Raw genomic sequence first — 53,982 nt, forward strand, 5'->3', positions numbered from 1 at the left:
CTCCCACATTTGGATCTCAGCAACAGATACACGCTGGCCGAGCCCAGGCGAGGTGCCGAGTGGGGCACAGACCTTTTGGTTACTTTTGGCTGGGCCGGCATTCCGGGCGTTTGCCAAAAGTGACCCGCAGTAAGAGCGGAACCCTACGAAGCCGTTACCGCAGCAACGGACATGCACCCCGACCCTAAGGGTTCTTAACACCAACCAAACTCATCAACCCCGCCAACGGAAAATCCCCCTCAAGCTCCGCAAGGCTGGCAGTGTGCATCGGTTGCGGCTGACGCAGATGACCATGCTGCAAAAAGCTGATCAAGCTGCCCACCAACGGCTGATGGCTGACCAGCAGCACGTTGTCATCGGTGTCGAGCTTTTCCAAGACCTGCAACGGACTGCTGTCAGGCGTCAACCACGGCACGGTACGAATCTGCGGCTCAAACCCCAAGGCGTCACGCACCAAGTGGGCAGTTTGCTGCGCACGCACATACGGACTGGCGAGGATGGCGCTGATCGGCTGGCCGATCAGGTGCGCGGCACTGCGCAACACTTCGCCGCGGCCATGCTCGGTGAGGTTGCGCTCGGCGTCGGTGCGCGCATGCCCTTGGGCTTCACCGTGACGCAAAATCCACAGCTTCACAGCTTTGGCTCTTCATCACGCACCGGGTGCGGCGCCGGCGGCACGCTGTGGGCGGCTTCACCCTCGGGTGCACGCGGGGTTGGCCAATCGGCGAAGGGCCAGGGTTTCTGCTCGGTGTGGAAGCTGCCGAAACGACCGATCTGCGCGAGGAACTGGCTGAGGCTGTCGCCAAAATTCATCAGGCCCAGGTTCGGCGCGCCGTAGACCAGGCGATACACCAACTGCACCACCACCAGCGCGCCCAGCAGGAACTGCGCGACTTGCCACACCAGGGCAAACACCAGCATCCACAGGATACGCAGGAGAATGGACTCGTATTTCGGGGCCGCTTTGGGATCGTTCATGGCGCGTTCCTCAGTTGAAACCACTGGTGGAAATAAAGTCGACATCGGTCTTGGGCTCGGCGCGCATCAGCAACTCGATGACTTGGTTCAAGGTGCGCCCTTCAAACAGGATCGCGTGCAGCCCGGCGACCAGCGGCATATACACGCCGACTTCCTGAGCCTTGGCCTTCAGCACTTTAAGCGTGTTGACGCCTTCGGCAACTTCGCCCAGGCGCGTGACCGCGTCTTCCAGGCTCAAGCCCTGGCCCAGCGCGAAACCGACCTGGTAGTTGCGGCTTTTCGGCGACGAGCAGGTCACGATCAAATCACCCACGCCTGCCAGGCCCAGGAAAGTCATCGGGTTGGCGCCCTGGTTCACCGCAAAGCGGGTCATCTCTGCCAGCGCGCGAGTGATCAGCATGCTCTTGGTGTTCTCGCCCATGCCCAGGGCCACGGCCATGCCGGCGATGATCGCGTAGACGTTTTTCAGCGCCCCGCCCAGTTCGACACCAAAGCGGTCGCCGCTGGCATAGACGCGGAAGGTGCGGCCATGCAACACCGCCTGGACGCGTTCACATAACTCCTCATCTTCACTGGCGACCACGGTGGCCGTCAGCGCGTGCTCGGCGACTTCCCGCGCCAGGTTCGGCCCGGACAGCACGCCAATGCGCGCCTGAGGGGCGATATCTTCGAGGATTTCGCTCATCAGCTTGAAGGTGTGCGCCTCGATGCCCTTGGTCAGGCTGACCAGCAGCTTGCCCGCCAGGCGTTCGGCGTGAGGCGCCAGCACTGAGCGCAAGGCGCTCGAAGGCAGTGCGACAAAGCACAGGTCACATTCAGCCAGCGTGGCCAGCAGATCGGTCACCGGTTCGACCGCCGCATGAATCTTGATGCCTTTAAGGTACCGGGGGTTTTCCCGATGAACGCGGATGGCCTCGGCCTGCTCGGGATCGCGCATCCATTGGCGCACCGCGTGGCCGTTCTCGGCCAGCAGGTTTGCCACGGCGGTACCAAAACTTCCGCCTCCCAGGACCGCAATAGGGCGCTGTTCAGTCATATGCAATCCGTTAATCCATACCAGTGGCGATGGCGGCATTATACGGGGCGACCCGCTTGCGGCCAGCCCCCGTATCAATTCCCGCGCTTGTCGGAAAATGCCACCGTTGGGTGAAGTAATTGCGCGGGCCACGACTGGCAAATGGCCCCACCTCAGTTAACATGGGCGGCTATCCGTAATTATCAAGGCCGTGCCGTGTATCTGGGCCCTCCTCCTCGCTCATCTCTATGGTTGATGCTGTTGTGCAGTGTGCCTGCCGTGGCGGATGACCTGTTTCTGGACAGTCAGCCGCTGCCACAGGTGCTGACGGCCACGCGTCTCAAGCAATCGGCCGCCGCCGTGCCCGGCAGCATGACCGTAATCGACAGCGAGCTGATCAAGGCCAGCGGCGCGCGGGACATCGCCGAGTTGCTGCGGCTGGTGCCGGGGATGATGGTCGGCTACACCACCGGCAACCAGGCGGCGGTGAACTACCACGGCACCAGCGCCAGCGATGCGCGGCGCATGCAGGTGTTGATCGACGGGCGTTCGGTGTACCGCGCGGGCCTGGCCACGGTGGACTGGAGCGATATTCCGGTGGCGATGGAAGACATCGAGCGTATCGAGGTGTTTCGCGGCCCCAACACAGTCAGCTATGGCGCCAATGCGCTGATGGCGGTGGTCAATATCCTCACGCGCTCGCCGTCCAACAGCCACGGTTCGCGGGTCAAAGTGATCCGTGGCGAACGTGGGGTCGACGACTTCTATGCCAGCCAGGGCATGGGCTGGGAAACCGGTGACTTGCGCCTGTCGATGTCCGGGCAACAGGACGATGGTTTTGACAGCGACGCCGTCGGCGCCGACCGCCGTGACAGCCGCCGCCTCAGCCGTTTCAGCCTGGCGGTGAACCAGACCCTGAACGCGCAGCAGAGCCTCGATTTGCAACTCGACGCCAAGGAAGGCAGCAACCAGCGCCCTTACACCTACACCCCGGTATTCGCCGGGATTACCGAAGGTGGCACCAATTCCGACGTAACGGCCAAGGACTACGCCGGCTCCGTGCGCTGGAACGTCGAGTTCAACCCCGAACACAGCCTGTATATCCAGGGATCAGCCCAGCAATGGGACCGCCAGCAGGTCTGGAAAGCCTGTGACGCCAAGGTGTCGTTCAGCCCGGAACTGACCCAACTGTGGCAGCTCAACCCCAACTACGCCGAGCAGTTGGCCCGCCACATGGACATCTACAGCAAGGGCACGGCCCCGTCCGGCACCGCCGCCGAACAAGCACTCGGCAACCAGGTGCTGGACCAGTGGCGCCAGGGTGCCAGCCAGAGCGTGTGCGGCAATATCGACCAAAGCACCCGCGAAAGCCGCTATGACATTGAGCTTCAGGACACCCTGAGCCTGTCCGACAGCCTGCGCCTGGTCAGCGGCATGAACTACCGCTACGACCGCGCCGATTCCGACACTTACTTCAACGGCACCCTCGACGACACCACCTGGCGCCTGTTCGGCCACCTGGAATGGCGCGCCAGCGAACACTGGCTGCTGCAAGGTGGCGCGATGTACGAAGACACCCACTTGAGCGGCAACTCGCTGACGCCGCGGGTGGCGGTCAATTATTTGATCAACCCGCGCCACGGCCTGCGCGCGGTGTATTCCGAAGCGATTCGCTCGCCGGACATGTTCGAGAACAACGTCAACTGGAGCTATCGCGTCACCAATCTCAGCTCCCCGGCCTATGGGCAAAACTCCGGGCAATATTTTGTGGTAACTCGCGGCCCCGGCAACCTCGATAAAGAGTTGATGCGCTCGCGCGAGCTGGGCTACAACGGCTTCTTTGCCGACCTTGGGCTGAATGTCGACGTGAAACTGTTCTACGACGAAATCACCGACATGATCAGCTCGCCACTGCGCAACAACCAATACATTGCCAGCAACGCCAACAGCGCACGGTTTACCGGCGCCGAGTCGCAGTTCGACTGGCGCATGAGCAACGCCGACCGCCTGCGGCTGACCTATGCTTACGTCGACGCCGCTTCAAGCAACCCGCTGGACAAGGCACAAACCGCACGCAACAGCGGCTCGGCCGGCTGGCTGCGTGAATGGGGCCAGGGCTGGTCCAGCGCGTTGTTCTACTATGGCGACGACGCGCTCAACAGGTATCGCTTCGAACGGGTCGACCTGCGGGTGGCCAAGCGCATTGCCTTGGGCAACGCCAATGTGGAGCTGGCCGGCATGTTGCAACAACGCCTCGATAACCAGCCCACCACCTGGGCCGACAACAATTACGACAGTCGCCACGTGCTCTACTTCAGCGCGGAGTTAGAGTTCTGACATGGGTGATCAGTCACGGATGATCCTGCGGTTTTTACCCCGGCTCTGGCGGCGAGGCGTGCTGTTGGCGTGCCTGCTGCTGAGTGCGCCGGTGTGGAGCGCCGACATCCTGCTGACCGCCGCCGAAGACGGTGCCGGCGTCCAGGCCTTCGCCCAGGCCCTTGCCCAGCGCCGCCCCGACGACCATGTGACCTTCACCCCGCTCAAAGACTTGCCGGCGCCGAGCCAGTTGCCAGCCAGCACCCGCCTGATCCTGTTGGACCTGCCCGGTCTTGACTGGCGCCTGCAGGATGCCCAGGGCCCGCCGACCCTGGTGCTGCGCATCAGCCGCCTGCAAGCTCGCCAGCGGCTGGGCAGCACACATCCGGCCAGAATCAGCCTGTTGTGGAGCGACCCGCCGCTGGAACGCCAGTTGAGGCTGATCGCCAGAATCCTGCCCCAATACCGACGCATCGGCGTGCTTTACGGCATCGACAGTGAATTCCTGCTGCAGGAGCTGCGTCAGTATGCGGCGCCCATGGGGCTGGAAATTGTGCCGCAGCGCTGGGACAACATTAATGACAGTCGCCCCTTGCTGAACCTGTTCAAGAACAGTGATGTGTTGCTCGGCCTTGACGACCCGCAGTTGTACAACCCCAAGACCGTGAAGAACCTGTTGCTCAGCAGCTATGCCCAGCAACTGCCGCTGGTGGGTCCCAATGCCGGGTTCGTCAAGGCCGGCAGCCTGGCCAGCACCTACAGCGACCAGGCTGACTGGCTCGACGTGCTCGACCGACTGCTGAACCACCCGCCGGCCAGTTGGCCACGCACGTTGTACCCGGAACACTTCAAAGTCGTGGGCAACCCGCAAGTCGCGCGCTCACTGGGCATCGAACAGGTTGACGAAGTCGCCGTCGCCGCCGGACTGGCCGAAGGAGAAAAACGCCCATGACCTTGCGTCGTCGTTGGGACATCAATACCCGCACCCAGCTCATCACCTTGGGCCCGGCGCTGTTGCTGACCCTGCTGCTGATCAGCTTCTTTACCTTCGTGCGTATTCAGGATTTGCGCCAGGAGCTGGACCACACCGGTCAGCTCATCGCCAACCAACTGGCCCCCGCCACCGAATACGGCGTGATTTCCGGCAACATCGATGTGCTCGATAGCTTGCTGCGCGCGACACTGGCCACGCCGCACGTGCGCTTCCTGGAGATTCAGGACAGCACCGAGAAAATCCTCTTGTACGTCGAACAGCCGTCGGAAAAGCACGACCATTCGCTGTCGGTGAAAGTGTTCCAGGCACCTATCCGTCTGCAACATATCCAGCTGGGCAATGACTTTTTCCAGGACAACCTCAACGAACCCAAGGCGCCGCGGGCGGATTACCTGGGCCGGGTGATCGTCGGCATGTCCAACGACGCGTTCAGCCAGCGCCAACAGGAGATTCTGTTCAAGGCCGGGATTCTCGCCCTGTTCGCCCTGCTGTTTACCTTCCTGCTCGCACGGCGCCTGGCCGCCAGCCTGTCGCAGCCGATCAGCGCCATGGGCCACGCGGTCAAAGCGATCCAGCAAGGCGACTACAAGACGCCGCTGCCGATCGTCGACGACTCGGAGCTCGGTGACCTGTCGCGCCATATCAACAACCTCGCCGAGGGCCTCAACCAGGCCAGCCGCGAGCAGCACCAGGCCATGGCCCAGTTGATCCAGACCCGCGAAGAAGCCGAGCGCGCGAACAATGCCAAGTCGGACTTCCTGGCGATGATGAGCCACGAGCTGCGCACGCCCATGAACGGCGTGCTGGGCATGTTGCAACTGCTGGAAACCACCGAGATGACCGAGGAGCAGACCGAGTACGCGGCGCTGGCCTCCGAGTCCACCGAACACTTGCTCAAAGTGATCAACGACATCCTCGACTTCTCGCGCATCGAGCGCGCCGCGCTGGAGCTGGAGCATATCCCGTTCAATCTGGCGGACCTGATCAGCAGCTGCGCCCAGGCCTTCCAGCACAGCGCCCAGCAACGCGGCCTGGCGCTGGCGCTGCCGATTCCGGCGGGCATGGAGTCCTTGCGGGTGCAGGGCGATCCGACGCGGATCCGGCAGATCCTGGTGAACCTGATCGGCAACGCGCTGAAGTTCACCGAGCATGGCACGGTCACCGTCGAGCCTCACTGGCAAACCCTCGACCATGAATTGGTGTGGTTCACCTGCACCGTGCGCGACAGCGGCATCGGCATTTCCGCCGAGCGTCTTGAACTGATGTTCGATGCGTTCCAGCAGGCCGACAGTTCCATTTCAAGACGTTACGGCGGCACCGGGCTGGGGCTGCCGATCGCCCGCACCCTCGCCGAACGCATGGGCGGCACGCTGCGCGCCCAGAGCGAAGAAGGCCGTGGCTCGGTGTTTACCCTGGAAATTCCGCTGGCCATCGACCAGCAAAGCCTGCCGACCATTGACCTGCATGCCGAAGGCAAAACCAGCGCCGGTAACGGCCGCCACGTGCTGCTGGTGGAAGACAACCCGGTCAACCGCACCGTGGTTGAAGCCATGTTGCGCAGCCTGGGCTTTGAAGTGAGCCTGGCCACCGACGGCGCCGAGGCGATCCGCAGTGCCGAGAGCCTGATATTTACCGCCATTCTGATGGATTGCCGCTTGCCGCTGATCGATGGCTATGAAGCCACCCGCCAGATCCGCCAACTGCCCGGCTGCGCCAATCTGCCGATTATTGCGCTCACCGCCAATGCGTTGCAGGGCGATCGCGAGGCCTGTTTGGCAGCCGGAATGAACGATTACCTGGCCAAGCCGTTCAAACGCACGGATTTGCAGCAAATACTGCAACGTTGGGTGCAATAGCGCTGCGCCATCAACCAACTGCGACTGGCGTGAAACACGAAAGTGCGGCAGTCTTAGGCACCCGAACGGGCCTATAAACAGGCTCGGTTTAAAATTTCAGTGAACAAGTGTACATTCAGTGCCTTGACGCTGTGACTTTCACTACAACGCAATAGTCTATGTGTAGGCTGCCGACATGAGGCATGAACGCTTCATTCGGTTCGGGAAGATTTGCCCTACCCTGCCGCATGGGATTATTGAGGAGCTCGCATGACCAAACAAAACGCCTTTACTCGGGAAGACCTGCTGCGCTGCAGTCGCGGTGAGCTGTTCGGCCCAGGTAACGCGCAACTGCCCGCCCCGAACATGCTGATGGTGGATCGCATCACCCATATCAGCGAAGAGGGTGGCAAGTACGGCAAAGGTGAATTGGTCGCCGAGCTGGATATCACCCCTGACCTGTGGTTCTTTGCCTGCCATTTCGAAGGCGACCCTGTCATGCCAGGTTGCCTGGGCCTCGACGCCATGTGGCAACTGGTCGGCTTCTACCTGGGCTGGCAAGGCCTGCCGGGCCGCGGCCGGGCACTGGGTTCGGGCGAAGTGAAGTTCTTCGGCCAGGTCCTGCCGACCGCCAAGAAAGTCACCTACAACATTCAAATCAAGCGCGTCCTCAAGGGCAAGCTGAACCTCGCAATCGCCGATGGTTCGGTCACTGTCGACGGTCGCGAGATCTATACTGCCGAAGGCCTTCGGGTCGGCGTATTCACTTCCACTGACAACTTTTAAGGGTTATCCGCATGCGCCGCGTCGTTATCACTGGTCTGGGCATTGTTTCTTGCCTGGGCAATGACAAAGAGACCGTCACCGCTAACCTGCGTGCAAGTCGCCCTGGCATCCGCTTCAACCCGGAATATGCCGAAATGGGTCTGCGTAGCCAGGTTTCCGGCTCCATCGACCTGCCCCTCGAAGAACTGATCGATCGCAAGATCTATCGCTTCGTCGGCCACGCTGCCGCCTACGCCTACCTGGCCATGAAAGACGCCATCGCCGATTCCGGCCTGAGCGAAGACCAGGTATCGAACGTACGCACCGGCCTGATCGCCGGCTCCGGCGGCGCATCGACCCTCAACCAGATGGAAGCGCTGGACATCCTGCGCGAAAAAGGCGTGAAACGCGTTGGCCCGTACCGTGTAACGCGGACCATGGGCAGCACCGTTTCGGCCTGCCTGGCCACGCCGTTCCAGATCAAGGGCGTGAACTACTCGATCTCCTCCGCGTGCGCCACCAGTGCTCACTGCATCGGCACTGCGGTCGAGCAGATCCAGCTGGGCAAGCAAGACATCGTTTTCGCCGGCGGCGGTGAAGAAGAGCATTGGAGCCAGTCGTTCCTGTTCGACGCCATGGGCGCGCTGTCCACCCAGTACAACGAAACCCCGGAAAAGGCCTCCCGCGCCTACGACGCCAAGCGTGACGGTTTCGTCATCGCCGGCGGTGGCGGCATGGTCGTGGTCGAGGAGCTGGAACACGCTCTGGCCCGCGGTGCGAAGATCTACGCGGAAATCGTCGGTTACGGCGCCACGTCCGACGGCTACGACATGGTTGCGCCAAGCGGCGAAGGCGCTATCCGTTGCATGCAGATGGCCATGTCCACCGTGGATACGCCAATCGACTACCTGAACACCCACGGCACTTCGACCCCGGTCGGCGACGCCAAGGAAATGGAAGGCGTGCGTGCGGTATTCGGCGACAAGGCTCCGGCCATCAGCTCCACCAAGAGCCTGTCTGGTCACTCCCTGGGCGCCGCTGGCGTTCACGAAGCGATCTACTGCCTGCTGATGATGGAAGGCAACTTCATGGCCGGTTCGGCCAACATCGAAGAGATCGACCCGGTCGTCGCCGATATGCCGATCCTGACCAAGACCGTCGAGAACGCAAAAATCGACACCGTGATGAGCAACAGCTTCGGCTTCGGTGGCACTAACGCCACCCTGGTGCTGAAACGCTGGCAGGGTAAGTAAGACCTGTAAGCTGAGCATGTGAAAAAGCCCCGACTGGTTCGGGGCTTTTTTATGGGTGGCTGGATTTGAGACCGAGTCGCCGCATCGCAGGCAAGCCAGCTCCCACATTTGACTGTGGTCACACATCAAAGTGTGGGAGCTGGCTTGCCTGCGATAGCGTCAACTCGGTTTACGGCCCTACACCGAAAACCGCGCCACCATCGTGTTCAGATCCACCGCCAACCGCGACAGCTCCTGGCTCGCCGCACTGGTCTGATTCGCCCCGGTCGACGTCTGATGCGCCAAATCGCGAATATTCATCAAGTTGCGATCCACCTCGCGCGCCACCGCGGCCTGCTGCTCCGACGCGCTGGCAATCACCAGGTTACGCTCGTTGATCAGCGTAAACGCCGACGCAATCTCTTCCAGCGCCGTGCCCGCCGACTTGGCGATGCCCAACGTGGACCGTGCCCGCGTATTGCTCTGCTGCATCGAACTCACGGCCTGATCGGTGCCCTGTTGAATTGCGCTGATCATCTGCTCGATTTCCTGGGTCGACTGTTGCGTGCGGTGGGCCAAGGCCCGCACTTCATCGGCGACCACCGCAAACCCACGCCCGGCGTCCCCGGCGCGGGCCGCTTCAATCGCCGCATTCAAGGCCAGCAAATTTGTCTGCTCGGCAATTGAGCGAATCACATCCAGCACTTTGCTGATGCCATACACCTTTTGCGCCAGCTCCTCGACCTGGGTCGCATTGGCGGTCACATCCGTGGCCAGGGCCTCGATCGACTCGACCGTCTGGTGCACCTGTTCACGCCCCTGCTGGGCAATGCGGTCAGACTCACGCGAGGCTTGTGACGTCGCCACGGCGTTGCTCGCCACCTCTTCCACCGCCGCCGTCATCTGATTAACCGCTGTCGCCGCCTGCTCGATTTCCTGATTCTGCTGGTGCAAGCCGCGGGTAGCGTCTTCGGTGACGCAACTGAGCTCTTCGGACGCCGAGGCCAATTGGTTGGACGATTCGGCAATGCGCCGAATGGTGTCGCGCAGGTTCTCCTGCATACCTTTGAGCGCCTGCTGCAAACGTGCCGGCTCGTCGCTGCCCGTCACGCTGATCTCACCCGTCAAGTCGCCACTGGCCACGCCCTGGGCGATTTTCAACGACTGTGCCAGCGGCAGCACGATACTGCGAGTCAGCCACACCGCCAGCCCGATGGTGATCAGCGCGGTGACCACGATCATGCCGACCACCCAAGTGCGAGATTGAGCGAACACCCGTTGCGCCAGGCTCGCAGCCTGATTGGCACTGGCCTTGTTCAAGGCCACCAGGTCGTGCAGCGTCCCGGCCATCTCATCGGCAAGTTGATTCATCTCGCCGTTGACCACCTTGATTGCGTCTTCCAACCGATTGGCCTTGGAGAACGTCATGACCTGCTCCTGGCGCTGCAGGTATTGCTGCTCCCCGGCCTTGAAGCGATCAAACAGCGTGCGCTCTTCGGGCAACACAATCAGCGCTTCATAAAGGGTTTGCGCACGGTTCAGGCCACTTTTGAGCTCGGTGAGTTTCTGCTCGTTCTGCGCCAGCGCCTGTGGGTCACGATTGACCAGCAAGCGCAGGGTCAGCGCACGAACACGCAACAGGTCCTGGCTCATCTCCCCCACCGCCATCACGCTGGGCAACCAGTTGTTTTCGACCTGATCCGACTGCTGGCGCATATTGGCCATCTGCAACAGGGCAAAGCCGCCCAAGGCGAACACCATCAATGCCAGCACGCCAAAGCCCAAACCGGCGCGGGGGGCGATATTCAGACTACGCATACTCATTGCCTGGATTCCTTCCAAATGCGCTGCATCCACCTGCAGCGGGTCTCCTGAAAGGTATCGGCCCGTGTTCAAGATTGCGTAAGACGAAAAGGCGATATCAATGTGCTTGCTCATCGCGAGCTGATTTCGGCAGAACCGCCAGGAAGTTGTCTCGCGCTACCTTGCGGGCTACCTCCTCGGGCAGAGCGTCGAGAAAGGGTGCAAAGCGATGCATTTCCTTACCGAGCTTGCTGAAGCGCCCTACAACATCCGAACCCAGCATAAAACGCTCCGGGAAGCGCTCTACCAGCTCTACCCACTCGGGCCGAGGCTTGCCCGCTTCATCGAGCAAGTACGGCGTGAGCATGCTCCAGGACAGGTCAATGTAGAGATTGGGGTACGCCTCAAGCAGGCGGTTCAAGGTCGGCAGAAGAAAGTCCATCTGCACCTGATGACGGTGAATCTCTTTGCTGGTGCCGGCATGGGCCCAGATAAAGCGGGTGTGCGGGTGGTTGCGCAGCGATTCTTCCACCTCCGGCAGGTACAGCGGGTTGCGCTCGCGCTTGGAGGTAATGTTGGCGTGCAGCATCACCGGCAGATCGTTTTCGGCGGCGAGGTGATAGATGCGCCTCATGGCTTCGTTGTTGGCGCGCGGGGTGTCGCCGGCGGTCAAGGCCGTGAGGTCATCGTGGCGCGTGAACACCTCACCGATGCCCTGCCAAAGCCCGGGGTTGAGATCCAGCATGCGCTGGATATGGGCCGCGGAATTTTTGTCGTTAGGGTTGAAGCCGGATAAAAACGGGTGAAAGTGCCGACGCTGCTCAGGTGTGAGTTTGTTCACCGCAGCCGCAACGATCACGTCAGTGGCGCTGTACCAATAGGCATCGGCATCGTCCCCGGCGTAGTAACGCGGGCGCTTGGGTTCGTCTTCGTGCCATTTTTTAGCGACGGGAATACCGGAAATCATCACGTGTTCGATGTGGGCGTCGGCCATCGCCTTGAGCAATGTATCCATGCCCGCCGTTTCCTGGAAAAAATCCACGTAGTGCAGGTGCGCGTCGCTGTAGGCATAGTCGCGCGCCTGCACCGCAACGCTGGCGGCGGCGAGCAGCAGGGCGAGACTCAGGCGGGTCAGGGGCACGGTAGAACCTCAATATCGGCTAATACGGGTAGACCGTGTGCCCTGCGCCACGGTTCATCGGCCAAAAAACGCGGAACACCTAAGTGCCAGCATGTTCTATAACTGCATGACCTTCATCCTGCCAACCTTGTGAGGTTCACCATGCCTGTTACCGTCAACACCCTGAACCACGACAATTTTCGCCACAGTGTGAACATCAATAACCACGAACTGTTCACCGACCTGCCCAAGAGCCTGGGCGGCGACGACTCGGCGCCCTCCCCCCACGACTATTTCGATGCTGCCCTGGCCTCGTGCAAGGCCTTGACCGTCAAGCTCTACGCCCAGAAGAAAGACATCCCGCTGACCGGCGTGACCGTGGAAGTCACCCACGACAGCACCGAGGAGCAAAAAGGCAAATACAAACTCAACGTCAAGCTGACCCTCAAAGGCGTGCTCACCGACGCACAGCGCGATGAGCTGCACCACGTCGCCGATCGCTGCCCGGTACACAAACTGATGACCACCGCCGACGTCACCATCGAGACCACACTGTCCGAAGGCGCTTTCAGCCAATAGCGCCAACCTCCCGTCGAGCGGGTTATGCTCTTGGTCATCCAACCCGCTCAGACAGGGACGCACCATGCCCATCCTCACCGTGATCCGCCCGCGCGCCGAAGAGGTCGAGGGCCAGCCGATCCTGCGCCCGCTGCCGTCGCGCGAATGCCGCAGCGTCGGGCCTTTCGTGTTTTTCGATCACATGCTGCTCACGCGCTATGCGCCGGGTACCGGCATGAACATCCGCCAGCACCCGCATATCGGGTTGTCCACGCTGACGTATTTGTTTGAGGGCGCGCTGCAGCACAAGGACAGCCTCGGCTCGGACCAGGTGGTGCAGGCCGGCGACGTCAGCTGGATGACCGCCGGCAGCGCGATTGCCCACGTCGAACGCACGCCCGAGGCACTCAAGGCCGACGGATTAAGCCTGCACGGGCTGCAAGTGTGGCTGGCCTCCCCCAAGGACCACGAAACCGGACCCGGGCATTACAGCCATCACGCGGCGGCGAGCTTACCGATCAGTGACAACCTGGGCGTGCAGATTCGCCTGATCGCAGGCGCCGGCTTCTGCCTCAAATCGCCGGTGCCGGTGCTCTCGCCCACCGTGTATGCCGAAGTGCAGATGCAGACGGCCACGACGCTGCTGATCCCGGATGAATACGAGGAACGGGCGGTGTATGTGCTGGAGGGTGAAGCGCAGTTGGACGGTGAGGCCTTGGCAGTGCATAGCCTGGTTGTCCTGCCTGCCGGGCAGGAAATGACGCTGTTCGCTGAAAGTGATTGCCACCTGGTGGTGTTTGGCGGCGCGCCGCTGGACGGGCCACGGCGGATCAACTGGAATTTTGTCGCGAGCGACCCGGCGATGATCGAACAGGCGCGGCAACGATGGGCGGCCGGGGATTGGCCGACGGTGCCGGGGGAAACTGAAAGAATTGAGTTGCCTGGGAGATAGCCATCGGGGGCAAGCCCCCTCCCGCACTTGAACTGTGAATACATTCAAAATGTGGGAGGGGGCTTGCCCCCGATGAGGCCCTAACAGGCGCCGAAGATTCAGCCCTTGAACACTTCATCCAGCAAGTTATGCATCGACTGGAACGCCCGCGCAGCGGTCTTCGCGTCATACATCATCTTGCCCGGCACATTGGCGTGCGGGTCGGTGAAGGAATGCACGGCGCCGCCGTAGCTCAGCAGTTGCCAATCCACACCGGCCGCGTTCATTTCATCTTCAAACGCTGGCAGTTGCTCTTTCGGCACCAAGGGGTCGGACGCACCGTGCAGCACCAACACCGCGCCTTTGATGTTCTTCGCATCCGCCGGGTTCGGCGTGTCGAGGGTGCCGTGGAACGACACGGCGGCCTTCAACGGGGCGCCGGTACGCGCCAGCTCCAGGGAGCAGCAACCGCCGAAGCAGAAACCAAAGGTCGCGAGCCTGGAGGTATCCACCGCCGCCTCGCTCTGGCCTTGCAGTTGCTCGAAGGCCGCCTGCATGCGCTTGTTCAGCAGCGGGCGATCATTCTTCAACGGCATCATGGCCGCGCCGGCTTCATCGCCATTGGAGGGGCGCACGGTTTGGCCGTACAGGTCGGCGATCAGCACCACGTAGCCCTTGGCAGCCACGCTCTTGGCGATCTCTTCAGCACCGGCACTCACACCCATCCAGTTCGGCGCCATCAGCAGACCCGGCAGCGGGCCCTTATGGCTGGCATCGAACGCCAGGCGGCTTTCATAAGACTGGCCATCAATCTGATAGACCACGGAACGCACAGTGACTTGGCTCATCATTTACTCCAGTTGAGATGCGTAGAACGAAAAAACCCGCCGAAGCGGGTTTTTTTACAACGGTGTTAAACCGACAGTTCAACCAACAGCTTGTTCAGTCGGCGCACGTAGGCGGCCGGGTCTTTCAGGCTGTCACCAGCGGCGAGCGCCGCCTGGTCGAAGAGGATGTGCGACAGGTCGCCAAAACGCTCTTCGCTTTGCTCGCCATCGAGTTTCTCGATCAGCGGGTGAGCCGGGTTGAATTCGAAGATCGGCTTGGAATCCGGAACCTTCTGACCGCTGGCTTCAAGGATCTGACGCATCTGCATGCCCAGGTCCTGCTCGCCGATGGCCAGAATCGCCGGAGAGTCGGTCAGACGGTGGGAAACCCGCACTTCGCTGACAGCATCGCCCAAGGCGGTCTTGATTCGTTCAACCAGGCCTTCTTTGGCCTTGGCGACTTCTTCGGCTTCTTTTTTCTCTTCTTCGGAGTCCAGGTTACCCAGGTCCAGGTCACCACGGGCCACGTCGACGAAGGTTTTGCCGTCGAACTCGCTGAGGTAGCTCATCAGCCACTCATCGATACGGTCGGTCAGCAGCAGCACTTCGATGCCTTTCTTGCGGAAGACTTCCAGGTGCGGGCTGTTTTTGACCTGCGCGTAGGTTTCACCGGTCAGGTAGTAGATCTTGTCCTGACCTTCCTTGGCGCGCGCCAGGTACTCGGCCAGCGACACAACCTGCTCACCGTCATCACCCAGGGTGGACGCAAAGCGCAGCAGGCCGGCGATTTTTTCCTTGTTGGCAAAATCTTCCGCCGGGCCTTCTTTCATGACCTGGCCGAAGTTTTTCCAGAAGCTCTTGTATTGCTCTGGCTCGTTCTTCGCCAGTTTCTCCAGCATGTCGAGCACGCGCTTGGTCAGCGCCGACTTCATGGAGTCGATGATCGGGTCTTTCTGCAGGATTTCGCGCGACACGTTCAACGACAGGTCGTTGGAGTCGACCACACCTTTGATGAAGCGCAGGTACAACGGCAGGAAGGATTCCGCCTGGTCCATCACGAACACGCGCTGCACGTACAGCTTCAGGCCTTTTGGCGCTTCACGCTGGTACAGGTCGAACGGCGCACGGGCCGGTACGTAAAGCAGCGAACTGTATTCCAGCTTGCCTTCGACCTTGTTGTGGCTCCAGCTCAGCGGGTTTTCGTAGTCGTGAGCGATGTGCTTGTAGAACTCCTGGTATTCCTCGTCCTTCACCTCAGTGCGAGGACGGGTCCACAGGGCGCTGGCACGGTTGACCACTTCCCATTCCTGGGCAGGTTTCTCTTCGCCCTCGACAGCCGCCTGTTCTTTAGGCAGCTCGATTGGCAAAGCAATATGGTCGGAGTACTTCTTGATGATGTTGCGCAGACGGTAACCGTCGGCGAATTCATCTTCACCGGATTTGAGGTGCAGCACGATGCGGGTGCCACGGTCAGCTTTGTCGATGGTGGCGATTTCGAACTCGCCCTCACCTTTGGAGGACCAGTGCACGCCTTCGCTGGCGTCGAGGCCGGCGCGACGGCTGAACACTTCAACCTTGTCGGCGACGATGAAGGCCGAGTAGAAGCCCACACCGAACTGACCGATCAGGTGCGAATCTTTTTTCTGGTCGCCCGACAGGTTTTTCATGAAATCGGCGGTGCCGGATTTGGCGATGGTGCCCAAATGGGTGATCGCGTCTTCGCGGCTCATGCCGATGCCGTTGTCTTCGAGGGTGACGGTCTTGGCGTCTTTGTCGAAGCTCACACGGATTTTCAGTTCGGCGCCACCTTCCAGCAACTCAGGCTTGGACAGGGCTTCGAAACGTAATTTGTCGACAGCGTCTGAGGCGTTCGAGATCAATTCGCGAAGGAAGATTTCCTTGTTGGAATACAGCGAATGGATCATGAGGTGCAGCAGCTGCTTCACCTCGGTCTGGAAGCCCAGGGTTTCCTTTTGAGTTTCCACACTCATGGTCATCAAACTCCAATTGGATGGCAGTGGCCGCGCCCTTGAGGGTTGGCGGCGGGTTGTCATCAAAGTTGGGGGCTAAGACCAGGATTTCAAGGGCGCGCCGATTCCTCAATCTTGAAATGTGCGCGGGCGGTGGCAATCGGTTCGGCCGGGGTACTTTGCCAGGCGGTGATCGCCACATTGGCAACTCGGCGGCCCTGGCGCCATACCTGGCATTTGGCGTAAGTGTCGCGAAACTGGCCGGCACGCAGGTAATCGAGGGAAAAGTCGATGATTTTCGGAATGCCGGGCGAGCCGGTAAACACCAGCAGGTGCAACGCCGCCGACAACTCCATGAACCCGGCAATCACGCCACCGTGCAGCGCCGGCAATATCGGGTTACCAATGTTGTCCTTGTTGGCCGGCATACGAAACAGCAATTCATCTCCCAGCCGCGTGCACTCAATGCCGATCAGCTTGGCGTAGGGAATCAGGTCGAGCAGCGCCTCATAGTTACCGCGCTCATGGGCCTGTTCGAGGCGGGTTTTGAATCGGTGTGTCATGCCCGCTCTCCCTTGATGGTGCTGCCCAGCCCTTGGGTGCCCTTGAGGCGCTTGCCCATGCGCATGAACGTGCCCACCACATGGGCAATCGGCTGTTGCGGGTCCTCCTGATAAGCAAAACCACGGGTGAAGATCACGTCGGTGGTCACCCGGTAACAGTGCGCAAAGCCATAAACAGGTTTGTGCGGTTCGGCGGGGTGCATGTAGTCAACGCGCAGGTCCAGGGTTGGGCACACCTCGAACTCGGGCAATACACACAGGGTTGCCATGCCGCAGGCCGTGTCCATCAAGGAGGTCAATGCGCCGCCGTGAATCACGCCGGTCTGGGGATCACCGACGATATGCGGGCCGTAAGGCAGGCACAGCGTCATGCCTTCGTCGCTGGCAGCATGGACGGTGATGCCCAGCACCCGGCAATGGCGCAGCGCCGAAACAAAGCGCGTGGCACGGGCTAACAGGGGATTTTCGGTCATGTGGTCTAGACTCTTATTAGTGTTGATCCGCGGAGTATGTCGTGCGGTTGAAAGTTCCTTGATCACCGGTGTTTATATATCTGGGGAATAAAAGGAACTAATGCTGACCCCCCAGGCTCGAAAGGCCAGTAGATATCTTCAATAAGGAGAAACACCCCATGCGCAAGACTTTAGCTATTTCCATGATGCTCGCCGCTGCCCTCGGCCTCGCTGCCTGCGATAAAAAATCCGAAGACAAAGCCCAAGATGCACAGTCGCATTCTGAGCAAGCTCAGAAGGACATGGCGAAAGCACAGGATAAAGTGAACGACGCTGCAAAAGAAAACGCCGATGCTGCCAAAGCTCAGGCTGATGCAAACGCTGAAAAAGCGAAAGAAGACGGTACCGCTACTCCAGTAGCACCTGCCAAGCCTTAATAGCCTGGCAATTGCTGCGAAAGAAAGCCCGCTTACATAGCGGGCTTTTCTTTGTCTGCTGTTTAGCCGTGGGTTAAAAGTTGGACTAACCGGACGCCCTAGTTAAGACACTGCGTCTTTAGCCACTTCGGACGCCGGCGTATCAGTCGGGGTATAGACTATCACCTGCAGTACGTCGGAATGAAACTCCCGACGGTACAACACCACCACGACCCCGCCGCTCATCAACATGAACAACCAGGGGCTGACAAACCAGGCGAGCATGGTCATGCCGAAATAATAAGCGCGCAGGCCAAAGTTGAATTGGTTGGCGGCCATCGAGATCACCCTGGCTGCTCGCAGCGCAAACGCTTTGCGCTCCTGCTCCGACACATGCCGCTCACCGATCATCGGCGCCGACCCCACCAGCACCGCGGCAAAGTTGTACTGGCGCATGCACCAACTGAAGGTGAAAAACGCGTAGACGAACACCAGCGCCAGGCACAGCAGCTTGATTTCCGACATGCCCTGGGACGCCTGCTGCACCATGGGGATGTCCGCCAGCAACGACACCGCCCGCTCGGACGCACCGAGCACGGTAAGAATGCCGGCGAGGATGATCAACGTGCTGGAGGCGAAGAACGAAGCGTTGCGCTCCAGGTTGCCGATCACGCTGGCGTCGGCGATGCGGTTGTCGCGCAGCAACATGCGGCGCATCCAGTCCTCGCGATACAAATGCAGCACGCTGGCCAGGCAGGCGGTGTCGCGGGCTTTCCAAGTGGCGTATCGGGTGTAACCCCCCCAGCACAGGACGAACCAGAGGGCGGCAAGCAGGTGGACCTGATTGGTTTCGATGAACGACATGCGGGGCCTTATGCACAATGGATGGAGACGAACGCGGGTCAAAATGTGGGAGCTGGCTTGCCTGCGATAGCGCTGGATCGGGCGATACAGCAATCGCAGGCAACCAGCTCCCACACCGACCGCGTTTCAACTTTAGAGGGTAGTCGTCTCACAGGCATAAAAAATGCCCCGTATCGATTGATACGGGGCATTTCGATGCCGCGTGAAACCGCTCGTTACGCGATGGCTTCGCTACGCTTGCCGAGCATGCGATCAACCACAAATGCAACGACCAGCGTCATCACCGACGGCACCAGCCATGCCAGGCCTTGCTCGCTCAGCGGCAGGTGCGCCAGCTGGGCAGGCAACCAATCGGCCAGGCCCGCGCCCTTGAGCGCATCGATGCAACCAAAGATGAACGACACCAGCATCACCGGGCCAACGATACGGCCCTGCTCCAGCCAGAAGTCTTTGCAGAAGCTCAGGGCCACCAGCACGATGCACGGCGGGTAGATCGCGGTAAGCACCGGAATCGAGAAGGCGATCAGCTTGGTCAGGCCCAGGTTGGACACAAACAGCGAGAACAGCGCCAGGATCACTACCAGCGTCTTGTAGGACAGCGGCAGGATTTTGCTGAAGTACTCGGCGCACGCGCAGGTCAGGCCCACAGCGGTGACCAGGCATGCCAGGGAGATCAACACGGCGAGGAAGCCGCTGCCCAGGGAGCCGAACGTGTGTTGCACGTAAGCGTGCAGCACCGCCGCACCGTTGCTCGCGCCGGCGGCCACGGCATGGCTGCCCGAACCCAGGCGGAACAGGCTGACGTACACCAGCGCCAGGCCCACGCCGGCAATTAACCCGGCAATGATTGCGTAGCGGGTGATCAGCTGTGGCGATTCGACGCCACGGGAACGGATGGCATTGACGATGACGATCCCGAACACCAGCGCGCCCAGGGTATCCATGGTCAGGTAACCATTGATGAAGCCTTGAGAGAACGGTGCGGCCACGTATTCTGGTGTCGCAACGCCGACATTACCGGCCGGCAGGGCAAATGCAGCGATGCCCAGAATGGCCAGGGCGATGATTTTCAGTGGCGCCAGGAAGCGACCGACAGTGTCCAGCAGGCGGCCCGGGTACAGGGACACGAAGAACACCACCAGGAAATACACCGAGCTGTAGAGGAACAGCGCCAGCGGGCTTTCGCCGGTCAGCGGCGCCAGGCCCACTTCAAACGAAACGGTCGCGGTACGCGGGGTGGCGAACAGCGGCCCTACCGCCAGGTACGCCGCCGCCGCGAGCAGGCCGCCGGCGATCTTGCCGATCGGGCTGCTCAACGCGTCCATACCGCCGCCGACCTTGGCCAAAGCGATGACGGTGACCACCGGCAGACCGACCGCGGTGATCAGGAAGCCCAGCGCTGCCATCCAGACGTGAGGCCCGGACTGCAAACCAACGATAGGCGGGAAGATGATGTTGCCGGCGCCCACGAACAGGGCAAAAGTCATAAAGCCTAACGCCAGGACATCCTGGCTTTTCAACACTTTCATTTCAGGAAATACCACACTACTGAATCGGAATTTAGAGAGGGATTCCCTGTGGATGAGGGAACTGCTGCCGGTCCTTATGGGGACCGACCGATCTGGCGCGCGGCTTCCTTTTGGGATGCGGACGCATAAAGAGGCGGCTAGAGTACAGAATTGGGCTGACAAACGCACTGTTGCGGGGCGAACTGTCCGATAAGCGACATCCAAATGTCGCGTTTTCATACCTTTTGAGCCTGACACAATCAATGTGGGAGCCGGGCTTGCCCGCGATGCAGGCACCTCGGTGCGTCAGTACAACCGGGGGTGATGCCATCGCGGGCAAGCCCGGCTCCCACAATTTGGCGCGGCCACCTGCCACGTTCAGGCAACCCCAGAACACACAAAGGCCACCCGAAGGTGGCCTTTGTGTGGGTGAAGCGTCAGCTAAGCGCGAGGCTTACTTGACAGCCCAACCCGTCAGCTCAGCCAGGGCTTTGCCGATGTCTGCCAGCGAACGCACGGTTTTAACGCCTGCGTCTTGCAGTGCAGCGAATTTCTCGTCTGCAGTGCCTTTGCCGCCAGAGATGATTGCGCCAGCATGGCCCATACGCTTGCCCGCAGGGGCAGTCACACCAGCGATGTAGGAAACAACCGGCTTGGTCACGTGTGCCTTGATGTAGGCAGCCGCTTCTTCTTCAGCCGAACCGCCGATCTCACCGATCATCACGATCGCTTCGGTCTTCGGGTCTTCCTGGAACAGTTTCAGGATGTCGATGAAGTTCGAGCCTGGGATCGGGTCACCGCCGATGCCGACGCAAGTCGACTGACCGAAACCGGCGTCAGTGGTTTGCTTCACAGCTTCGTAGGTCAGGGTGCCGGAACGCGAAACGATACCGACTTTGCCTGGCAAGTGAATGTGACCTGGCATGATGCCGATCTTGCATTCGCCTGGAGTGATCACGCCTGGGCAGTTAGGGCCGATCAGGACTACGCCCAGCTCGTCGCACTTAACTTTAGCGTCCAGCATGTCCAGGGTAGGAATGCCTTCGGTGATGCACACGATCAGCTTGATGCCGCCGAATGCTGCTTCCAGGATGGAATCCTTGCAGAAAGGTGCTGGAACGTAGATCACGCTGGCGGTGGCGCCAGTTGCAGCTACAGCGTCTTTCACGGTGTTGAACACTGGCAGACCCAGGTGCTCGGTGCCGCCTTTGCCCGGAGTTACGCCGCCAACCATCTTGGTGCCGTACTCGATGGCTTGCTGGGTGTGGAAACTACCTTGCGAACCGGTAATACCCTGGCAGATAACTTTGGTGTCTTTATTGATCAGGACGCTCATTATTTGCCCTCCGCAGCTTTGACAACTTGTTGAGCAGCGTCGGTCAGGCTGGTAGCCGCGATGATGTTCAAACCGCTTTCTGCCAGTACTTTAGCGCCCAGTTCAGCGTTGTTACCTTCAAGGCGTACAACAACCGGGATTTTAACGCCGACTTCTTTCACTGCACCGATGATGCCTTCGGCAATCATGTCGCAACGAACGATGCCGCCGAAAATGTTGACCAATACTGCAGCGACGTTGGAGTCGGACAGGATGATCTTGAACGCTTCGGTCACGCGTTCTTTGGTAGCACCGCCGCCCACATCGAGGAAGTTGGCTGGCTTGCCGCCATGCAGGTTGACGATGTCCATGGTACCCATGGCCAGGCCAGCACCGTTGACCATGCAACCGATGTTACCTTCCAGCGCTACGTAGTTCAGTTCGAACTTGGCAGCGTGCGCTTCGCGCGGATCGTCTTGCGACGGATCGTGGAAAGTCTTCAGCTTAGGCTGACGGTACATGGCGTTGGCGTCGATGTTGATCTTGGCGTCGAGGCAGTGCAGATCGCCGTCAGCCTTGATCACCAGCGGGTTCACTTCCAGCAGGGCCAGATCGTGATCCTGGAACAGTTTGGCCAGACCTACGAAGATCTTGGCGAACTGGGCAACTTGCTTGCCTTCCAGGCCCAGCTGGAAAGCCAGCTCACGACCCTGGAATGGCTGAGCGCCAACCAGTGGATCGATAGTGGCTTTCAGAATTTTTTCTGGGGTTTCGTGAGCAATCTTCTCGATGTCCACGCCACCTTCGGTGGAAGCCATGAACACAATGCGACGGCTCGAACGGTCAACGACAGCGCCCAGGTACAGCTCTTTAGCGATATCAGTGCACGATTCAACCAGGATCTTGGTGACTGGTTGGCCATTGGCATCAGTCTGGTAAGTCACCAGACGCTTGCCCAGCCACTGCTGTGCGAAGGCCTTGGCGTCTTCTTTGCTGCGAACCAGCTTAACGCCGCCCGCTTTACCGCGACCACCAGCGTGGACCTGGGCTTTGACAACCCACTCGGTACCACCGATTTTGTCGCAAGCTTCTGCTGCTGCTTCCGGGGTGTCTACTGCGTAACCCTTGGATACTGGCAGGCCGTATTCAGCGAACAGCTGCTTACCCTGATACTCGTGAAGATTCATGCTTTTTACCGTCTTCGTTAGGTACTGCGCATTCGGCGCTGCGCTCATTATGAGTGCCGCGCCACCTGTGACTGCTGCTTGCACAACTTGCAGGGCTTAACGCCCGTAAAGCTGCGCAAGACTGCGTCCAGCGGATATTCCGCGGTGAGTCTTGCGCGCAAGGCTCACGACGGGCAACCGCCGTGGTTTCTTATTATCTCGCTTAGCGTTTCTTCTTGTTGGCGATGTGGATGGCGCCGCCATTCACAGCCAACGCGGCTTCATGCAACGCTTCAGACAGGGTCGGATGGGAGAAGACCATCATGCCCAGATCCTCGGCGCTGGTGCCGAATTCCATACCGATCGCGCCTTGCTGAACCAGTTCTGCAGCGCTTGGGCCAATCACGTGGACGCCCAATACGCGGTCAGTCTTGGCATCAGCGATGACTTTGACAAAACCACCGGTGTCGTTGGCTGCCATGGCACGGCCAGAAGCGGCAAACGGGAAGGTGCCGACGTTAACTTCAACGCCTTCAGCTTTCAACTGCTGTTCGTTCTTGCCGACCCATGCAATTTCCGGGTGGGTGTAGATAACGGACGGGATCAGGTCGTAGTTCATCTGGGTTTTGTGACCCTTGATGCGCTCGACAACCATGATGCCTTCTTCGGACGCCTTGTGCGCCAGCATCATGCCGCGCACCACGTCGCCGATGGCGTACACGCCAGGCACGGTGGTAGCGCAGTGATCGTCAACGTGGATGAAACCACGCTCGTCGATGTTCACGCCGCTGTCGGAAGCCAGCAAGTCGGTGGTCACTGGCCGGCGACCCACGGCTACGATCAGCTTGTCGAAGGTGATGGTCTGCTCGCCTTCTTTATCGGTGTAGGTCACCACGACTTCTTCGCCGTTGACCTTGGAACCGGTAACACGGGCGCCCAGCTTGATGTCCAGACCTTGTTTGGTCAGGGTTTTCAGCGCTTCTTTGGACACCGCGGTGTCGGCAGCCAGCAGGAACGTGTCCAGGGCTTCCAGAACGGTCACTTCAGAACCCAGGCGGGACCATACCGAACCCAGCTCCAGACCGATGACGCCAGCGCCGATCACGCCCAGACGCTTAGGCACGGTTTGGAATTCCAGGGCGCCGGTCGAATCAACGATCACGTTCTGGTCAACGGGAGCCGGTGGAATGTCGATTGGACGCGAGCCTGGAGCCAGGATCACGTTCTCGGCTTCGATGACCTCGACCGAACCGTCCGGCTTGGTGATTTCAACTTTCTTGCCGGCCAGCAGTTTGCCGTGACCTTGCAGGGAAGTAACGCCGTTGGCCTTGAACAGGGTGGCAACGCCGGAAGTCAGGCCTTTAACGATGTTGGCTTTACGGCCGACCATTGCTGGCACGTCCATGGTCACGCCAGCATGGTTGATGCCGTGGATCGCGAAACCGCTTTGGGCTTCGTGGAATTTCCAGGAGCTGTCCAGCAGCGCCTTGGAAGGAATGCAACCTACGTTCAGGCAAGTACCGCCCAGCGCCAGTTTGCCTTCCTTGTCGGTGTATTTTTCGATGCAAGCAGTCGAGAGGCCCAGTTGTGCGGCCTTGATAGCGGCAACGTAGCCGCCAGGACCTGCACCAATCACTACAACGTCAAATTTCTGCGACATGAAAATAGTTCCTCTATTCAGCGACAAGCTTCAAGCGACAAGCCGCAAGCCAAGCTGCTTTTTCCTACAGCTTGTAGCTCGCAACTTGCCGCTGCGTCTTTAGATGTCCAGCAGCAGACGAGCCGGGTCTTCCAGCAGGTTCTTGATGGTCACCAGGAAAGTCACGGCTTCTTTACCATCGATCAGGCGGTGATCGTAAGACAGTGCCAGGTACATCATTGGGCGGATCACGACTTGGCCGTTGATGGCCATCGGACGCTGGATGATGTTGTGCATGCCCAGGATCGCAGCTTGTGGCGGGTTGACGATCGGGGTCGACATCATCGAACCGAAGGTACCACCGTTGGTGATGGTGAAGGTACCACCGGTCATCTCGTCGATGGTCAGCTTGCCGTCACGGGCTTTCTTGCCGAAGCCGGCGATGCCGCCTTCGATTTCAGCCAGGCTCATCAGTTCGGCGTTACGCAGAACCGGTACCACCAGGCCACGGTCGCTGGACACGGCAACGCCGATGTCTGCATAGCCGTGGTAAACGATGTCGCTGCCGTCGATGGAAGCGTTGACTGCCGGGAAGCGTTTCAGCGCTTCGGTGGCCGCTTTCACGAAGAACGACATGAAGCCCAGGCGCACGCCATTGTGGGACTTCTCGAACAGGTCCTTGTACTTCGAACGCAGGGCCATGACTTCGGTCATGTCGACTTCGTTGAAGGTAGTCAGCATCGCCATGTTCGACTGTGCTTCGACCAGGCGCTTGGCCACGGTGGCACGTACGCGAGTCATCGGTACGCGCTTCTCGGTGCGGTCGCCAGCGGCGAACACAGGCGCAGCGGCAGCCGGAGCAGCAGCCTTGGCAGGTGCGGCAGCTGGAGCGTTTTTCTTGGCTTCAACTGCAGCCACCACGTCTTCCTTGGTGACACGGCCGTCTTTGCCGGTGCCTTTGATGGACGCCAGGTTGATGCCGTTTTCTTCGGCCAGCTGACGCGCAGCCGGGGCAGCGATTGGATCTTCGCCAGCAGCAGCGGGTGCAGCTGGCGCCGAAGCAGCCGGGGCAGCAGCGGCGGCCGGGGCAGCGGCTGGAGCAGGAGCAGCAGCGCTGCCCTCTTCGATCGAGCCCAGGATCTGGTTCGACAGAACGGTAGCGCCTTCTTCGGCAACGATTGCGCCCAGTACGCCGTCAGCCTCAGCCAACACTTCCAGAACGACTTTGTCGGTCTCGATGTCGACGATCAGGTCGTCACGCTTGACGGCGTCGCCTGGTTTCTTGTGCCAGGTGGCAACGGTGCCATCGGCAACCGATTCCGGGAATGACGGGGCTTTGATTTCGATAGCCATTATCTGTGGGTCCTTAAAATTCGGTTTCAGTCAGCGCGAAGGCGTTAAACAGTGAAAGCATCTTGCAGCAGTTTTTCCTGCTGCTCGGCGTGCATCGACGCATAACCACACGCAGGTGCAGCAGAAGCATCACGACCGGCATACTCAAGGCCAAGGCCTGTTTTGTGGTTACCGATGCTGCGACGCAAGTGATGCTGACTGCTGTACCACGCGCCCTGGTTCATCGGTTCTTCCTGACACCACACCACGTTGGTGAGGTTGGTGTAAGGCGCGATGGCCTCCATCAGGTCGTCTTCCGGGAACGGGTAAAGCTGCTCGATCCGCACGATGGCGATGTCTTCGCGGCCTTCGGCACGGCGTTTTTCCAGCAAGTCGTAGTAAACCTTGCCGCTGCACAGGATCAGGCGAGTGACCTTGGCCGCGTCCAGGGTGTCGATTTCTGGAATCACGGTCTGGAACGAACCGTCGGCCAGATCTTCCAGGGTCGAGATGGCCAATTTGTGACGCAACAGCGATTTCGGGGTCAGCACTACCAGCGGCTTGCGCAGCGGGCGGATCACCTGGCGACGCAGCAAATGGTAGATCTGGGCCGGAGTAGTCGGCACGCACACCTGGATGTTGTGCTCGGCGCACAGCTGCAGGTAACGCTCCAGACGGGCCGAAGAGTGCTCCGGACCCTGACCTTCATAACCGTGTGGCAGCAGCATGGTCAGACCGCACAGACGGCCCCACTTGTGCTCGCCGCTGGTGATGAACTGGTCGATAACCACCTGAGCACCGTTGGCGAAGTCGCCGAACTGGGCTTCCCAGATCACCAGCGCGTTTGGCGTGGTGGTCGAGTAACCGTATTCGAACGCCAGTACGGCTTCTTCGGACAGGAACGAATCGTACAGGTCGAAACGTGGCTGGCCTTCGTACAGGTTCTGCAACGGGATGTAGGTGCCCGCGTCTTTCTGGTTGTGCAATACCGCGTGGCGGTGCGAGAACGTACCGCGGCCGATGTCCTGGCCGGTCATGCGGATCGGGTGACCTTCGAACGCCAGGGTCGCGTACGCCATGGTTTCAGCGTAACCCCAGTTGATCGGCAGGCCGCCGGCTTGCATCTTCTGACGGTCTTCGTAGATCTTCGCAACCTGGCGCTGCACCACGAAGCCATCTGGAATTTCCAGCAGCTTGGCGGACAGTTCCTGCAGGGTTTTCAGATCGAACGAGGTGTCGTGACGCGCAGTCCAGGCGTGGCCCAGGTACGGACGCCAGTCCACGAACAGCTCTTTGTTCGGCTCTTTAACCAGGCTTTTTACTACGTGCAGACCGTTGTCCAGCGCGTTGCGGTATTCATCGATCTTCGCCTGAACACGCGCATCGTCAACCACGCCGGCCTTGATCAGGCTGTCGGCGTACAGCTCACGGGTGGTGCGCTGCTTGGTGATTTGCTGGTACATCAACGGCTGGGTGCCGCTAGGCTCATCCGCTTCGTTGTGACCGCGACGACGGTAGCAGACCAGGTCGATCACCACGTCACGCTTGAACTGCATGCGGTAGTCGATGGCCAGTTGGGTCACGAACAGCACGGCTTCCGGATCATCACCATTCACATGGAGGATCGGCGCCTGGATCATCTTGGCAACGTCGGTGGCGTACTCGGTAGAGCGCGCGTCCAGCGGGTTGCTGATGGTGAAACCCACCTGGTTGTTGATGACGATGTGAACCGTACCGCCGGTCTTGAAGCCGCGCGTCTGCGACATCTGGAAGGTTTCCAGAACCACGCCTTGACCGGCGAATGCCGCGTCACCGTGGATGGAAATCGGCAGAACCTTTTCACCGGTGGAATCGTTGCGACGATCCTGGCGAGCACGAACCGAACCCTCGACCACTGGAGAAACGATTTCCAGGTGGGATGGGTTGAAGGCCATGGCCAGGTGAACTTCACCGCCGGTGGTCATCACGTTGGACGAGAAGCCCTGGTGGTATTTAACGTCACCGGAACCCAGCTCGACCTTCTTCTTGCCTTCGAACTCGTCGAACAGCTCGCGCGGGTTCTTGCCGAAGGTGTTGACCAACACGTTCAGGCGACCACGGTGAGCCATGCCGATCACGATTTCCTTGGTGCCGTAGGAACCGGAACGCTGGATCAGCTCGTCGAGCATTGGAATCAGGCTCTCGCCGCCTTCCAGGCCGAAACGTTTGGTACCCGGGTATTTGGTACCCAGGTATTTCTCGAGACCTTCGGCTGCGGTCACGCGCTCCAGCAAGTGGCTGCGTACGTCGGCAGACAAAACCGGACGGCCACGCACACCTTCCAGACGATGCTGGAACCAGTGGCGCTGCTCGGAATCGGTGATGTGCGTAAATTCAGCGCCGATGGTGCGGCAATATGTCTGCTGCAACGCTTCGTGAATTTCGCGTAGGCTCGCTTCCTCTTTGCCGATGAACAGGTCGCCGGCACGGAAGGTCGTATCAAGATCGGCATTGGTCAAGCCGTAATGATTGATCGACAGGTCAGCAGGTGCAGGACGCTTCCAGAGCCCCAGCGGGTCAAGCTGGGCTGCCTGGTGGCCACGCATCCGGTAAGCCTGGATCAGTCGCAGTACTTCAACTTGCTTCTTCTCGTGCTCGCTGCTCACGCTCCCGGCGGAAACCGGCTGAGCGCGGCGCTGGTTCTTTGCCAGCAGCACAAACTGATCGCGAATTGTTGCGTGCGATACATCGGTGGCAGCGTTGCCGTCTGAAGACAACGTCTGAAATTTGGTGCGCCATTCTTCTGGCACAGCGTTAGGGTCGTGCAGGTAGAGCTCATAAAGCTCTTCCACATAGGCAGCGTTACCACCTGAAAGATAGCCGCTGTTCCACATGCGCTGCATCACGCTTTCTTGCATGCTTGGTCACCCTCGATTTGGGGACACCACCGGCGAAAACACCGAGTTTGCTTGCAAAAGGCCAAGTGCAGCGACCAAAACAAGCCACTTAGGATCACGCTGATAGTTCGGGTACCAACCCGAATGCCCCTGCTTGTCTCATTTCTTCAAAATAAGAGCCGCGGCTTTGTAAGTCGCTGCTCAAGTTAAAACTACGGCGCCGGTTGAAGCCTGCGCCGTAGCATTTACGGGCACAACGGTCCTGCTTTATTACAACGTCGGTTACACGCCGCTTTGCAGCAGCATGTTACGGATGTGACCAATGGCCTTAGTCGGGTTCAGGCCTTTGGGACATACGTTGACGCAGTTCATAATCCCGCGGCAGCGGAATACGCTGAACGGGTCATCCAGTGAGGCCAGACGCTCGGACGTCTTGGTGTCACGGCTGTCTGCCAGGAAGCGATACGCTTGCAGCAGTGCAGCTGGACCCAGGAACTTGTCCGGGTTCCACCAGAAGGACGGGCACGAAGTCGAGCAGCAAGCGCACAGGATGCACTCGTACAGACCGTCGAGCTTTTCACGCTCTTCCGGGGACTGCAGACGCTCGATGGCCGGAGCCGGCGTGTCGTTCTGCAGGAACGGCTTAACTTTCTCGTATTGCTTGTAGAAGATGCTCATATCGACGACCAGGTCACGGATAACCGGCAGACCTGGCAGAGGACGAACGATCAGCTTGTTGCCTTTAACCACGGCAGACAGCGGCGTGATGCACGCCAGGCCGTTTTTGCCGTTGATGTTCATGCCGTCGGAACCGCACACACCTTCACGGCAAGAGCGACGATAGGAGAAACCCTCGTCCTGCTCTTTGATCAGGGCCAGCACGTCCAGCACCATCAGGTCTTTACCACCGGTATCAACCTGGAATTCCTGCATGAACGGCGCAGCGTCCTGATCAGGGTTGTAGCGATAAACACTGACTTTCAACATGGCAGCCACCCTTAGTAAGTCCGAATCTTCGGTTCAAACGTCGGAACCGTCTTCGGCGAGAAGTTCACGGCACGCTTGGTCACGCGCTTGTCACCCGGGAAGTACAGGGTGTGGCACAACCAGTTCTCGTCGTCGCGGTCTTCAAAGTCTTCACGAGCGTGAGCACCACGGGATTCTTTACGAACCTCGGCGGCGATCGCAGTCGCTTCAGCCACTTCCAACAGGTTTTGCAGCTCAAGGGCTTCGATACGAGCGGTGTTGAACGCCTGGCTCTTATCGTTGATCTTGACGTTGGCAATGCGCTTGCGCAGATCGGCCAGCTGGGCAATACCCTTCTGCATGTATTCGCCGGTACGGAATACACCGAAGTAGTTCTGCATGCAGTTTTGCAGCTCGCGACGCAGGGTTGCCACGTCTTCGCCATCGGTACGCTCGTTCAGAGCGTTCAGGCGCGCCAGGGCAGTTTCGATGTTGGCGTCGGTCGCGTCATCGTATTCGATGCCGTCGGACAGTGCCTTCTCGAGGTGCAGGCCGGCAGCGCGACCGAATACCACCAGGTCGAGCAGCGAGTTGCCGCCCAGGCGGTTGGCGCCGTGAACCGATACGCATGCCACTTCGCCTACCGCGAACAGGCCGTGAATGATCTCGTCCACGCCGTCGGCGTTCTGAGTGATCGCCTGACCATGAATGTTGGTCGGCACGCCGCCCATCATGTAGTGGCAAGTCGGAACAACCGGAACCGGAGCAACCACCGGGTCAACGTGAGCAAAGGTCTTGGACAGCTCACAGATACCCGGCAGGCGGCTGTGCAGTACTTCTTCGCCCAGGTGATCGAGCTTGAGCAGTACGTGGTCGCCATTAGGGCCACAGCCGTTACCGGCAATGATTTCCTTGACCATCGAACGGGCTACAACGTCACGACCGGCAAGGTCTTTCGCGTTCGGAGCATAACGCTCCATGAAGCGCTCGCCGTTCTTGTTGATCAGGTAGCCGCCTTCACCACGGCAACCTTCGGTTACCAGTACGCCAGCGCCGGCAATGCCGGTTGGGTGGAACTGCCACATTTCGATGTCTTGCACCGGTACGCCTGCACGCAGTGCCATGCCGACGCCGTCACCGGTGTTGATCAGGGCATTGGTGGTCGATGCGTAGATACGGCCTGCACCGCCAGTCGCCAGAACGGTAGCCTTGGCGCGGATGTAGGACGTTTCACCGGTTTCGATGCAGATGGCGATCACGCCGACGAATGCGCCGTCAGCGTTTTTCACCAGGTCAACCGCGTAGTATTCGTTCAGGAACGTGGTGCCGGCTTTCAGGTTGCCCTGATACAGGGTGTGCAGCAGCGCGTGACCGGTACGGTCGGAAGCGGCGCACGTACGGGCAGCCTGGCCGCCTTTACCGTAATCCTTCGACTGACCGCCGAATGGACGCTGGTAGATACGACCCTGCTCGGTACGCGAGAACGGCAGACCCATATGGTCCAGCTCGAACACGGCGGCCGGGCCTTCCTGACACATATATTCGATAGCGTCCTGGTCACCGATGTAATCGGAACCCTTGACGGTGTCGTACATGTGCCAGCGCCAGTCATCGTTCGGGTCGGCGGACGCGATGGCGCAGGTGATGCCACCCTGGGCCGATACGGTGTGGGAACGCGTTGGGAACACTTTGGTGATCACGGCAGTCTTGTGACCGCCCTGGGCCAGCTGCAGCGCTGCGCGCATGCCAGCACCGCCGCCACCAATAATGATGGCGTCGAAGGAAATAGTTGGAATGTTAGCCATGAATCAGATACCCCAAAGAATCTGCACACCCCAGACGAAGTAAGCGAACATCGCGACGCCGCATACTGCCTGGAAGAGGAAACGGACTGCAGTCGCGGACTTGCCCAGCGCCATTGGCGTCAGGTAGTCAGTCGCGATGGTCCACATGCCGACCCAGGCGTGAGCGCCCAGAGCTACAAGTGCCAGCAGACTGAAGATTCGCATCGCATTGTGGGAAAACAGGCCGTGCCATTGCTCATAGCCGATGCCCGGGTTTGCGACGAGGTATCCGATCAGGAAAATGAAATAAGCCGCGAGAACGACCGCAGACACACGCTGTGCCATCCAGTCATAGAGGCCCGAACGCGAAAGGTTCGTAACGCTGGTTACCATATCCAAACTCCTGCCAGAACGATCAGCACCACGGAAATGGCGATGATGATTTTCGAGCCCAGGCGGCCGCCTTCCAGCGTCTCACCGATGCCCATATCCATGATCAAGTGGCGCACGCCGGCTACCAGATGATAAAGCAGAGCGGACAGGAGGCCCCATGCTACGAACTTGGCCAGCGGGCTGGTCAAGCATGCCTTCACCTCGGCAAAACCTTCCTCGGAACCCAGGGATTTGCTCAATGCATAAAGCATGATGCCCAAGCCCAGGAACAGGATGATGCCGGAAACACGGTGCAGGAACGACGTAACGCCGGTGATGGGGAGTTTGATGGTCCTTAGGTCTAGGTTTACAGGTCGTTGGCTATTCACGGCTTTTTTTCACACTGAAGAGCCCCTAACAATCAGGGCAAAGTTGTTGGGGAGTGCGACTGGTCAGGTAAGCACCACCCAGGGAGTGCGACCCCCAATGAAAGCAAGCCCAAAAGCCCTTGGCGGTCGGTGGCCGAGTATAGACAGTTAGGTTACTAATGACAACGCGCGCTCCTCACCCTAATAGCTGATTGCGCTGGCGGGATAAAAGGCGTAAATGGCAGTCAATTTCGACGAAAAAGTACGGTTAAAGCCTTCTGGAGCAAGACTTTAGGCAAATTGACATCTGAATTTATCTCACTATAGTGGTGCGGGCCCTGCGTGGGGGGTCTGTCTGATGATTTGAAGCATAAATAGGAGGCCACATGGCTGACAAAAAAGCGCAGTTGATCATCGAGGGCGCAGCCCCCGTCGAGCTGCCCATTTTAACCGGCACCGTTGGTCCCGATGTTATCGACGTACGGGGCCTGACGGCCACGGGCCGTTTCACTTTCGACCCAGGCTTCATGTCGACCGCCTCTTGCGAGTCGAAGATCACCTATATCGACGGCGACAATGGCATTCTGCTGCACCGGGGCTACCCGATCGAGCAGTTGGCCGAGCAATCGGACTACCTCGAAACCTGCTACCTGCTACTAAATGGCGAATTGCCAACAGCCGAGCAAAAAGCCCAGTTTGTCAGCACCGTGAAGAACCACACCATGGTTCACGAACAGTTGAAGACCTTCTTCAACGGCTTCCGTCGCGACGCCCACCCGATGGCCGTGATGTGCGGCGTGGTTGGCGCCCTGTCGGCCTTCTATCACGACTCCCTGGACATCAATAACCCGCAGCATCGCGAAATCTCCGCGATCCGCCTGGTTGCCAAGATGCCAACCCTGGCCGCAATGGTTTACAAGTACTCCATGGGTCAACCCATGATGTACCCGCGCAACGACCTGACGTACGCGGAAAACTTCCTGCACATGATGTTCAACACCCCGTGCGAGATCAAACCGATCAGCCCGACGCTCGCCAAGGCCATGGACCGGATCTTCATCCTCCACGCCGACCACGAGCAGAACGCCTCCACCTCGACCGTACGCCTTGCAGGCTCCTCGGGTGCCAATCCGTTCGCCTGTATCGCCGCCGGTATCGCCGCACTCTGGGGCCCTGCCCACGGCGGTGCGAACGAAGCCGTATTGACCATGCTCGATGAAATCGGCGATGTCTCGAACATCGACAAGTTCATCGCCAAGGCCAAGGACAAGAACGATCCGTTCAAGCTGATGGGCTTCGGTCACCGCGTCTACAAGAACCGTGACCCGCGCGCCACCGTGATGAAGCAGACCTGCGACGAAGTGTTGAAGGAACTGGGCATCAAGAACGATCCGCAACTCGAACTGGCCATGCGCCTGGAAGAGATCGCGCTGACCGATCCGTACTTCATCGAGCGCTCGCTGTACCCGAACGTCGACTTCTACTCGGGGATCATCCTCAAGGCGATCGGCATTCCCACCAGCATGTTCACCGTGATCTTCGCCCTGGCGCGGACCGTGGGCTGGATCTCCCACTGGAAAGAAATGCTCTCCAGCCCGTACAAGATTGGCCGCCCGCGCCAGCTGTACACCGGCTACGAGTCGCGTGACATCACCAAGCTGGAAGACCGCAAGTAAGCCAACCGCTTAGTTGCACCGAATAAGGCCTCCTCTGGAGGCCTTATTTGTTTCTGTCGAACGCGCGTCGACACCGATCACTCCCACCCCCCCTCACCCGCTGAAAACCACTTTTATTGATGCAGGATTTAAGAAACAGTTTTGTCGTATCAGTGACCAATAAATGCAAAAAAAAGCCCCGATCTCGCGACCGGGGCTTTTTTTGTAACCGTTACGACACTTAGTGGTTAACCGCCCCACTCGCCCCCAGACCCGTTTGTGAACGCACAAACTGCGGGAAGTACAGCGCACGCTCTTTCTCTGCCGCCGCCGACTTGTCGGTGATGGAGAAGAACCAGATGCCGATGAACGCAATGATCATCGAGAACAGCGCCGGGTATTCGTACGGGAAGATGGCTTTCTCGTGGTGCAGGATCGACACCCAGATGGTCGGGCCGAGGATCATCAGGCCAACGGCACTGATCAAGCCCAGCCAGCCGCCAATCATCGCGCCACGGGTGGTGAGGTTTTTCCAGTACATGGAAAGCAGCAGCACCGGGAAGTTACAGCTGGCGGCAATGGAGAACGCCAGGCCGACCATGAACGCAATGTTCTGGCTTTCGAACAGGATACCCAAGCCGATTGCCAGCACCGCCAGGGCGATGGTGGTGATCTTCGACACGCGAATCTCATCCTTCTCGTTGGCCTTGCCTTTCTTGATCACGCTGGCATACAGGTCATGGGACACCGCCGAAGCACCCGCCAGGGTCAAGCCGGCAACCACTGCCAGAATGGTGGCAAACGCCACGGCCGAGATGAAGCCCAGGAAAATACTGCCGCCCACCGCGTTGGCCAGGTGCACCGCCGCCATGTTGTTGCCGCCGAGCAAGGCGCCTGCCGCGTCCTTGAACGCCGGGTTGGTGCTGACCAGCAGGATCGCGCCAAAGCCGATGATAAAGGTCAGGATGTAGAAGTAACCGATAAAGCCGGTGGCATACAGCACGCTCTTACGCGCTTCCTTGGCGTCGCTTACGGTGAAGAAGCGCATCAGGATGTGCGGCAGGCCAGCAGTACCGAACATCAGCGCCAGCCCCAGGGAGAACGCCGAGATCGGGTCTTTCACCAGGCCGCCCGGGCTCATGATCGCTTCACCTTTAGGGTGAACCTTGATCGCCTCGGCAAACAGCGTGTTGAAGTCAAAGTTGACGTGTTTCATCACCATCAGCGCCATGAACGAGGCACCGGACAGCAACAGCACAGCCTTGATGATCTGTACCCAGGTGGTCGCCAGCATGCCGCCGAACAACACATACAGGCACATCAGGATGCCCACCAGAATCACCGCAACGTGGTAATCCAGGCCGAACAGCAGTTGGATCAGCTTGCCCGCGCCGACCATCTGCGCGATCAGGTAGAACGCCACCACCACCAGCGAGCCACAGGCCGACAGGCTGCGGATCTGGGTTTGCCCGAGGCGATAGGACGCCACGTCGGCAAAGGTGTACTTGCCCAGGTTACGCAGGCGCTCGGCGATCAGGAACAGAATGATCGGCCAGCCCACCAGGAAGCCGATCGAATAGATCAGGCCGTCGTAACCGGAGGTGAACACCAGCGCGGAAATGCCCAGGAAGGACGCCGCCGACATATAGTCGCCAGCAATCGCCAGGCCGTTCTGGAAGCCGGTAATCTTGCCGCCGGCCGCATAGTAGTCAGCCGCCGATTTGTTGCGCTTGGACGCCCAGTAGGTGATGCACAGGGTTGCACCGACAAACGCCACGAACATCAGGATCGCGGCGATATTCAGCGGTTGCTTGTGCACTTCACCGGTCAAGGCATCCGCCGCCCAAACGGCGGGCGCGAAGATCGAAGCGCCACATACAGCCAATAGACGCCGGATCATTGCGCAGCCTCCTTGAGAATCGCATTGTTCAGGTCGTCGAATTCGCCGTTGGCGCGTCGTACGTAGATGCCGGTAAGAATGAAGGCCGACACAATCAGCCCGACCCCGATCGGGATTCCCCAGGTAATCGAGGAACCGGGGCTGAGCCTGGCGCCCAGCACTTGTGGCCCGTAGGCAATCAACAGGATGAAAGCGGAGTAAAGCCCTAGCATGATCGCCGAGAGAATCCAGGCGAACCTTTCCCTTTTTCTCACCAGCTCCTTGAAACGCGGGCTGTTTTGAATCGAGAGGTAAATGCTGTCATTCATTGTTTTTATCCTCGCAGCACAGCTTTTTATTATTTTGGAACATATCCACTGTATGCGGCTGCGGAACAGGTTCCAGACGACCTTAGTAGTAGAACGAGATAGCAACTTCGCAAGTTTTTAAGCCAACAAATAAACAACAGCCTGAATGCAGGCAAAAAAATGTGGGAGCGGGCTTGCTCGCGAAGGCGGCGCATCAGTCAATACATGGGCTGACTGACACACCGCCTTCGTGGGCAAGCCCGCTCCCACATTAGGGTTGTGGTGGAGCTTCTAAAGAGTTAGTGCTTTATTTGGCAGTCCACTCGGCCACACGCTCAGGGTGTTTGGCGACCCAATCCTTGGCCGCGGCATCAGGCTTGGCGCCTTCCTGGATTGCGAGCATGACTTCGCCGATTTCGTCCTTGGAGGCCCACTGGAATTTCTTCAGGAAGGCCGCGACTTCCGGCGCTTTCTTCTCCAGGCCCTTGCTGCCGATGCTGTTGACGGTTTCAGCAGCCCCATAAATTCCTTTTGGATCGTCCAGGAAACGCAGTTTCCACTTGGCGAACATCCAGTGTGGCACCCAACCGGTGACCGCAATGGACTCCTGTTTGTCTTCGGCACGGGTCAGCTCGGCGATCATCGCGGCGCCCGAGCTGGCCTGCAGCTTGTAGTCCAGGCCATAGGCCTTGATCGCTTCGTCGGTCTTGAGCATCACGCCTGAACCGGCGTCGATGCCGACAATCTTGTTCTTGAAGGTGGTGTCGGTCTTGAGGTCTTCAATCGATTTGGCCTTGACGTACTCCGGCACGATCAGGCCAATTTTTGCATCCTTGAAGTTAGGGCCGTAGTCGACCACCTTGTCCTTGTTCTTGGCCCAGTACTCACCGTGGGTCACGGGCAGCCAGGCGGAGAGCATGGCGTCGAGCTTGCCGGTGGCCACGCCCTGCCACATGATCCCGGTAGCGACGGCCTGCAGTTTCACGTCATAACCGAGCTTTTCCTTGATCACTTCTGCCGCCACGTGGGTGGTGGCAACGCTGTCAGACCAGCCATCTACGTAACCGATGCTCAGGGTTTTGCTGTCGGCGCTGGCCAGTGTGGAGCTCATCGCAACTACCAGAGTGGCAGCTGCGCCCAAGAGTCGTCGCATCTTCATAGTACTTCCCCGAAAGTGCTGCGCCCGGCGGATGCCGAGCGACGTCAACCTGTTGTTATGTGGTGCACCGCGCCCCCTTCACGCGCATCGATCCGGCGGCCCAGACATCAGTGGAGTGCTGACACTTCGATCATCAACCTGCCGGGACCTTGGACCTGCTCTGACTGCGACCTCAGGTAAGCAAGAAACGACATCACATCGCCAGCAGGACGATTTGTAGGACATCGCAGCAAAATCCCGCCCGAACTTTGCATGTCTAAATTATGCGGCCCCACTGGGAAGGGCTAAATCCGGGTAAGATGCGCGCCTTTGCTCCCCAGATAAGCCGACCATGCCCGCGACTGCCCGCTTCCCTGCCCTGCCCTATATTTTCGCCCTGATCCTCGGCGTACTTGCCCTTGTCGGATATTGGTATGGCCTCGGCCGGCCCGTGGTGTTGCCGGACGTGGCCAGCGCCAGCCACAAAATGCAATGCGCCTCGTACACGCCGTTCGACAAGGACCAGTCGCCGTTCGACCAGCCCTTCAAGCTGCGCCCCGAGCGCATGGACGCCGACCTGGCCCTGTTGGCCACCCGCTTTGAATGCATTCGCACCTACTCCATGACCGGCCTGGAAGCCTTGCCGGACCTGGCGCGCAAGCATGGGTTGAAGTTGATGGCCGGCGCCTGGGTCAGCAGTGACCCGGTTGCCACCGAAAAAGAAGTCGCCGAGTTGATCGCTGCGGCCAACGCCAACCCTGACGTGGTCACCTCGGTGATCGTCGGCAACGAAGCGCTGCTGCGCAAGGAAGTCACCGCCAAGCAGTTGGTGACGCTGATCCATAAGGTCAAAAGCCAGATCAAGCAGCCGGTGACTTATGCCGACGTGTGGGAGTTCTGGCTCAAGCATCCGGAAATCGCTCCGGCGGTGGACTTCCTGACCATTCACCTGCTGCCGTACTGGGAAGATGACCCGTCGGGCATCGACCAGGCGCTCAAGCACGTGGGTGATGTACGTCAGACTTTCGGCAACACGTTCGCTCCCAAGGATGTGCTGATCGGCGAGACCGGCTGGCCCAGCGAAGGCCGCCAACGCGAAACCGCCGTGCCGAGCCGGGTCAATGAGGCCAAGTTCATGCGCGGCTTTGTGGCCATGGCCGAGGCCAATGGCTGGCATTACAACCTGATCGAAGCCTTTGACCAGCCATGGAAACGCGCCAGCGAAGGCGCGGTCGGGGGTTACTGGGGGCTGTTTGATGCTGATCGCCAGGACAAGGGCATCCTCGCCGGGCCGGTCAGCAATGTGCCGTACTGGCCGCTGTGGCTGGGCGTGGGCGGGATTATCCTGCTGGGCACCTTGGTACTTGGCGGGCGCGTTCGCAGCACGCGCGCAGCACTCATGCTGCCATTGCTCGGTGCCGTAGCGGCCTGTTCCATCGGCACCTGGGCCGAGCTGACCCGCGTTACCGCGCGCTTCAACGATGAATGGGTGTGGGCAGGCTTGCTGGTGGTGTTGAACCTGCTGGTGCTGGCCCACGCCGCCCTGGCCCTGAGCGCGCGCGACGGTTGGCGTGAGCGGGCCTTTAACTGGCTGGAGCAACGCGCGGGCTGGCTGGTGGCAATAGCCGGGTTCGCCGGTGCGGTAATGATGCTCGCGCTGGTGTTTGACCCGCGTTATCGCAGCTTCCCGAGTGCGGCGCTGGTGTTGCCGGCGCTGGTTTACCTGGTTCGCCCGGTAACCGGCCCGCGTCGGGAGATTGCGCTGCTGGCCTTCATCATCGGCGCAGGCATTGCGCCACAGCTGTATCGCGAAGGGTTGCAGAACCAGCAGGCGTGGGGTTGGGCAATCGTGAGTGTGCTGATGGTTGTAGCCTTGTGGCGTTGCTTGCGCGTGCGCAAGGCCTAAGACCGCCATCGCAGGCAAGCCCGCTCCCACATTAAGGCCGGATTCACGCGGTCAAAATGTGGGAGCGGGCTTGCTCGCGAAGAGACCCTGTCAGGCAGCCCGCGGCTTCCTGACCAACCGCAGCCCTGCAATCACCACCGCAAACACCGCAAACGTGGTGTTGTACAACGCCAGCGCCGGCAAGCCGAACACCATCCCCAACACGGCCAGGCCCCATCCGGCACGGCCCGGCACAAAAAACCCCAGCACCGATGTAACCAACGCCGCCCAGCCCAAGACCTTGAAGTGAATCATCAACCCCAAGTTCGAACGCAACTGGCATTCCCAACGGCTGGCCTCATCAGCGCAGATGCCAACCCACTGGCCATCCTCCATAAAACCGTAACGTGCGCCATAACTGGCGGCCAGCCATAAAGGCAAGGCAATAAGCAGCAGGATCAGCGGCAAACGACGGGACATGGGGCACTCCGATAGACAAAAACGGCGCTCAGCTTAATCCCACGGCGGCCGTTAGCAAGCGGTGTGCACAGATAAGTATTCATCCATGCCTCGCAAAGTGTATCTTCTGGCTACTATTACCCCGATTCCGTGGCTTTTTTCCGACTTTTAGTGCCGAGAGCTGGCACTTCGGTGGCAACGCGGTGGTCATAGCCTGCGAACTTCATTCAGCACGTTTCCTCTTAGGGATTAAGTCATGCTCCGTTCCTTGCGCTGTGCTGCCTTGCTGGGCAGCCTATTTTTGAGTGCGTCAGCACTGGCCGTCGACATCGACCAAGCCAGCTATGGCTACCCTTTGACCAACCCGTTCGAAGCGACCATTGCGACCACCCCGCCTGACCTTCGGCCTAAATTGCCGACCGACGACGAGATCAACCAGTCCGACTACACGCTGAACATGCGCCCCGAGCGCGAGTTCAGCCTGCCGGACAACTTCTGGGCGGTGAAGAAACTTACCTATCGCATCGCCAAACAAGACCACGCCGCGCCGCTGATCTTCCTGATCGCGGGCACCGGCGCGCGATTTGACAGCAGCATCAACGAATACCTGAAAAAACTCTATTACCAGGCCGGCTACCACGTGGTGCAGCTGTCGTCGCCAACCAGCTTCGATTTCATCAGCGCCGCCTCGCGCTTCGCGACCCCGGGGATCACCCAGGAAGACGCCGAGGACATGTACCGCGTGATGCAAGCCGTGCGCGCGCAGAACGCCTCGCTGCCGGTGACCGACTTCTACCTCACCGGCTACAGCCTCGGCGCCCTGGATGCGGCGTTTGTCAGCAAGCTCGACGAGACCCGTCGCAGCTTCAACTTCAAAAAGGTGCTGCTGCTCAACCCGCCGGTCAACCTCTACACCTCGATCACCAACCTCGACAAGCTGGTACAGACCGAGGTCAAAGGCATCAACAACACCACCACCTTCTATGAGCTGGTGCTGAGCAAGCTGACCCGCTACTTCCAGCAAAAGGGCTACATCGACCTCAATGACGCCCTGCTCTACGACTTCCAGAACTCCAAGCAGCACCTGACCAACGAACAAATGGCGATGCTGATCGGCACCTCGTTCCGCTTCTCGGCGGCCGACATTGCCTTTACCTCGGACCTGATCAACCGCCGCGGTCTGATCATTCCGCCTAAGTACCCGATCACCGAAGGCACCAGCCTCACGCCGTTCCTCAAGCGTGCGCTGCAATGCGACTTCGACTGCTACCTCACCGAACAAGTGATCCCCATGTGGCGCGCGCGTTCCGACGGCGGCAGCCTGCTGCAACTGGTTGACCAGGTGAGCCTGTACGCGCTCAAGGACTACCTGCACAGCAGCCCGAAAATCGCGGTGATGCACAACGCCGACGACGTGATCCTCGGCCCTGGCGACCTCGGTTTCCTGCGTAAAACCTTCGGCGATCGCTTGACCGTCTACCCGCTGGGCGGCCACTGCGGCAACCTTAATTACCGCGTCAACGCCGACGCCATGCTGGAGTTCTTCCGTGGCTAAATATCTTCTGCTGCTCGCCGCCCTGATGTGCGCGGGCGTCGCCAATGCCGACAACAGCAAGGCGCATGAACCGGTCAAGGTCGACGCCGACGGCTTCAAGGAGCCGCTGACCAAGCTCAAGTTCAACCCGGGCCTGGACCAGCGCGAGTTCGAGCGTTCATCGCTGACCGCGCTCAACGTGTATGACCCGCTGGAGTCGTGGAACCGCCGCGTGTACCACTTCAACTATCGCTTCGACCAGTGGGTGTTCCTGCCCGTGGTTGACGGCTACCGCTATGTCACCCCGAGCTTCCTGCGCACCGGCGTGAGCAACTTCTTCAACAACCTGGGCGATGTGCCCAACCTGTTGAACAGCCTGCTGCAGCTCAAGGGCCATCGCTCCCTGGAAACCACCGGGCGCCTGCTGCTCAACACCACCATTGGCGTCGCCGGCCTGTGGGACCCAGCCACCGCCATGGGCCTGCCGCGTCAGAGCGAAGACTTCGGTCAAACCTTGGGCTTCTACGGCGTGCCTGGCGGCGCCTACCTGGTGCTGCCGATCTTCGGCCCGTCGAACCTGCGCGATACCACCGGCCTGATCGTCGACTATGGCGCGGAAACCGAGATCAACTTCCTCAACGTGTCCAAGGTCAGCGAAAACCACCCGGAAATCTGGGCCCTGCGCGCTGTCGACAAGCGCTACCAGACCAGCTTCCGCTACGGTCAGATGAACTCGCCGTTCGAGTATGAAAAGGTGCGCTACATCTACACCGAATCGCGCAAGTTGCAGATTGCCGAGTAAACGCCCTGCAGATACAAAAAAGCCACTCACCTAAATGAGTGGCTTTTTTGTTTGTGCTCCAACATCACTCAGCAGTACGTGACGTATCCACAGAGCGACTGGCAGATTGTTCTTTAGCGCCCGGCCATAACCCAAAACCAACCCAGAAGAGCGACCCGACAAAAGGCAACAACGTCCAGAACGAGTTGACCTGGCTGATGCCGTTATCGGTGAGCCTTCGGCATAACAGAGTGACCCTGGCAGGCAGCGTCAGCAGCAAATAACCCAAGCCAATACCCAAGGTAGTTTTTATCCATTCTTCAAAAAACCACCAGCAAATAGCTATGTATGCCCCTTCAATTACCTTATCAACCAACTGAAAATACCAGAAAGCTCTCCTGCTCGACCGCCCCTCGAATACAAATGATTTCTTCAGTGCGTCCAGATACCAATTCATTTAAAACTCCCTGATTAACAGACTCTGTAAAACGCCTGGATAGGCCAAACAGAGCCGCAGATCTTAGGAAGGATTGAATTGGTCCTCTGTAGGGAAAAGCCTAAAGCGCTGCGACTAGACTGACTCACACGCCCTGGCAAACACCTGTCAATGTCTTACTGCGTGCCAAATTTTCTCGAAGATTTGAACCACCACCAACGCTACCGCCCCCGCAATAATCCCGGCCACCGCATTGAGCAGCGTCGGCATCAGCCACGCCATGGCGCCGACGCTCTGGCTCACCGTCTCAATCCAGTGATGCACTACCGGCACGCCGTGGGTGAGAATCCCGCCACCGACCATGAACATCGCCGCCGTGCCGATCACCGACAGGCTTTTCATCATGTAAGGCGCGGCGCGCAGAATCGCCCCGCCGATGCTGCGCGCGGCCTGGCCGGGCTTTTGGGTCAGCCACAGGCCGAGGTCATCGAGCTTGACGATACCGGCGACCAGGCCGTAAACGCCGATGGTCATCACAATGGCGATGCCCGACAGCACGATTACCTGCTGCATCAACGGTGCATCGGCGACCGTGCCGAGGGTGATGGCGATGATTTCCGCCGACAGAATGAAGTCGGTACGGATCGCGCCCTTGATCTTGTCCTTCTCAAACGCAACCAAGTCAGTCGCCGGGTCCGCCACCGCTTCGACCAAGTGCGCCTGTTCCTCAGTGCGCTTGTGTATGAAGCTATGCGCGAGCTTCTCAAAGCCCTCGAAACACAGATAAGCCCCGCCCAGCATCAACAACGGCGTGACCGCCCACGGCGCAAACGCGCTGATCAACAGCGCCGCAGGCACCAGAATCAACTTGTTGAGAAACGAGCCCTTGGCCACCGCCCACACCACCGGGATCTCCCGCTCGGCCCGTACCCCGGAGACCTGCTGGGCATTCAACGCCAAGTCATCGCCGAGCACCCCGGCAGTCTTCTTGGCGGCCACTTTGGTCATCAACGCCACATCGTCGAGGACGGCGGCGATGTCGTCGATCAGTACCAGTAAGCTGCTTCCTGCCATGACGCGGTCATCCTGTAAGTAAAGTGCCGCGAATATAACGCGGCGACCATGAGGGAATATAGGTTTCCGCTGCGTGAAGGATTGCTGTTGATCTGGCTTTTGCTCTGCTTTTGCTTTTGCTCTGCTTTTGCTTTTGATCTGAGTCGCCCCGTCAACCACGCTGGCCGAACGCAGGCTTGAATCCGTGGGCAACCCGGCAGGACGCCGGGTTAGCCGCGCTGGGCCATGGATGGCCCATCGCGGCGGCCCACGGATTCAAGCCTTCGTTCGGGCACACCGAAGCGTGAGCGAGGTGCCGAGTGGTGGGGCGAGGACTTTTTGCTTACTTTTTGGTCCTTCAAAAAGTGAGCCGCTGTAAGAGCGGAACCCTAAGTGGCCGTTACCGAAGGAATGGATATGTACTCCGACTAGACATCCCTGCCAACCGGCAGACCGCCTTCGCGAGCAAGCCCGCTCCCACAATTGGAATGTGCCAGGTCAGCAAGATACTGGGCAGCTCGGAGGTCGCTGTCGCAGGCAAGCCAGCTCCCACAGTTTGATTGCGGTGAATCAACTCATCAGGGCGCCTGCCAACCACCGCCCAGGCTCTGGATCAGCGCCACACTGCCCTGGCTCAACTGCCCCTGCGTATCACGCAAATTCTGCTCCGCCTGCAGCAACACCAATTGCTGAGTCAACACCGTCTCCCGACTGACAGTGCCCGCACGCAACTGCGCTTGCTGACTGCCGAACAACTGCTGATTGCGCTGGTACACCTGCTGGAAGGCATCTGCCTGAGTTTGCAGATGATTGATCGCCGACAAATTGTCCTCGACATTCTGCAAGGCACTCAACACCGTGCCCCGGTAGCTGGCGGCGATCTGGTCATAACTGGCCTCAGCCTGCTTGACCGCCGCCTCGCGCGCGCCGCCATCAAAAATCGTCTCCGCCAACGCCGGGCCCAACGTCCAGATGCGGTTGGGCAACGAAAACAACCCACCCAGCGCACTGCCGCGATAACCCAGTTGAGCCGTGAGGTCGAGAGTGGGGAAAAACGCCGCCTGCGCCACGCCGATCTTGGCATTCGCCGCCGCCGCCGAGCGCTCGGCCGCAACCACATCAGGCCGGCGTTGCAACAAAGTCGAGGCCAAGGTCAACGGTGGCCGTGGCACCACGAATGCAAAATCAGTCCGTGGCGCAAGGCTGAACTCACTCGGCGCCACGCCCACCAGCACCGCCAAGGCATGCTCGTACTGCTCGCGATCACGCAGCGAGGTCTGCAAGCCGGCTATCGAGGTGGTCAATTGATCCTGAGCCACCAGCAACTGGTCATTGGTCGCCACGCCCTGGGTGAACTGCGCCTGGATCATGTCGAGCAATTGCTGATTGATGGTCTGCTGCTGTTGCAACAGGCGCACATCGATATCCATCTGCCGCAACGCCAGGTAATTACTCGCCACGCTGGAACTGATCGACAACCGCACACCGGCCAGCAACGCATCCGATTGCTGGGCTGTGGCCTGGCTCGATTCGATGCCCCGGCGCACTTCACCCCACAAATCCGGCTCCCAGCTTGCGGTCAAGGTGGCGCTGACACTGTTCTTCACCCCGGTCGATGCGGTGGTGGTGCTGGACGTGCTGCCGTCGCCGCCCTCGCCACGCGAACCGGACAAGCCCACGCCCACCGTCGGCCACAACCCGGCGCGGCTCGATGCCACCTGCGCCTGGGCCAACCGATACGCCGCCTCAGCCGCAATGATCGACTGGTTGGCCTTGGCCGAACGCGCCACCAAGTCATTGAGCACCGGGTCCTGATAGGCCAGCCACCACTGGCTGTCCAACGCCCCTTGGGGGTTGGAGACCGCGCGCTGCCACTGCGCGCCCTCCTTGAACGACTGTGGCAGTTCCATCGCCGGTTTCTGATAATCCGGCCCCACCATGCAGCCCCCCAGCACCAGGCTGGCCAACAGCACGCTATATCTGAGTTTCATGACCTTGCTTCCTTGTGCCGCCCCAGGCGCTGAGACGCCCGGTCGAGCCAGAGGTAAATCACCGGAGTGGTGTAGAGCGTCAGCACCTGGCTGAACAACAGCCCACCAATAATCGAAATCCCCAACGGCCGGCGCAGTTCCGAGCCATAACCTGAGCCGAGCACCAGCGGCAGCGCGCCGAGAATCGCCGCCAGCGTTGTCATCATGATCGGCCGGAAGCGGATCAGGCAGGCGCGCCGGATCGCTTCCTTGGCCGTGAGGCCGAACTCCCGCCGTTCGGTGATCGCGAAGTCGATCATCATGATTGCGTTCTTCTTCACGATGCCGATCAACAGGATCACGCCCACCAGCGCGATGATCGACAGTTCGGTGCCGGTCAGCAGCAAGGCGATCAACGCGCCGACGCCCGCCGAGGGCAAGGTGGAAAGGATAGTCAGCGGGTGCATCAGGTTTTCATACAGAATGCCCAACACGATGTACACCGAGAGCAATGCGGCGACGATCAGCAGCGGCTCGCTGGCCACCGACGACTGGAACACCTGGGCCGTGCCGGCAAACTGGCCGGTGACGCTGGCCGGCATGCGCAGCTGTTTCACCGCGTCCTCCACCAGCGCGGTGGCCTGGCCGATCGAGGTGCCGGGGGCGAGGTTGAACGAGACGGTCACGGCCGGAAAAGTGCCTTGGTGGCTGATCGAAATCGCCGTGCGCGAGATGCTGTTATCGGCCAGCGCAGACAGCGGCACCAACGTCGTGGGTGCGGTCAGGTTCGGCGCGGCGGTGGTGCCTTTGGCCGCCACTGCGGTGTTGCCGGCCGGCACATAAATCCCCTTGAGCGCTTGAGGGTCGGTCCAGTACTGCGGGGCGATTTCCATCACCACGTGGTACTGGTTGGCGGCGCGGTAAAGGGTCGAGACCTGACGCTGGCCGAACGCGTCGTACAGCGTCTGATCCACCGCCGACATGCCCACGCCGAGCCGCGCGGCGGTGTCGCGGTTGATGCTCACATTGGCCAATAGACTGTTGTCTTGCTGGTCGGTGTTCAAGTCGGTGAGTTGCGGCAACTTATGCAGCACCTCCACCACCTTGGGCACCCATTCATCCAGGGATTGCTGGTCGTCGGCAGTCAGCGTGTATTGGTACTGCGCGCCGCTTTGTCGGCCGCCCACGGTGATGTCCTGGGCGGCCTGCAAAAACAGCTTGGTGCCAGGCAGATCGCCGAGGCTGCGGCGGATCTGGCCGATCACATCGACAGCACTGTCCTTGCGCTGATCAATCGGCTTGAGCAGCACAAACAGCTGCGCACTGTTGACCGCCCCGCCGCCACCGCCACCGCCGCCGACAAACCCGGCAGCAGTTTCCACATTGGGGTTTTGCATGACCTTGTGGTTGATCTGGGTGAAGTCCTTTTGCATCGCCCCGTAGGAAATACTCTGCGCCGCGATGATGCTGCCCTGCAGGCGGCCGGTGTCTTCCTGGGGAAAGAAGCCCTTGGGCACCAGCACGTACAGCACGCCCGCGAGCACGATCACCAGCACCGTCACCACGCCCATCAGGATCGAGTGCTCGATCACCCAGCCCAGCGTGCGGTCGTAGAAGCGGTGAAAGCGTGAGTCCGGGTGCTCATTGCCTTCGCGGATTTCCTTGGGCGCGCGCAGCAGCACGCTGGCGAGCATCGGCGTCACCGTCAGCGAAATCACCATCGAGATGACGATGGCCACCGACAGCGACACCGAGAACTCGCGAAACAGCCGCCCGACAATCCCGCCCATCAGCAGCAACGGAATAAACACCGCCACCAGCGACACGCTGATGGTCAGCACCGTAAAACCGACTTCCTGCGCCCCGGCCAGCGCGGCTTCCACCCGCGTCTTGCCGCGCTCCAGGTGACGCATGATGTTTTCCACCACCACGATCGCATCGTCGACCACAAAGCCGGTGGAAATGGTCAGCGCCATCAACGACAGGTTATTCAGGCTGTAGCCGAGGAAGTACATCGCGCCAAAGGTGCCAAGCAACGACAACGGCACCACCACAGCCGGCACCAGAGTGCTGCGCCAGTCGCGGAAGAAGCCGAAGGTCACCAGCGTCACCAGCAGGATCGAGGCCAGCAAGGTCACTTCCACGTCATGCAACGACGCACGAATGGTGGTGGTGCGATCCATCAACAGGTTGAGCTTGATCGACGCCGGGATCGAGCTTTGCAAAAACGGCAGCGACGCTTTCACCGCGTCCACCGTGTCGATCACGTTGGCGCCCGGCTGCTTGAACACCACCAGCAGCACCGCCGGCTTGCCGTTGGACAGGCCGAAGTTGCGCAGGTCCTGCACGTCTTCGCGCACGTAACCGAGGTCGGCAATGTGGATCAGGTCGCCGTTACTGGCCTTGACCACCAGCGGCCCGTAATCGTTGCTGTCGAGCAACTGGTCATTCGCGCCAATGCCATACGAGCGATCGCCCACCGCCACATTGCCCTTGGGCAGGTTGGCGTTGGAGGCGCCGATGACCTGGCGCACCTGCTCCAGGCTCACGCCGTACTGGTTCAGCCGGTCCGGGTTCAGCTCAATGCGCACCGCCGGCAATGCGCCGCCGCCCACCGTGACGTCGCCGACGCCAGTGGTCTGCAACAGGCGTTGTTCGAGTACCGTCGAGGCGGCGTCATACATCTGCCCCGGCGTGGCGCTGTCGGAGGTCAGGCTGATGATCAGGATCGGCGAATCGGCCGGGTTGACCTTGCGGTAGGTCGGGTTGCCGGACAAGTCGCTGGGCAAGTTACTGCGCGCGGCGTTGATCGCCGCCTGCACGTCCCGCGCGGCGCCGTCGATGTCGCGGCTCAGATCAAACTGCATAGTGATGCGCGTCGAGCCGAGGCTGCTGGCGGAGGTCATTTGCGTGACCCCGGCGATCTGCCCGAACTGGCGCTCCAGCGGCGTGGCCACGGAGCTGGCGACGGTGGTCGGGTCGGCGCCAGGTAATGAGGCGCTGACGCTGATGGTGGGGAAATCCACTTCCGGCAACGGCGCCACCGGCAACAGGTTGAAGGCCAGCACACCAAACAACGCCAGCCCGGCCGCCAGCAGCGTGGTGGCAATCGGGCGATGGATAAACGGCGCGCTGAGGTTCATCGCATCATTCCAGCGCCACCGGGCGACGGCTGAAACGCTGCCCCAGGCCGTGCATGGCGAGGAAGATCACCGGCGTGGAAAACAGCGTGAGCAACTGACTGAGCAACAGCCCGCCGATAATCGCGATGCCCAGCGGGTGGCGCAGCTCCGAGCCGATGCCGGTGCCCAGCGCCAACGGCACCGCGCCGAACAGCGAGGCCATGCTGGTCATCAGGATCGGCCGAAAGCGCAGCTCCGCCGCCTGGCGAATCGCTTCCACCGGGCTCAAGCTGCCCTCGCGTAGAAGCTCCAGCGCGAAGTCGACCATCATGATGCCGTTTTTCATGACGATGCCGATCAGCAACACAATGCCGATCAGGCCGATGATGTCGAACTGCGTGCCCGTCACCAGCAACGCCAGCAACGCGCCGAGGGCCGCCGACAACAGGGTCGACAGGATGGTCACCGGGTGCACGAAGCTCTCGTACAGAATGCCCAGCATCAGGTACACCACCACAATCGCCGCCAACACCAGAAACACCTGGTTGGACAGCGATGCCTGGAACGTCGCCGCCGCACCTTCAAGATTGGCTTGCACCGACAACGGCAGGCCGACTTTGGCTTCAATGTCCTGCAGCCGCGTCACCGCTGCGCCCAGCGTCTGGCCGGGCGCGAGGTTGAACGACACGTCCGCATAGGGAAACTGCCCCAGGCGGTTGATGGTGACCGGCGAACGCACCACCTCCAGGGTCGCCATGCTCGACAGCGGCGCCACGCCACCGCCGGGAATGTCCACGTACAAACCGGTGAGCAAGTCCGGCAAATTGCGCGGCGGGTGGTCGGTGGCGATCACCACGTGGTACTGGTTGAGCTGGGTGTAAATGGTCGAGACCTGGCGCTGGCCAAACGCGTCGTAGAGCACATCGTCGATGGCCTGCGGGGTAATCCCCAGGCGCGAGGCGGTGGCGCGGTCGAAGGTCAGCTTGATCTGGTTGCCAAACTGCATGGCCTGGCTTTGCACGTCGGTGAACATCGGGTCTTGCTTGATCGCGGCGAGCAACTTGGTGGTCCACTGCTCCAGCTCATCCGGGTCGGTGGCTTGCAGGCCCAGGCGGTAACTGGTGGTGGACACCGTGGCGTCCAGGGTCAGGTCCTGCACCGAGTGCAGGTACAGGCGGATGCCGGCGTCGTCGGCATTCGCATCGGCCAGACGGCGGATCACTTCGGTGGCGCTGTCTCGCTCGCCACGGGCCTTAAGGTTGATCAGCAAGTTGCCCTGGTTGATGGTCGGGTTGGTCTGGTCGATACCGACGAACGACGACAGGCTTTGCACCGCCGGGTCCTTGAGGATACGTGCGGCCAGGCGTTGCTGTTCAACCTGCATCTGCTGGAACGAGATAGTCGGCGAGGCCTGGGAAATGCCCTGGATCAGGCCGGTGTCCTGATCGGGAAAAAAGCCCTTGGGCATGATCACCAAGGTGAACAAGGTCAGCGCGGCGGTGAGCACCACCGAGATCAGCGTCAAGGTGCGGTGCGCCAACACCCAATCCAGGCCGCGCACATAGTGGTTGTTGATGCGGTCGAAGAAGTCCGGGCGGCGCTCTTCATGCTTGGACTTGAGCATGCGCGCGCACATCATTGGCGTCAGCGTCAGTGAAATCACCGCCGAAATCACGATGGTCACCGCCACGGTCATGGCGAATTCGCGGAACAACCGCCCGACCACATCGCCCATGAACAGCAGCGGGATCATCACCGCAATCAGCGCGATGGACAGCGAGATAATGGTGAAGCCAATCTGCTCCGCGCCCTTGAGCGCCGCTTGCAACGGCGTGTCGCCGGCCTCCAGGTAGCGAGTGATGTTTTCGATCATGACGATGGCGTCATCGACCACAAAACCGATGGCGATGGTCAATGCCATCAACGTCAGGTTGTTCAGGGAAAAGCCCAGCGCGTAGGCCACCGCCAGGGTGCCGATCAGCGTCAGCGGGATGGTCACGGCCGGAATGATCGTGGCCGGGATATTGCGCAGGAAGATGAAGATCACGATCACCACCAGCAAAATCGCCAGCCCCAGCTCGTACTGCACATCGGTGACCGAGGCGCGGATGGTCTGGGTGCGGTCGGTGAGCACCGCGACCTTCAAGGTGCCCGGCAGGCTGGCGCGTAATTTGGGCAGCAGCTGCTGCACACGGTCGACCACTTCGATCACGTTGGCGCCGGGCTGGCGCTGGATATTCAGCACGATGGATGGCGTGTCATTGGTCCACGCCGCCTGGCGAGGGTTTTCCGCGCCCTGGGTGGAACTGGCGATCTGCGACAGGCGAATCGGCGCGCCATTTTTGTAGGCAATCACCAGGTCGCGGTATTCCTCGGCCGACTGCAGTTGGTCGTTGGCGCCAATGGAATAGGCCTGGAACTTGCCATCGATATTGCCCTTGGCCTGGTTGACGTTGGCCGTACCCAGCGAGGTGCGCAGGTCATCCAGGGACAGGCCGAGGCTGTTCAGCGCCGAGGTGTTGGCCTCGACCCGCACCGCCGGGCGCTGGCCGCCACTGATGGTGACCAGGCCGACGCCGGTGATCTGCGAGATTTTCTGTGCCAGGCGCGTGTCGGCCAGGTCTTCGACCTTGGTCAGCGGCAACATGTCGGAGGTCAACGACAGGGTCAGCACCGGCGCATCCGCCGGGTTGACCTTGCTGTACACCGGCGGGTACGGCAGGTTGGCCGGCAGGAAGGTGCCCGCCGCGTTGATCGCCGCCTGCACTTCCTGTTCGGCCACGTCCAGCGACAGCGACAAATCGAATTGCAGGGTCACCACCGAAGCGCCGTCCGAGCTGGTCGAGTTCATCGACTTGAGCCCCGGCATTTCGCCGAGCTGGCGCTCCAGCGGCGCGGTAATCGACGAGCTGACCACGTCCGGGCTGGCACCGGGGTATTGGGTGAACACCTGGATGGTCGGGTAATCCACCTCCGGCAGCGCCGACACCGACAGCAAGTGGTAACCCAACAGGCCGAGCAGCAACACCGCGACCATCATCAGCGTGGTGGCCACCGGGCGTTCGATAAAGGGCCGCGAAATATTCATGCTCGGCGGCTCCTCACTGGGCGACGACCTTCACCGCCGAGCCGTCGTCGAGCTTGTCGGCGCCTTCGGTGATCACCTGCTCACCGGCCTTGACGCCATTGTCGAGCACCGCCGAGACATCGCCGGTGGACGGGCCGGTCTTGATCGTGCGCAGGCTGGCCTTGTTGCCGTTGACCACAAACACGAAGTCGCCCTTGCTGCCGTGCTGGATCGCACGGGTCGGGACCACGGCGATCTGGCTCAAGGTGTCGGCCTTGAGCCGGGCGTTGACGAACTGATTGGGAAACAGCGCATTGCCCGAATCATCGAACTGCGCCTTGACCTTGATCGTGCCGGTGCTGGTGTCCACCTGGTTATCCAGCGCCAGCAGGCTGCCGGTGGCGAGCAACGATTGTTTGTTGCGGTCGTAGGCCAGCACCGTGACGCTGCCGCGCGCCAGGGCCTGGTTGATCGCCCCCAGGTCATCTTCGGGCACGGCGAACACCACGGTGGCCGGGTTCATCTGGGTGATGACCACGATGCCGGTGGTGCTGGCGGTGGTCACGTAGTTGCCGGGATCGACCAGGCGCAGACCGACCACGCCATCCACCGGGGAGGTGATGGTGCAGTAGCTCAATTGCACGTCGAGGTTTTGTACGTTGCCTTGGTCGGCGGCCACAGTGCCTTGTTGTTGCTGCACCAGCGAGGCCTGGGTATCAAGGGTTTGCTGGCTGGTGGAGCCGGCTTTGACCAGGTCGCGGTAACGGGCCAGGTCGCGCTGGGCATTGCTCAACACCGCCTGGTCATGCGCCAGGGTGCCCTTGGCCACGGCCAGTTGCGCCTTGAGCGCGCGGTCGTCGATACGGGCGATGACCTGGCCTTTGCTGACGTGCTGGCCTTCCTTGAATTCCACGCTGCTGAGGATGCCATCGACCTGGGTCACCACCGTGACACTGCGGGTGGGTGTGACGGTGCCGAGGGCGTCGATGTACACCGGCACATCCTGCAAGGCTACCGGCACTGCTGCTACCGGTTCGCCGGGGGACACGGGCTTGCCTTTATGGGCGCCGCCAAACAAATGCATGCCCAGGCCAATCAACAGCGCCACCACCAATAACGCGCCAACCACCCAGGCGAACGTACGTCGTCTGCTTTTCTCCACGGTTTCTCACTCGAACGCCGACTACAGGACTGAACGCCGGCCCAGATGGCCGCGTCCTTGCTCTGAACTCTAGCAGCGCGGCCAGCCTGTGCCTGTACTACCGTGAATACGTTCAGCATCAAGACAGATAAAGTCAGCTGCAACGCCCGGCGTACAAGGGCTGCGCCGGCATTCTTGAGCGCTGCGTCAAGCCGGTGCTACCATGCTCGACCGCCTGTCCTGGCAAGGAAAATCCTGGTTTATGAGCACCATTCGCGAGCGCAATAAAGAAATGATCCTGCGGGCGGCCAGCGAGGAGTTTGCCGACAAGGGCTTCGCCGCGACCAAAACCAGCGACATCGCCGCCAAGGCCGGGCTGCCCAAGCCCAACGTCTATTACTACTTCAAGTCCAAGGACAACCTCTACCGCGAGGTGCTCGAAAGCATTATCGAGCCGATCCTGGCGGCGTCCACGCCGTTCAATCCAGACGGCGAGCCCGCGGTGGTACTGAGCAATTACATCCGCTCCAAGATCCGCATCTCCCGCGACCTGCCGTTCGCCTCCAAGGTATTCGCCAGCGAAATCATGCACGGCGCACCGCACCTGAGCAGCCAGCAGGTCGAGCAACTGAACGCCCAGGCCAAGCACAACATCGACTGCATCCAGAGCTGGGTGGATCGCGGCCTGATCGCCGCCATTGACCCCCATCACCTGATGTTCAGCATCTGGGCGGCGACGCAGACCTATGCCGACTTTGATTGGCAGATATCGGCCGTGACCGGCAAGGCCAAGCTGGATGAGGCCGATTATGAAGCGGCGGCGCAGACAATTATTCGGTTGGTGCTTAAGGGGTGTGAGCCGGACTGAGAGACCGCAGTATGGCCATCGCAGGCAAGCCAGCTCCCACCTTTGGAACTGTGCCAGACACACGCTGTATGAACACCGCAAAGCCAATGTGGGAGCGGGCTTGCCCGCGATAGCGCCCTCCCCTACACATCCTGCCAAAAGCCTGTCAATCAACCCCTGCTTTCCACACCTAGCCTCTCAGAACACCATCTGAAAAGAGGCCATGGAATGCCTGATCTCCCCGCATCAAAACGACTGCGCATCGGTCGTTACAGCGAATCCAACCGAATTTACCTACTCACCACCAACACCCTTGATCGCGCGCCCATTTTCAAGGACTTCAAACTTGGCCGACTGGTTGTCCAACAATTCAGAATCGCCCAGAACCAAGGCTTGGCAACGTCGTTGGCATGGGTAGTCATGCCTGACCATTTCCACTGGCTTATCTCACTAGAGAAAGGTTCCCTTTGCGACTTGATGCGCCAGGTGAAATCCAAAAGCACTCGAGTCGTAAATGCAGTTGCCGGGCGTCAGGGACGTCTTTGGCAACCTGGATTTCACGATCATGCCGTGCGGCGCGAAGAAAGCCTGGAAGGTATAGCCCGCTACATTGTGGCCAACCCCCTGCGAGCAGGCCTGGTGAAGAAGTTTGGCGATTATCCGCTTTGGGATGCGATTTGGATTTGACTGAAGACCGAGTCGCCGCCATCGCGGGGCACCCCCCCCCCCCCACATGGCAGCC

44 protein-coding genes and 1 pseudogene are annotated in these 53,982 nt (G+C 60.2%); 14 read left to right on the forward strand and 31 right to left on the reverse strand.

What is annotated here, in order from left to right; genetic code table 11:
- Positions 1 to 184: 184 nt before the first annotated feature.
- From sixA to NTD89_RS27555, 3 genes are read right to left on the reverse strand one after another with little or no spacing between them, the layout of a single operon-like run.
- On the reverse strand, positions 185 to 634 hold the full coding sequence (sixA, locus tag NTD89_RS27545; protein ID WP_242193686.1) for a phosphohistidine phosphatase SixA: 450 nt from the start codon (positions 632 to 634) through the stop codon (positions 185 to 187).
- Positions 631 to 978: a DUF4389 domain-containing protein gene (locus NTD89_RS27550; RefSeq protein ID WP_119739584.1), complete on the reverse strand. Its 348-nt coding sequence runs from the start codon at positions 976 to 978 to the stop codon at positions 631 to 633. The genes sixA and NTD89_RS27550 overlap by 4 nt, the downstream gene beginning before the upstream one ends.
- 10 nt (positions 979 to 988) lie before the next feature.
- Positions 989 to 2,014: an NAD(P)H-dependent glycerol-3-phosphate dehydrogenase gene (locus NTD89_RS27555; protein WP_262210672.1), complete on the reverse strand. Its 1,026-nt coding sequence runs from the start codon at positions 2,012 to 2,014 to the stop codon at positions 989 to 991.
- A 195-nt stretch (positions 2,015 to 2,209) separates the two neighbouring features.
- On the opposite strand from NTD89_RS27555, the gene NTD89_RS27560 reads away from it, so the two are divergent.
- From NTD89_RS27560 to fabB, 5 genes are all read left to right on the forward strand, one after another.
- The gene (locus NTD89_RS27560) at positions 2,210 to 4,330 is read left to right on the forward strand and encodes a TonB-dependent receptor plug domain-containing protein (RefSeq protein ID WP_315975622.1); all 2,121 of its coding nucleotides are present in this window, start codon (positions 2,210 to 2,212) and stop codon (positions 4,328 to 4,330) included.
- 1 nt (position 4,331) lies between these two features.
- Positions 4,332 to 5,261, forward strand: a complete 930-nt coding sequence (locus NTD89_RS27565) for an ABC transporter substrate-binding protein (RefSeq protein WP_262210675.1) — start codon at positions 4,332 to 4,334, stop codon at positions 5,259 to 5,261.
- Complete coding sequence (locus NTD89_RS27570) at positions 5,258 to 7,159, forward strand: ATP-binding protein (protein ID WP_145164964.1); 1,902 nt, start codon at positions 5,258 to 5,260, stop codon at positions 7,157 to 7,159. Before NTD89_RS27565 ends, NTD89_RS27570 begins: the two co-directional genes overlap by 4 nt.
- Before the next feature lie 249 nt (positions 7,160 to 7,408).
- Positions 7,409 to 7,924 carry a 3-hydroxyacyl-[acyl-carrier-protein] dehydratase FabA gene (gene fabA / locus NTD89_RS27575; RefSeq protein ID WP_003210552.1) on the forward strand — a complete coding sequence of 172 codons (516 nt, stop codon included), beginning with the start codon at positions 7,409 to 7,411 and terminating at the stop codon, positions 7,922 to 7,924.
- Positions 7,925 to 7,935: 11 nt separating this feature from the next.
- Positions 7,936 to 9,156: a beta-ketoacyl-ACP synthase I gene (gene fabB, locus NTD89_RS27580; protein ID WP_106576728.1), complete on the forward strand. Its 1,221-nt coding sequence runs from the start codon at positions 7,936 to 7,938 to the stop codon at positions 9,154 to 9,156.
- Between the two features lie 177 nt (positions 9,157 to 9,333).
- Here the strand turns inward: fabB and NTD89_RS29635 are convergent, their stop codons facing one another.
- The 3 genes and pseudogenes from NTD89_RS29635 to NTD89_RS27590 form a co-directional block, all read right to left on the reverse strand.
- Positions 9,334 to 10,197: a methyl-accepting chemotaxis protein gene (locus tag NTD89_RS29635; RefSeq protein WP_410017234.1), complete on the reverse strand. Its 864-nt coding sequence runs from the start codon at positions 10,195 to 10,197 to the stop codon at positions 9,334 to 9,336.
- A pseudogene (locus tag NTD89_RS29640) lies at positions 10,189 to 11,073 on the reverse strand (MCP four helix bundle domain-containing protein); the annotation flags it as partial. The gene NTD89_RS29635 and the pseudogene NTD89_RS29640, both read right to left, overlap by 9 nt.
- Positions 11,057 to 12,079 carry an amidohydrolase family protein gene (locus NTD89_RS27590; RefSeq protein WP_262210679.1) on the reverse strand — a complete coding sequence of 341 codons (1,023 nt, stop codon included), beginning with the start codon at positions 12,077 to 12,079 and terminating at the stop codon, positions 11,057 to 11,059. The pseudogene NTD89_RS29640 and the gene NTD89_RS27590, both read right to left, overlap by 17 nt.
- A 141-nt stretch (positions 12,080 to 12,220) precedes the next feature.
- Here NTD89_RS27590 and NTD89_RS27595 point away from each other — a divergent pair, with 141 nt between their 5' ends.
- On the forward strand, positions 12,221 to 12,637 hold the full coding sequence (locus NTD89_RS27595) for an OsmC family protein (protein WP_145164970.1): 417 nt from the start codon (positions 12,221 to 12,223) through the stop codon (positions 12,635 to 12,637).
- A 64-nt stretch (positions 12,638 to 12,701) separates the two neighbouring features.
- Positions 12,702 to 13,568: a pirin family protein gene (locus tag NTD89_RS27600; protein ID WP_262210680.1), complete on the forward strand. Its 867-nt coding sequence runs from the start codon at positions 12,702 to 12,704 to the stop codon at positions 13,566 to 13,568.
- Positions 13,569 to 13,666: 98 nt separating this feature from the next.
- Here NTD89_RS27600 and NTD89_RS27605 read toward each other — a convergent pair whose 3' ends face one another.
- From NTD89_RS27605 to NTD89_RS27620, 4 genes are all read right to left on the reverse strand, one after another.
- On the reverse strand, positions 13,667 to 14,395 hold the full coding sequence (locus tag NTD89_RS27605) for a dienelactone hydrolase family protein (protein WP_145164974.1): 729 nt from the start codon (positions 14,393 to 14,395) through the stop codon (positions 13,667 to 13,669).
- 65 nt (positions 14,396 to 14,460) lie between these two features.
- On the reverse strand, positions 14,461 to 16,365 hold the full coding sequence (htpG, locus tag NTD89_RS27610) for a molecular chaperone HtpG (RefSeq protein WP_242193697.1): 1,905 nt from the start codon (positions 16,363 to 16,365) through the stop codon (positions 14,461 to 14,463).
- A gap of 89 nt (positions 16,366 to 16,454) precedes the next feature.
- Positions 16,455 to 16,907: a PaaI family thioesterase gene (locus tag NTD89_RS27615; RefSeq protein ID WP_106576734.1), complete on the reverse strand. Its 453-nt coding sequence runs from the start codon at positions 16,905 to 16,907 to the stop codon at positions 16,455 to 16,457.
- A complete protein-coding gene (locus tag NTD89_RS27620; RefSeq protein ID WP_262210681.1) occupies positions 16,904 to 17,380 on the reverse strand; it encodes a PaaI family thioesterase in 477 nt (158 codons plus the stop codon). The genes NTD89_RS27615 and NTD89_RS27620 overlap by 4 nt, the downstream gene beginning before the upstream one ends.
- A gap of 158 nt (positions 17,381 to 17,538) precedes the next feature.
- On the opposite strand from NTD89_RS27620, the gene NTD89_RS27625 reads away from it, so the two are divergent.
- Positions 17,539 to 17,796: a hypothetical protein gene (locus NTD89_RS27625; RefSeq protein ID WP_106576736.1), complete on the forward strand. Its 258-nt coding sequence runs from the start codon at positions 17,539 to 17,541 to the stop codon at positions 17,794 to 17,796.
- Between the two features lie 102 nt (positions 17,797 to 17,898).
- Here the strand turns inward: NTD89_RS27625 and NTD89_RS27630 are convergent, their stop codons facing one another.
- From NTD89_RS27630 to sdhC, 11 genes are all read right to left on the reverse strand, one after another.
- Positions 17,899 to 18,639, reverse strand: a complete 741-nt coding sequence (locus tag NTD89_RS27630) for a DUF599 domain-containing protein (protein WP_262210683.1) — start codon at positions 18,637 to 18,639, stop codon at positions 17,899 to 17,901.
- 215 nt (positions 18,640 to 18,854) lie between these two features.
- Positions 18,855 to 20,168, reverse strand: a complete 1,314-nt coding sequence (brnQ, locus tag NTD89_RS27635; protein ID WP_262210684.1) for a branched-chain amino acid transport system II carrier protein — start codon at positions 20,166 to 20,168, stop codon at positions 18,855 to 18,857.
- A gap of 433 nt (positions 20,169 to 20,601) precedes the next feature.
- Positions 20,602 to 21,483, reverse strand: a complete 882-nt coding sequence (gene sucD, locus NTD89_RS27640) for a succinate--CoA ligase subunit alpha (protein WP_003172813.1) — start codon at positions 21,481 to 21,483, stop codon at positions 20,602 to 20,604.
- The gene (sucC, locus tag NTD89_RS27645; RefSeq protein WP_003233235.1) at positions 21,483 to 22,649 is read right to left on the reverse strand and encodes an ADP-forming succinate--CoA ligase subunit beta; all 1,167 of its coding nucleotides are present in this window, start codon (positions 22,647 to 22,649) and stop codon (positions 21,483 to 21,485) included. The genes sucD and sucC overlap by 1 nt, the downstream gene beginning before the upstream one ends.
- A 202-nt stretch (positions 22,650 to 22,851) precedes the next feature.
- The gene (lpdA, locus tag NTD89_RS27650; RefSeq protein ID WP_106576739.1) at positions 22,852 to 24,288 is read right to left on the reverse strand and encodes a dihydrolipoyl dehydrogenase; all 1,437 of its coding nucleotides are present in this window, start codon (positions 24,286 to 24,288) and stop codon (positions 22,852 to 22,854) included.
- Between the two features lie 99 nt (positions 24,289 to 24,387).
- Positions 24,388 to 25,620: a 2-oxoglutarate dehydrogenase complex dihydrolipoyllysine-residue succinyltransferase gene (odhB, locus tag NTD89_RS27655; RefSeq protein WP_262210685.1), complete on the reverse strand. Its 1,233-nt coding sequence runs from the start codon at positions 25,618 to 25,620 to the stop codon at positions 24,388 to 24,390.
- 44 nt (positions 25,621 to 25,664) lie between these two features.
- Entirely contained in the window at positions 25,665 to 28,496 is a 2,832-nt protein-coding gene (locus tag NTD89_RS27660; RefSeq protein ID WP_145164989.1) for a 2-oxoglutarate dehydrogenase E1 component, read from the reverse strand.
- Between the two features lie 261 nt (positions 28,497 to 28,757).
- On the reverse strand, positions 28,758 to 29,462 hold the full coding sequence (locus tag NTD89_RS27665) for a succinate dehydrogenase iron-sulfur subunit (protein ID WP_003172807.1): 705 nt from the start codon (positions 29,460 to 29,462) through the stop codon (positions 28,758 to 28,760).
- 11 nt (positions 29,463 to 29,473) lie between these two features.
- Positions 29,474 to 31,246 carry a succinate dehydrogenase flavoprotein subunit gene (sdhA, locus tag NTD89_RS27670; protein WP_145164991.1) on the reverse strand — a complete coding sequence of 591 codons (1,773 nt, stop codon included), beginning with the start codon at positions 31,244 to 31,246 and terminating at the stop codon, positions 29,474 to 29,476.
- A 3-nt stretch (positions 31,247 to 31,249) separates the two neighbouring features.
- On the reverse strand, positions 31,250 to 31,618 hold the full coding sequence (gene sdhD / locus NTD89_RS27675; protein WP_003172805.1) for a succinate dehydrogenase, hydrophobic membrane anchor protein: 369 nt from the start codon (positions 31,616 to 31,618) through the stop codon (positions 31,250 to 31,252).
- Entirely contained in the window at positions 31,612 to 31,986 is a 375-nt protein-coding gene (gene sdhC / locus NTD89_RS27680; protein ID WP_106576743.1) for a succinate dehydrogenase, cytochrome b556 subunit, read from the reverse strand. The genes sdhD and sdhC overlap by 7 nt, the downstream gene beginning before the upstream one ends.
- Before the next feature lie 365 nt (positions 31,987 to 32,351).
- Here sdhC and gltA point away from each other — a divergent pair, with 365 nt between their 5' ends.
- Complete coding sequence (gltA, locus tag NTD89_RS27685; protein ID WP_078047629.1) at positions 32,352 to 33,641, forward strand: citrate synthase; 1,290 nt, start codon at positions 32,352 to 32,354, stop codon at positions 33,639 to 33,641.
- A gap of 220 nt (positions 33,642 to 33,861) precedes the next feature.
- Here the strand turns inward: gltA and NTD89_RS27690 are convergent, their stop codons facing one another.
- The 3 genes from NTD89_RS27690 to NTD89_RS27700 all read right to left on the reverse strand — a co-directional run bounded on the left by NTD89_RS27690 (position 33,862) and on the right by NTD89_RS27700 (position 36,966).
- Positions 33,862 to 35,520 carry a cation acetate symporter gene (locus NTD89_RS27690; RefSeq protein WP_145164993.1) on the reverse strand — a complete coding sequence of 553 codons (1,659 nt, stop codon included), beginning with the start codon at positions 35,518 to 35,520 and terminating at the stop codon, positions 33,862 to 33,864.
- The gene (locus NTD89_RS27695) at positions 35,517 to 35,828 is read right to left on the reverse strand and encodes a DUF485 domain-containing protein (RefSeq protein ID WP_262210687.1); all 312 of its coding nucleotides are present in this window, start codon (positions 35,826 to 35,828) and stop codon (positions 35,517 to 35,519) included. The genes NTD89_RS27690 and NTD89_RS27695 overlap by 4 nt, the downstream gene beginning before the upstream one ends.
- 286 nt (positions 35,829 to 36,114) lie before the next feature.
- Entirely contained in the window at positions 36,115 to 36,966 is an 852-nt protein-coding gene (locus tag NTD89_RS27700) for a glycine betaine ABC transporter substrate-binding protein (protein ID WP_145164995.1), read from the reverse strand.
- A gap of 331 nt (positions 36,967 to 37,297) precedes the next feature.
- Here NTD89_RS27700 and NTD89_RS27705 point away from each other — a divergent pair, with 331 nt between their 5' ends.
- Positions 37,298 to 38,851: a glycosyl hydrolase family 17 protein gene (locus NTD89_RS27705; protein ID WP_262210689.1), complete on the forward strand. Its 1,554-nt coding sequence runs from the start codon at positions 37,298 to 37,300 to the stop codon at positions 38,849 to 38,851.
- 90 nt (positions 38,852 to 38,941) lie between these two features.
- Here the strand turns inward: NTD89_RS27705 and NTD89_RS27710 are convergent, their stop codons facing one another.
- On the reverse strand, positions 38,942 to 39,310 hold the full coding sequence (locus tag NTD89_RS27710) for a hypothetical protein (protein ID WP_106576748.1): 369 nt from the start codon (positions 39,308 to 39,310) through the stop codon (positions 38,942 to 38,944).
- A gap of 235 nt (positions 39,311 to 39,545) precedes the next feature.
- Here NTD89_RS27710 and NTD89_RS27715 point away from each other — a divergent pair, with 235 nt between their 5' ends.
- Positions 39,546 to 40,844: a serine/threonine protein kinase gene (locus NTD89_RS27715; protein WP_106576749.1), complete on the forward strand. Its 1,299-nt coding sequence runs from the start codon at positions 39,546 to 39,548 to the stop codon at positions 40,842 to 40,844.
- A complete protein-coding gene (locus NTD89_RS27720; protein WP_145164999.1) occupies positions 40,837 to 41,625 on the forward strand; it encodes a VacJ family lipoprotein in 789 nt (262 codons plus the stop codon). Before NTD89_RS27715 ends, NTD89_RS27720 begins: the two co-directional genes overlap by 8 nt.
- 64 nt (positions 41,626 to 41,689) lie before the next feature.
- Here the strand turns inward: NTD89_RS27720 and NTD89_RS27725 are convergent, their stop codons facing one another.
- The 6 genes from NTD89_RS27725 to NTD89_RS27750 all read right to left on the reverse strand — a co-directional run bounded on the left by NTD89_RS27725 (position 41,690) and on the right by NTD89_RS27750 (position 52,414).
- A complete protein-coding gene (locus tag NTD89_RS27725; RefSeq protein ID WP_262210690.1) occupies positions 41,690 to 42,061 on the reverse strand; it encodes a DUF805 domain-containing protein in 372 nt (123 codons plus the stop codon).
- 147 nt (positions 42,062 to 42,208) lie between these two features.
- Positions 42,209 to 43,114 carry a DUF808 domain-containing protein gene (locus tag NTD89_RS27730; RefSeq protein ID WP_262210691.1) on the reverse strand — a complete coding sequence of 302 codons (906 nt, stop codon included), beginning with the start codon at positions 43,112 to 43,114 and terminating at the stop codon, positions 42,209 to 42,211.
- 557 nt (positions 43,115 to 43,671) lie between these two features.
- Positions 43,672 to 45,084 carry an efflux transporter outer membrane subunit gene (locus NTD89_RS27735; protein ID WP_262210692.1) on the reverse strand — a complete coding sequence of 471 codons (1,413 nt, stop codon included), beginning with the start codon at positions 45,082 to 45,084 and terminating at the stop codon, positions 43,672 to 43,674.
- The gene (locus NTD89_RS27740) at positions 45,081 to 48,206 is read right to left on the reverse strand and encodes an efflux RND transporter permease subunit (RefSeq protein WP_262210693.1); all 3,126 of its coding nucleotides are present in this window, start codon (positions 48,204 to 48,206) and stop codon (positions 45,081 to 45,083) included. Before NTD89_RS27740 ends, NTD89_RS27735 begins: the two co-directional genes overlap by 4 nt.
- A 4-nt stretch (positions 48,207 to 48,210) precedes the next feature.
- Positions 48,211 to 51,273, reverse strand: a complete 3,063-nt coding sequence (locus NTD89_RS27745) for an efflux RND transporter permease subunit (RefSeq protein WP_262210695.1) — start codon at positions 51,271 to 51,273, stop codon at positions 48,211 to 48,213.
- A gap of 13 nt (positions 51,274 to 51,286) precedes the next feature.
- The gene (locus NTD89_RS27750) at positions 51,287 to 52,414 is read right to left on the reverse strand and encodes an efflux RND transporter periplasmic adaptor subunit (RefSeq protein ID WP_145165013.1); all 1,128 of its coding nucleotides are present in this window, start codon (positions 52,412 to 52,414) and stop codon (positions 51,287 to 51,289) included.
- Between the two features lie 241 nt (positions 52,415 to 52,655).
- Here NTD89_RS27750 and NTD89_RS27755 point away from each other — a divergent pair, with 241 nt between their 5' ends.
- Together NTD89_RS27755 and NTD89_RS27760 are read left to right on the forward strand one after the other, a co-directional pair.
- Complete coding sequence (locus tag NTD89_RS27755) at positions 52,656 to 53,261, forward strand: TetR/AcrR family transcriptional regulator (RefSeq protein WP_145165015.1); 606 nt, start codon at positions 52,656 to 52,658, stop codon at positions 53,259 to 53,261.
- A 207-nt stretch (positions 53,262 to 53,468) separates the two neighbouring features.
- Positions 53,469 to 53,927, forward strand: a complete 459-nt coding sequence (locus tag NTD89_RS27760) for an REP-associated tyrosine transposase (protein WP_145165017.1) — start codon at positions 53,469 to 53,471, stop codon at positions 53,925 to 53,927.
- Positions 53,928 to 53,982: the final 55 nt, after the last annotated feature.

The organism is Pseudomonas sp. 14P_5.3_Bac1, from assembly GCF_025466135.1.
Classification (GTDB): Bacteria; Pseudomonadota; Gammaproteobacteria; order Pseudomonadales; family Pseudomonadaceae; genus Aquipseudomonas.

Bases quoted from the DNA above. Each gene is read 5' to 3' on its own strand.
- NTD89_RS27550 (WP_119739584.1), bottom strand. From the start codon at position 978: ATGAACGATCCCAAAGCGGCCCCGAAATACGAGTCCATTCTCCTGCGT.
- NTD89_RS27555 (WP_262210672.1), bottom strand. From the start codon at position 2,014: ATGACTGAACAGCGCCCTATTGCGGTCCTGGGAGGCGGAAGTTTTGGT.
- NTD89_RS27565 (WP_262210675.1), top strand. From the start codon at position 4,332: ATGGGTGATCAGTCACGGATGATCCTGCGGTTTTTACCCCGGCTCTGG.
- NTD89_RS27570 (WP_145164964.1), top strand. From the start codon at position 5,258: ATGACCTTGCGTCGTCGTTGGGACATCAATACCCGCACCCAGCTCATC.
- fabA (WP_003210552.1), top strand. From the start codon at position 7,409: ATGACCAAACAAAACGCCTTTACTCGGGAAGACCTGCTGCGCTGCAGT.
- fabB (WP_106576728.1), top strand. From the start codon at position 7,936: ATGCGCCGCGTCGTTATCACTGGTCTGGGCATTGTTTCTTGCCTGGGC.
- NTD89_RS29635 (WP_410017234.1), bottom strand. From the start codon at position 10,197: ATGCAGGAGAACCTGCGCGACACCATTCGGCGCATTGCCGAATCGTCC.
- NTD89_RS27595 (WP_145164970.1), top strand. From the start codon at position 12,221: ATGCCTGTTACCGTCAACACCCTGAACCACGACAATTTTCGCCACAGT.
- NTD89_RS27600 (WP_262210680.1), top strand. From the start codon at position 12,702: ATGCCCATCCTCACCGTGATCCGCCCGCGCGCCGAAGAGGTCGAGGGC.
- NTD89_RS27605 (WP_145164974.1), bottom strand. From the start codon at position 14,395: ATGAGCCAAGTCACTGTGCGTTCCGTGGTCTATCAGATTGATGGCCAG.
- htpG (WP_242193697.1), bottom strand. From the start codon at position 16,365: ATGAGTGTGGAAACTCAAAAGGAAACCCTGGGCTTCCAGACCGAGGTG.
- NTD89_RS27615 (WP_106576734.1), bottom strand. From the start codon at position 16,907: ATGACACACCGATTCAAAACCCGCCTCGAACAGGCCCATGAGCGCGGT.
- NTD89_RS27620 (WP_262210681.1), bottom strand. From the start codon at position 17,380: ATGACCGAAAATCCCCTGTTAGCCCGTGCCACGCGCTTTGTTTCGGCG.
- NTD89_RS27625 (WP_106576736.1), top strand. From the start codon at position 17,539: ATGCGCAAGACTTTAGCTATTTCCATGATGCTCGCCGCTGCCCTCGGC.
- NTD89_RS27630 (WP_262210683.1), bottom strand. From the start codon at position 18,639: ATGTCGTTCATCGAAACCAATCAGGTCCACCTGCTTGCCGCCCTCTGG.
- brnQ (WP_262210684.1), bottom strand. From the start codon at position 20,168: ATGAAAGTGTTGAAAAGCCAGGATGTCCTGGCGTTAGGCTTTATGACT.
- sucD (WP_003172813.1), bottom strand. From the start codon at position 21,483: ATGAGCGTCCTGATCAATAAAGACACCAAAGTTATCTGCCAGGGTATT.
- sucC (WP_003233235.1), bottom strand. From the start codon at position 22,649: ATGAATCTTCACGAGTATCAGGGTAAGCAGCTGTTCGCTGAATACGGC.
- lpdA (WP_106576739.1), bottom strand. From the start codon at position 24,288: ATGTCGCAGAAATTTGACGTTGTAGTGATTGGTGCAGGTCCTGGCGGC.
- odhB (WP_262210685.1), bottom strand. From the start codon at position 25,620: ATGGCTATCGAAATCAAAGCCCCGTCATTCCCGGAATCGGTTGCCGAT.
- NTD89_RS27660 (WP_145164989.1), bottom strand. From the start codon at position 28,496: ATGCAAGAAAGCGTGATGCAGCGCATGTGGAACAGCGGCTATCTTTCA.
- NTD89_RS27665 (WP_003172807.1), bottom strand. From the start codon at position 29,462: ATGTTGAAAGTCAGTGTTTATCGCTACAACCCTGATCAGGACGCTGCG.
- sdhA (WP_145164991.1), bottom strand. From the start codon at position 31,246: ATGGCTAACATTCCAACTATTTCCTTCGACGCCATCATTATTGGTGGC.
- sdhD (WP_003172805.1), bottom strand. From the start codon at position 31,618: ATGGTAACCAGCGTTACGAACCTTTCGCGTTCGGGCCTCTATGACTGG.
- gltA (WP_078047629.1), top strand. From the start codon at position 32,352: ATGGCTGACAAAAAAGCGCAGTTGATCATCGAGGGCGCAGCCCCCGTC.
- NTD89_RS27690 (WP_145164993.1), bottom strand. From the start codon at position 35,520: ATGATCCGGCGTCTATTGGCTGTATGTGGCGCTTCGATCTTCGCGCCC.
- NTD89_RS27695 (WP_262210687.1), bottom strand. From the start codon at position 35,828: ATGAATGACAGCATTTACCTCTCGATTCAAAACAGCCCGCGTTTCAAG.
- NTD89_RS27700 (WP_145164995.1), bottom strand. From the start codon at position 36,966: ATGAAGATGCGACGACTCTTGGGCGCAGCTGCCACTCTGGTAGTTGCG.
- NTD89_RS27705 (WP_262210689.1), top strand. From the start codon at position 37,298: ATGCCCGCGACTGCCCGCTTCCCTGCCCTGCCCTATATTTTCGCCCTG.
- NTD89_RS27710 (WP_106576748.1), bottom strand. From the start codon at position 39,310: ATGTCCCGTCGTTTGCCGCTGATCCTGCTGCTTATTGCCTTGCCTTTA.
- NTD89_RS27715 (WP_106576749.1), top strand. From the start codon at position 39,546: ATGCTCCGTTCCTTGCGCTGTGCTGCCTTGCTGGGCAGCCTATTTTTG.
- NTD89_RS27725 (WP_262210690.1), bottom strand. From the start codon at position 42,061: ATGAATTGGTATCTGGACGCACTGAAGAAATCATTTGTATTCGAGGGG.
- NTD89_RS27730 (WP_262210691.1), bottom strand. From the start codon at position 43,114: ATGGCAGGAAGCAGCTTACTGGTACTGATCGACGACATCGCCGCCGTC.
- NTD89_RS27735 (WP_262210692.1), bottom strand. From the start codon at position 45,084: ATGAAACTCAGATATAGCGTGCTGTTGGCCAGCCTGGTGCTGGGGGGC.
- NTD89_RS27740 (WP_262210693.1), bottom strand. From the start codon at position 48,206: ATGAACCTCAGCGCGCCGTTTATCCATCGCCCGATTGCCACCACGCTG.
- NTD89_RS27745 (WP_262210695.1), bottom strand. From the start codon at position 51,273: ATGAATATTTCGCGGCCCTTTATCGAACGCCCGGTGGCCACCACGCTG.
- NTD89_RS27755 (WP_145165015.1), top strand. From the start codon at position 52,656: ATGAGCACCATTCGCGAGCGCAATAAAGAAATGATCCTGCGGGCGGCC.
- NTD89_RS27760 (WP_145165017.1), top strand. From the start codon at position 53,469: ATGCCTGATCTCCCCGCATCAAAACGACTGCGCATCGGTCGTTACAGC.